Source organism: Actinomadura sp. NAK00032 (assembly GCF_013364275.1).
GTDB lineage: Bacteria > Actinomycetota > Actinomycetes > Streptosporangiales > Streptosporangiaceae > Spirillospora.
In genome coordinates this window covers 5,755,371-5,813,041 of the sequence record NZ_CP054932.1, presented here as the reverse complement: position 1 = coordinate 5,813,041, position 57,671 = coordinate 5,755,371, and the positions used below count along the sequence as shown (strand labels likewise).

Annotated in this window: 44 protein-coding genes (2 of these 44 cut by a window edge); 19 read left to right on the top strand and 25 right to left on the bottom strand. The window is 74.7% G+C overall.

Annotated features, from left to right (window positions below; translation table 11 throughout):
* Positions 1 to 115 carry the beginning of a M28 family peptidase gene (locus HUT06_RS27095; protein WP_176198289.1) on the bottom strand. It extends 2,066 nt beyond the left edge of the window, so only the first 115 of its 2,181 coding nucleotides appear in the window; it begins with the start codon at positions 113 to 115; its stop codon lies beyond the left edge, outside the window.
* A gap of 56 nt (positions 116 to 171) precedes the next feature.
* Between HUT06_RS27095 and HUT06_RS27090 the strand changes: the two genes are divergently transcribed.
* Entirely contained in the window at positions 172 to 2,418 is a 2,247-nt protein-coding gene (locus HUT06_RS27090; protein ID WP_176201645.1) for an ATP-dependent RecD-like DNA helicase, read from the top strand.
* Here HUT06_RS27090 and HUT06_RS27085 read toward each other — a convergent pair.
* From HUT06_RS27085 to HUT06_RS27070, 4 genes are all read right to left on the bottom strand, one after another.
* Positions 2,409 to 3,194 carry an MBL fold metallo-hydrolase gene (locus HUT06_RS27085; RefSeq protein ID WP_176198288.1) on the bottom strand — a complete coding sequence of 262 codons (786 nt, stop codon included), beginning with the start codon at positions 3,192 to 3,194 and terminating at the stop codon, positions 2,409 to 2,411. The genes HUT06_RS27090 and HUT06_RS27085 overlap by 10 nt on opposite strands.
* Positions 3,195 to 3,202: 8 nt before the next feature.
* On the bottom strand, positions 3,203 to 3,766 hold the full coding sequence (locus HUT06_RS27080) for a TetR/AcrR family transcriptional regulator (RefSeq protein ID WP_176198287.1): 564 nt from the start codon (positions 3,764 to 3,766) through the stop codon (positions 3,203 to 3,205).
* A gap of 169 nt (positions 3,767 to 3,935) precedes the next feature.
* Positions 3,936 to 4,961, bottom strand: a complete 1,026-nt coding sequence (locus tag HUT06_RS27075; RefSeq protein WP_176198286.1) for a LacI family DNA-binding transcriptional regulator — start codon at positions 4,959 to 4,961, stop codon at positions 3,936 to 3,938.
* A gap of 61 nt (positions 4,962 to 5,022) precedes the next feature.
* Positions 5,023 to 5,592, bottom strand: coding sequence for a TetR/AcrR family transcriptional regulator (locus HUT06_RS27070; RefSeq protein ID WP_176198285.1), 570 nt, complete (start codon positions 5,590 to 5,592; stop codon positions 5,023 to 5,025).
* Positions 5,593 to 5,658: 66 nt separating this feature from the next.
* Here HUT06_RS27070 and HUT06_RS27065 point away from each other — a divergent pair, with 66 nt between their 5' ends.
* On the top strand, positions 5,659 to 7,062 hold the full coding sequence (locus HUT06_RS27065) for an MFS transporter (protein ID WP_176198284.1): 1,404 nt from the start codon (positions 5,659 to 5,661) through the stop codon (positions 7,060 to 7,062).
* Here HUT06_RS27065 and HUT06_RS27060 read toward each other — a convergent pair.
* Complete coding sequence (locus HUT06_RS27060) at positions 6,975 to 8,504, bottom strand: ABC transporter substrate-binding protein (protein ID WP_176198283.1); 1,530 nt, start codon at positions 8,502 to 8,504, stop codon at positions 6,975 to 6,977. The genes HUT06_RS27065 and HUT06_RS27060 overlap by 88 nt on opposite strands.
* Positions 8,505 to 8,671: 167 nt before the next feature.
* On the opposite strand from HUT06_RS27060, the gene HUT06_RS27055 reads away from it, so the two are divergent.
* On the top strand, positions 8,672 to 10,114 hold the full coding sequence (locus HUT06_RS27055) for an LVIVD repeat-containing protein (protein ID WP_176198282.1): 1,443 nt from the start codon (positions 8,672 to 8,674) through the stop codon (positions 10,112 to 10,114).
* A gap of 69 nt (positions 10,115 to 10,183) precedes the next feature.
* Here the strand turns inward: HUT06_RS27055 and HUT06_RS27050 are convergent, their stop codons facing one another.
* Positions 10,184 to 11,533, bottom strand: coding sequence for an aromatic acid exporter family protein (locus tag HUT06_RS27050; protein ID WP_176198281.1), 1,350 nt, complete (start codon positions 11,531 to 11,533; stop codon positions 10,184 to 10,186).
* Positions 11,534 to 11,593: 60 nt separating this feature from the next.
* Positions 11,594 to 12,127: a CGNR zinc finger domain-containing protein gene (locus HUT06_RS27045; RefSeq protein WP_176198280.1), complete on the bottom strand. Its 534-nt coding sequence runs from the start codon at positions 12,125 to 12,127 to the stop codon at positions 11,594 to 11,596.
* A 124-nt stretch (positions 12,128 to 12,251) separates the two neighbouring features.
* Here HUT06_RS27045 and HUT06_RS27040 point away from each other — a divergent pair, with 124 nt between their 5' ends.
* Positions 12,252 to 12,398, top strand: coding sequence for a hypothetical protein (locus HUT06_RS27040; protein ID WP_176198279.1), 147 nt, complete (start codon positions 12,252 to 12,254; stop codon positions 12,396 to 12,398).
* A gap of 16 nt (positions 12,399 to 12,414) precedes the next feature.
* On the opposite strand, the gene HUT06_RS27035 is transcribed toward HUT06_RS27040, so the two are convergent.
* A complete protein-coding gene (locus HUT06_RS27035; protein ID WP_254715402.1) occupies positions 12,415 to 13,860 on the bottom strand; it encodes a glutamine synthetase family protein in 1,446 nt (481 codons plus the stop codon).
* Positions 13,861 to 13,968: 108 nt separating this feature from the next.
* Between HUT06_RS27035 and HUT06_RS27030 the strand changes: the two genes are divergently transcribed.
* The 4 genes from HUT06_RS27030 (at position 13,969) to HUT06_RS27015 (ending at position 22,121) form a co-directional block, all read left to right on the top strand.
* Positions 13,969 to 15,093 (top strand): amidohydrolase family protein, encoded by a 1,125-nt coding sequence (locus HUT06_RS27030; protein WP_176198278.1) that lies wholly within the window; start codon positions 13,969 to 13,971, stop codon positions 15,091 to 15,093.
* Between the two features lie 28 nt (positions 15,094 to 15,121).
* Positions 15,122 to 16,510 carry an FAD-dependent oxidoreductase gene (locus HUT06_RS27025; RefSeq protein ID WP_176198277.1) on the top strand — a complete coding sequence of 463 codons (1,389 nt, stop codon included), beginning with the start codon at positions 15,122 to 15,124 and terminating at the stop codon, positions 16,508 to 16,510.
* 71 nt (positions 16,511 to 16,581) lie between these two features.
* Entirely contained in the window at positions 16,582 to 19,932 is a 3,351-nt protein-coding gene (locus HUT06_RS27020) for a DUF4132 domain-containing protein (RefSeq protein ID WP_176198276.1), read from the top strand.
* A gap of 23 nt (positions 19,933 to 19,955) precedes the next feature.
* Positions 19,956 to 22,121, top strand: a complete 2,166-nt coding sequence (locus tag HUT06_RS27015; protein WP_176198275.1) for a DUF4132 domain-containing protein — start codon at positions 19,956 to 19,958, stop codon at positions 22,119 to 22,121.
* Here the strand turns inward: HUT06_RS27015 and HUT06_RS27010 are convergent.
* The 3 genes from HUT06_RS27010 to HUT06_RS27000 form a co-directional block, all read right to left on the bottom strand.
* Positions 22,118 to 23,368 (bottom strand): hypothetical protein, encoded by a 1,251-nt coding sequence (locus HUT06_RS27010; protein ID WP_176198274.1) that lies wholly within the window; start codon positions 23,366 to 23,368, stop codon positions 22,118 to 22,120. The genes HUT06_RS27015 and HUT06_RS27010 overlap by 4 nt on opposite strands.
* 34 nt (positions 23,369 to 23,402) lie before the next feature.
* The gene (locus tag HUT06_RS27005) at positions 23,403 to 24,506 is read right to left on the bottom strand and encodes a cystathionine gamma-lyase (RefSeq protein ID WP_176198273.1); all 1,104 of its coding nucleotides are present in this window, start codon (positions 24,504 to 24,506) and stop codon (positions 23,403 to 23,405) included.
* Between the two features lie 114 nt (positions 24,507 to 24,620).
* Positions 24,621 to 25,073 carry a MarR family winged helix-turn-helix transcriptional regulator gene (locus HUT06_RS27000; RefSeq protein WP_176198272.1) on the bottom strand — a complete coding sequence of 151 codons (453 nt, stop codon included), beginning with the start codon at positions 25,071 to 25,073 and terminating at the stop codon, positions 24,621 to 24,623.
* Positions 25,074 to 25,193: 120 nt separating this feature from the next.
* Between HUT06_RS27000 and HUT06_RS26995 the strand changes: the two genes are divergently transcribed.
* Positions 25,194 to 26,027, top strand: a complete 834-nt coding sequence (locus HUT06_RS26995; RefSeq protein ID WP_254715401.1) for an alpha/beta fold hydrolase — start codon at positions 25,194 to 25,196, stop codon at positions 26,025 to 26,027.
* Positions 26,028 to 26,076: 49 nt separating this feature from the next.
* On the opposite strand, the gene HUT06_RS26990 is transcribed toward HUT06_RS26995, so the two are convergent.
* Positions 26,077 to 26,976 (bottom strand): tetratricopeptide repeat protein, encoded by a 900-nt coding sequence (locus HUT06_RS26990; protein ID WP_176198270.1) that lies wholly within the window; start codon positions 26,974 to 26,976, stop codon positions 26,077 to 26,079.
* Positions 26,973 to 30,446, bottom strand: coding sequence for a protein kinase (locus tag HUT06_RS26985; RefSeq protein WP_176198269.1), 3,474 nt, complete (start codon positions 30,444 to 30,446; stop codon positions 26,973 to 26,975). Before HUT06_RS26985 ends, HUT06_RS26990 begins: the two co-directional genes overlap by 4 nt.
* A gap of 49 nt (positions 30,447 to 30,495) precedes the next feature.
* Between HUT06_RS26985 and HUT06_RS26980 the strand changes: the two genes are divergently transcribed.
* The 8 genes from HUT06_RS26980 to HUT06_RS26945 all read left to right on the top strand — a co-directional run bounded on the left by HUT06_RS26980 (position 30,496) and on the right by HUT06_RS26945 (position 43,070).
* The gene (locus tag HUT06_RS26980) at positions 30,496 to 31,719 is read left to right on the top strand and encodes a hypothetical protein (protein ID WP_176198268.1); all 1,224 of its coding nucleotides are present in this window, start codon (positions 30,496 to 30,498) and stop codon (positions 31,717 to 31,719) included.
* Between the two features lie 83 nt (positions 31,720 to 31,802).
* On the top strand, positions 31,803 to 33,836 hold the full coding sequence (locus HUT06_RS26975; RefSeq protein ID WP_176198267.1) for a DUF4132 domain-containing protein: 2,034 nt from the start codon (positions 31,803 to 31,805) through the stop codon (positions 33,834 to 33,836).
* Positions 33,833 to 34,927, top strand: coding sequence for an AAA family ATPase (locus HUT06_RS26970; protein ID WP_176198266.1), 1,095 nt, complete (start codon positions 33,833 to 33,835; stop codon positions 34,925 to 34,927). Before HUT06_RS26975 ends, HUT06_RS26970 begins: the two co-directional genes overlap by 4 nt.
* Positions 34,927 to 37,254 carry a DUF5682 family protein gene (locus HUT06_RS26965; RefSeq protein ID WP_176198265.1) on the top strand — a complete coding sequence of 776 codons (2,328 nt, stop codon included), beginning with the start codon at positions 34,927 to 34,929 and terminating at the stop codon, positions 37,252 to 37,254. Before HUT06_RS26970 ends, HUT06_RS26965 begins: the two co-directional genes overlap by 1 nt.
* A 10-nt stretch (positions 37,255 to 37,264) precedes the next feature.
* On the top strand, positions 37,265 to 38,419 hold the full coding sequence (locus HUT06_RS26960) for a VWA domain-containing protein (protein WP_176198264.1): 1,155 nt from the start codon (positions 37,265 to 37,267) through the stop codon (positions 38,417 to 38,419).
* Entirely contained in the window at positions 38,416 to 40,404 is a 1,989-nt protein-coding gene (locus HUT06_RS26955; RefSeq protein WP_176198263.1) for a hypothetical protein, read from the top strand. The genes HUT06_RS26960 and HUT06_RS26955 overlap by 4 nt, the downstream gene beginning before the upstream one ends.
* Positions 40,405 to 40,464: 60 nt before the next feature.
* A complete protein-coding gene (locus HUT06_RS26950) occupies positions 40,465 to 41,901 on the top strand; it encodes a sugar porter family MFS transporter (protein WP_176198262.1) in 1,437 nt (478 codons plus the stop codon).
* Complete coding sequence (locus tag HUT06_RS26945) at positions 41,898 to 43,070, top strand: aromatic acid exporter family protein (RefSeq protein WP_176198261.1); 1,173 nt, start codon at positions 41,898 to 41,900, stop codon at positions 43,068 to 43,070. The genes HUT06_RS26950 and HUT06_RS26945 overlap by 4 nt, the downstream gene beginning before the upstream one ends.
* On the opposite strand, the gene HUT06_RS26940 is transcribed toward HUT06_RS26945, so the two are convergent.
* The 8 genes from HUT06_RS26940 to treS form a co-directional block, all read right to left on the bottom strand.
* Entirely contained in the window at positions 43,054 to 43,992 is a 939-nt protein-coding gene (locus HUT06_RS26940; RefSeq protein ID WP_176198260.1) for an MBL fold metallo-hydrolase, read from the bottom strand. The two genes, HUT06_RS26945 and HUT06_RS26940, sit on opposite strands and share 17 nt — an antisense overlap.
* Positions 43,993 to 44,054: 62 nt before the next feature.
* Entirely contained in the window at positions 44,055 to 45,113 is a 1,059-nt protein-coding gene (locus tag HUT06_RS26935; protein ID WP_176198259.1) for a rod shape-determining protein, read from the bottom strand.
* A gap of 197 nt (positions 45,114 to 45,310) precedes the next feature.
* Entirely contained in the window at positions 45,311 to 46,204 is an 894-nt protein-coding gene (locus tag HUT06_RS26930; RefSeq protein WP_176198258.1) for a metal ABC transporter permease, read from the bottom strand.
* Positions 46,201 to 46,830, bottom strand: coding sequence for a metal ABC transporter ATP-binding protein (locus HUT06_RS26925; protein WP_176198257.1), 630 nt, complete (start codon positions 46,828 to 46,830; stop codon positions 46,201 to 46,203). Before HUT06_RS26925 ends, HUT06_RS26930 begins: the two co-directional genes overlap by 4 nt.
* Before the next feature lie 5 nt (positions 46,831 to 46,835).
* Entirely contained in the window at positions 46,836 to 47,759 is a 924-nt protein-coding gene (locus tag HUT06_RS26920; protein ID WP_176198256.1) for a metal ABC transporter solute-binding protein, Zn/Mn family, read from the bottom strand.
* Between the two features lie 171 nt (positions 47,760 to 47,930).
* Positions 47,931 to 48,974: a C40 family peptidase gene (locus tag HUT06_RS26915; RefSeq protein ID WP_176198255.1), complete on the bottom strand. Its 1,044-nt coding sequence runs from the start codon at positions 48,972 to 48,974 to the stop codon at positions 47,931 to 47,933.
* Positions 48,975 to 49,132: 158 nt separating this feature from the next.
* The gene (locus HUT06_RS26910; RefSeq protein ID WP_176198254.1) at positions 49,133 to 50,572 is read right to left on the bottom strand and encodes an aminoglycoside phosphotransferase; all 1,440 of its coding nucleotides are present in this window, start codon (positions 50,570 to 50,572) and stop codon (positions 49,133 to 49,135) included.
* Position 50,573: 1 nt separating this feature from the next.
* Positions 50,574 to 52,481, bottom strand: a complete 1,908-nt coding sequence (gene treS / locus HUT06_RS26905) for a maltose alpha-D-glucosyltransferase (RefSeq protein ID WP_254715400.1) — start codon at positions 52,479 to 52,481, stop codon at positions 50,574 to 50,576.
* A gap of 534 nt (positions 52,482 to 53,015) precedes the next feature.
* Here treS and HUT06_RS26900 point away from each other — a divergent pair.
* Together HUT06_RS26900 and HUT06_RS26895 are read left to right on the top strand one after the other, a co-directional pair.
* Positions 53,016 to 53,285, top strand: a complete 270-nt coding sequence (locus tag HUT06_RS26900) for a hypothetical protein (protein WP_176198253.1) — start codon at positions 53,016 to 53,018, stop codon at positions 53,283 to 53,285.
* A 3-nt stretch (positions 53,286 to 53,288) separates the two neighbouring features.
* Positions 53,289 to 54,131, top strand: coding sequence for an STAS domain-containing protein (locus HUT06_RS26895; protein WP_176198252.1), 843 nt, complete (start codon positions 53,289 to 53,291; stop codon positions 54,129 to 54,131).
* Positions 54,132 to 54,135: 4 nt separating this feature from the next.
* On the opposite strand, the gene HUT06_RS26890 is transcribed toward HUT06_RS26895, so the two are convergent.
* The 3 genes from HUT06_RS26890 to HUT06_RS26880 all read right to left on the bottom strand — a co-directional run.
* Positions 54,136 to 56,265 (bottom strand): alpha-1,4-glucan--maltose-1-phosphate maltosyltransferase, encoded by a 2,130-nt coding sequence (locus HUT06_RS26890; protein WP_217711823.1) that lies wholly within the window; start codon positions 56,263 to 56,265, stop codon positions 54,136 to 54,138.
* A gap of 136 nt (positions 56,266 to 56,401) precedes the next feature.
* Complete coding sequence (locus HUT06_RS26885) at positions 56,402 to 57,145, bottom strand: copper homeostasis protein CutC (protein ID WP_176198250.1); 744 nt, start codon at positions 57,143 to 57,145, stop codon at positions 56,402 to 56,404.
* A protein-coding gene (locus HUT06_RS26880) for an asparaginase (protein WP_176198249.1) crosses the window boundary here: on the bottom strand, positions 57,142 to 57,671 show its 3' portion. The gene runs 442 nt beyond the window's last position; 530 of the gene's 972 nt are visible here — the last part of the coding sequence; the start codon falls outside the window, past its right edge; the stop codon is at positions 57,142 to 57,144. Before HUT06_RS26880 ends, HUT06_RS26885 begins: the two co-directional genes overlap by 4 nt.

The following is a 57,671-nucleotide window of genomic DNA, read 5'->3' as shown; positions in this document are numbered from 1 at the left end:
CGGGGGCGCTCAGCGCCGCCAGTGCCTGGGTTCGGGAGCGGAACACCAGCGTTACCTCCCAGTACGCCTGCGGAAAGTGCGGTACGGGTGCGCCCGGACCGTACGTCCCGATCATGCGGAGATCCAGTGCGCCTGCCGGATCCGGCCATCCCGCCGGCCGGATCGTCCATCATGGAGATCGTGCCGACCTCCCCCACTCCCGACCCCGGCGCCGCGCCGCGCCCGGCGGAGCTTGACGCGGTCTTGGAACGGATCACCTACGCCAACGAGGACACCGGGTACACCGTCGCGCGCGTCGCGACCGCCAAGAGCGGCAGCGACCTGCTCACCGTGGTCGGCGCGCTGCTCGGCGCGCAGGTGGGGGAGAGCCTGCGGCTGACCGGCCGGTGGCGCTCGCACCCGAAGTACGGCAAGCAGTTCGAGGTCGACTCGTACACCACCGTGCTGCCGGCGACGATCCAGGGCATCCGCCGCTACCTCGGCTCCGGGATGATCAAGGGGATCGGGCCGGTGATGGCCGACCGGATGGTCGGGCACTTCGGCACCGACATCCTGCGGGTCATCGAGGAGGAGCCGAAGCGGCTCGTCGAGGTGCAGGGCCTCGGCCCGAAGCGCACCAAGCGCATCGCGGACGCGTGGGAGGAGCAGAAGGCCATCAAGGAGGTGATGGTCTTCCTCCAGGGCGTCGGCGTCTCCACGTCCCTCGCCGTCCGCATCTACAAGCAGTACGGCGACGAGTCGATCGACACCGTGCGCAAGCGGCCGTACCAGCTCGCCTCCGACGTGTGGGGCATCGGGTTCAAGACGGCCGACACGATCGCGCAGGCCGTCGGAATCCCGCACGACAGCCCCGAGCGGATCAAGGCCGGCCTCCAGTACACGCTGTCGGAGGGCGCCGACGACGGGCACTGCTTCCTGCCCGAGCCGAACCTCGTCACCGCGGCGGAGAAGATCCTCGGCGTGCCGAAGGAGCTGATCGTCCCGGCGCTGGACGAGCTGGCCCGCGACGAGGGCGTCGTCCGCGAGCCGATCCCGGGGGACGGCGAGGACGCCGCCACCATCCCCGCCGTCTACCTCGTGCCGTTCCACCGCGCCGAGCGCTCGCTCGCCCGCGGCCTTCTCGACCTGCTCGACGCCCCCACCGACCGGCTCAAGGCGTTCGCCGACGTCGACTGGGACAAGGCCCTCCCGTGGCTGCGCAAGCGCACCGGCCAGGCGCTCGCCGACGAGCAGGAGGAGGCGGTCAAGCTCGCGCTGACGTCCAAGGTGTCGGTGCTGACCGGCGGGCCCGGCTGCGGCAAGAGCTTCACCGTCCGCTCGGTCGTGGAACTGGCCGCCGCGAAGAAGGCGAAGATCGTCCTGGTGGCGCCGACCGGGCGCGCCGCCAAGCGGCTCGCCGAGCTGACCGGGCACGAGGCCGCGACCGTCCACCGGCTGCTCCAGCTCCAGCCGGGCGGCGACCCGAAGTACGACCAGGACAACCCGCTCGACGCCGACCTCGTCGTGGTGGACGAGAGCTCCATGGTCGACCTGATCCTCGCGAACAAGCTGGTGAAGGCGATCCCGCGCGGCGCGCACCTGCTGCTCGTCGGGGACGTCGACCAGCTTCCGTCCGTCGGCGCGGGCGAGGTCCTCGCCGACCTGCTCGGCGCCGAGGCGATCCCGCGCGTCCGGCTCACGAAGATCTTCCGGCAGGCGCAGGAGTCCGGCATCGTCGTCAACGCGCACCGCGTCAACGCCGGCGACCACCCGCACACGCGCGGCTACGCCGACTTCTTCCTGTTCCCGTGCGAGGAGCAGGACGAGGCCGCCGCGCTGACCGTGGACGTCGTCGCCAACCGCATCCCGCGCAAGTTCGGGCTCGACCCGCGCCGCGACGTCCAGGTCCTCGCGCCCATGCACCGGGGCACCGCCGGGGCGGGCTCCCTGAACACGCTCTTGCAGGAGGCGCTGACCCCGCACGACGACTCCCGCCCCGAACGCCGCTACGGCGGCCGCGTCTTCCGCGTCGGCGACAAGGTCACCCAGCTCCGCAACAACTACGACAAGGGCGAGGCGGGCGTCTTCAACGGCACGGTCGGCGTCGTCACGAAGGTCGACCTGGAGGAGCAGTCGCTCACCGTCCTCACCGACGAGGACGAGAGCATCGGCTACGCCTTCGACGAGCTGGACGAGCTCGCCCACGCCTACGCGATCACGATCCACCGCTCGCAGGGGAGCGAGTACCCGGCGGTCGTCGTCCCGCTCACCACGGGCGCGTGGATGATGCTGCGCCGCAACCTGCTCTACACGGGCATCACCCGCGCGAAGAGGCTGGTCGTCCTGGTCGGCTCGCGCCGCGCCCTCGCCGCCGCCGTCCGCACCGCGGGCGCGGGCCGCCGCCACACCGCCCTCGCCCACCGGCTGTCTCAGCGGTAGCGGGCCAGCTCCCAGGGGTCGTGGGCGCAGAAGACCTCGACCTCGCCGCCGCGCGCCAGCTCCCGCAGCCGCGCGACGTTGGCGAGCCGCAGCCCCCGGTCCACCTCGCCGCCCGCCTGGACGAGCTCCATCAGCGGATGCGTCACCGGCTCGGGGCGGTCGACCTCGCCGTGGTACATGTACGCGTCCCCGGCGTGCAGGAGCCAGCGGTCGCCGTCCCGCACCGCGACGCCCGCGTGCCCCGGCGTGTGCCCGCCGATCGAGACGAGCAGGATCTCCGCCGCGACGCCGTCCAGGGCCCGGACGCCGCCGAACCCGTGCCAGGTGTCGCCCTCGCCGTCCGCGTAGGCCACCCATTTCGGGCCGTGGGCGAGCTGCGCGGGGGTTTTGCCGCCGTCCGCCCGCTCCGCCTCGAAGACGTGCACGGCCGCGTCCGGGAAGTCGCTCAGTCCGCCCGCGTGGTCGCGGTGCAGGTGCGTCGGGACGATGTGCCGGACGTCGGCGGGGGAGTAGCCGAGCGCCGCCACCTGCCGGACGGCCGTCGCCGCCGGGTCCAGCGTCGGCCCGGCCATCTCCACCCAGTCGTCGAGCAGCCGCTCGGACGGGCGCTCGATGTCGCCGAGGCCGATCCCGGCGTCCACGAGGAGCAGCCCGGACGAGTCGGTCTCGACCAGCAGGACGTGGCCGGCGGCCCGCGCCGCCCGCAGCGGGCTCTCCGGCCCGTCGGCGGGCTCGATCTCCCGCATGGGGGCGCAGTCGAGGTGGTGGACGCGCATGGTGCTCCTCACAGCTGGTCGGCGAGCTGGCGGGTGACCTGGTGGATGACGGAAACGTCCCGCTGGACGCGGGCGAGCATGATCGCGCCTTGCAGGGACGACAGGACCAGCGCGGCCAGCGGCGCGACCCGCTCCCCGGGCACCCCCCAGCCGCGCAGCGCGGCGCGGAGGCCCTCCAGCCACTCCTCGTAGGCGGCGTCGCAGGCGGCGCGGAGGGCCTCGCTCGCGGCGGCCGTCTCCAGGGCCACGGTCGCGATGGGGCAGCCCTTGCCGAAGTCGGAGTCGAGGAGGCTCCGGGCGAAGTGCTCGCCGATGGCCGCGAGGCCGGCCCGCCCGTCCGGCGCGGCGAGCACGGCCGCCGCGAGCGCCTCGCCGACCGTCCGGCCGGAGAGCGCCACCGACTCGGCCGCGAGCTGCTCCTTGCCCTCCGGGAAGTGGAAGTACAGCGAGCCCTTCGGGGCGCCGCTCTCCGCGAGCACCTGGTTCACCCCGGTGCCGTGGTACCCCTGCCGCTGGAACAGGTCCGCGGCCGTCCGCAGGACCCGCTCTCTCGTCTCTCCACGCGGTGCCATGCCCCAGAGACTAGACAGACCGGTCTACAAACTCCAACCGCCCGTTCGCCGCCGCGCGAAATATTTCGACGATAAATTCCCGCGTCAAAGTATTGATTGAGACGGAAAAAGAAATAGGTGCCCGAAAATTTCTTTCAGGATTCTGACACTTTTCGGAGGGGCTCCGCCGTCAGCCCCGCTCGGGAGGCGGGGCCGCGGTGCTCTTGCGGACGACCAGGCTGGTCGACAGCTCCAGCCGCGTCGCGACCGGCTCCCCGTTGCGGATGCCGAGGATGATCTGCGCGGCGGACTCCGCCATCTGCCGCAGCGGCTGGTGGACGGTCGTGAGCGCGGGGCTCGCCCAGGGCGCCACCGCGACGTCGTCGTAGCCGACCACCGACAGGTCGTCCGGGACGCGCAGCCCGTGCACCCGGGCGGCCTCGAGCACGCCGAGCGCCTGCAGGTCGCTGCCGGCGAAGATCGCGGTCGGCCGGTCGGGGCGGCCGAGCAGCTCCATCGCCCGCTCGAAGCCGCCGTCCACATGGAAGTCGCCGTAGGAGACGTACGACGGCTCGACGTCCAGCCCGGCCATGCTCATCGCGGAGCGGAAGCCGTCCAGCCGCGCGACCGAGCAGAGCATGTCCGCCGGTCCGGTGATGATCGCGATGCGGCGGTGGCCCTGGTCGATGAGGTGCCGGGTCGCCGCGAGCCCGCCGGACCAGTTGGCCGAGCCGACCGACGGGACGTCGGGCTCGGGGTCCCCGGCGGGGTCGATGATGACGAACGGGATCGAGCGCGAGCGCAGCCGCTTCTTGTACTCCGGCGGCATGCTGGAGAACAGCAGCACGACGCCGAGCGGCCGGCGGCGCAGCACCCCGCTGATCCACTCGGGGCCGGGGGAGTGCCGGGTGCCGCTCTCGGTCAGCACCAGGCTCGCGCCGTTGGCCTTGGCGACGCTCTCCACCCCGCGGATGAGCTCCATGGTCCACAGGCTCTCGATCTCGTGGAGGACGATCTCGATGAGCGGCGCGTCGGGGCCCGACCGGGAGCCCCGCCGGTAGCCGTGGTGCTCCAGCAGGCGCTCCACCCGGAGGCGGGTCTTGCGGGCGACGTCCTCGCGGCCGTTGAGCACTTTCGAAACTGTCGAAATGGAGACTCCGGCCTGATCCGCCACTTGGGCCAGGGTCACCCGGCCGGGTTCGTCCTCCTGCTGCATGCTGGAAGCATAAGGATCTCGGCGGCGACTCCGAAAGCCGGTACCCGGGCGGAGACGGAGATCACGGCCGCGCGTAGCGCTCGACGGCGGCGACGAGCAGGTCCTCCGCGAGGTCGAAGACCCGGTCGACGTCCTGCGCGGTGCCGGTGAACCGGCCGTTGGCCTCCGACGCCGCGAGCCCCAGCCCGATCGTGTCCAGCAGCCGCTGCAGCGGCGGGACGACGTCCTCCGGCACCCCGGCGCTGCGCAGCATCGCCTGCACCGCGTCGCGCGCCCGCCGGGCCTCCCCGGTCACGGTCGGCCGCGTGAACAGCAGCAGGAACACCGCCGGATGGCGCCGCGCGACCTCCCGCACCCCGGTGCCGAACGCGCGGAGCCGGTCCTGCCAGGGCAGCGCCGGGTCGTCGTCCGGCAGTTCCCGGATGAGGCGCTCGACCAGGCCGTCCAGCAGGCCCTGCTTGTCGCCGACGTACCGGTAGAGCGCCATCGGCGTGACGCCGAGCCGGTCGGCGACGCCGCGCATGCTCACCGCGTCGAGGCCGCGCTCCTCGGCGAGGTCGAGGGTCGCGTCCAGCACCTCCTCGCGGGTGAGTCCGCGGGTGCCGCGACCGCGCTGCGCCGGGGTCTTCATGACCGGCAGTCTAGCGGTTAATATACGTCGTATATCTACACCGTATATTTACGGAAGGCCGGCCCCATGCCCCCTCGCCAGCCCCCTCACCGCCGTCCGGCCTGGACCCTCGCGGTCGCCTCGGCCGCCGGGTACCTGCTCGTCCTCGACCTGGTCGGGGTGAACATCGCGCTCCCCGACATGCGCCGCGACCTGGGCGCGGGCCTGGCGGAGGTGCAGTGGGCCGTCGACGCCTACGCGCTCGCCCTCGCCGGGCTGCTGCTGACGGCGGGCGCGCTGGCCGACCGGCTCGGCCGCCGCCGCCTGCTGCTCGGCGGGCTCGCCGCCTTCACCGGCGCGTCGCTGGCCTGCGGGCTCGCGCCGTCGGCGCCCGTCCTGGACGCGTTCCGCGCCGTGCAGGGGTGCGGCGCGGCCGTCCTCTACGGGACGGCGTCGCCGCTGCTGGCGGCGGCGTATCCGGCGGGACGGGGCCGCAACCGGGCACTCGGGGTGTACGCCGCCGCGGCGGGCGCCGCCATCGCGACCGGCCCGCTGGTCGGCGGCGCGCTCACCGGGCTGCTCGGCTGGCGGGCGATCTTCTTCCTCAACGTGCCGGTCGGCGCCGCCGCGCTCGCCGTGGCCGCCCTGGCGGTGCCCGAGTCGCGGGACCCGCGCCCCCGCCCGCTCGACCCGGCCGCCGCCCTGCTGCTGACGGCGGGGCTCGGCGGGCTGCTGTGGGCGCTCATCGAGATCCCCCGGCTGGGCTGGGACGCGCCCGGTGCCCTGCTCCCGGCAGTCGCGGGCGCCGCCGCGCTCGCCGTGCTCGGGAGGCGCCGCGTCCCCGAGCCCATGATCGACCTGTCGCTGCTGCGGGACGGCCTGTACGCGGCGAACGCGTCCGCCGCCCTGTTCTCGCACGCGGCCGGCGCCGGGTCGCTGGCCTACTTCTCGCTCTACGTGCAGGGCCCGATGGGCACCCCGCCGGCGCAGGCGGGCCTCTGGTTCCTCACCTACAGCGCGCCGGCGCTGGCGGCGCCGCTGCTCCTCTCGCGGGTCGCGCACCGCGTCCCGTCCGCCGCGCTCGTGGCGGCCGGCCCGCTGCTGACCGTGCTGTCGACGCTGCTGCTCGCCGCGACGTACCGGACGGGCTCGTGGCCCGCGATGGTGCCGGGGTTCGCCGTCGGCGGCCTCGCGGCGATCGGCAACCTCGTGTCCAGCCAGGTCGCCCTGGAGGCGGCCCCCGCCGAACGCGCGGGGATCGCCGCCGGGATCACGAACACCGCCAAGCAACTGGGAATCGCGGTGGGCATCGCCGTCCTCGGCGTCCCCTACGGCCTGGCGGGGCTGGGCGGGATGCTCCTCACCGCGGCGGCCCTGGGCCTGGCCGGGGCGCTTCCCGCCCTCTACCTCTTGAGCGCCAGGCGGTCGAGGCGCAGGCCGGTGAAGGCGCCGGCGGTCACGCCGCGCACCCGCTCCGACCAGACCAGGTGATCGTGGGCGGACCACAGCGGCATCGCGGGCATGTCCCGCAGCATCGCGCTCTCCGCCAGGCGCGCGGGGATCACGCCGTCTTCGGGGGTGGCGGCCTTCACGGCGTCGGCGACGAGGCGGGTCGTGTAGGCGTCGTCGAACCCGGTCCCGGCGTCCAGCAGCGGGGTGAGCGCGGCGACGGGCGCGGGGTAGGCGGCCGTGGTGCGGGAGACGAACGGGCCGTCCACCTCGCGGTCGGCCACGGCCTCGCGCAGGCCGGTGACCGGGTGCGGACGCGCGTCGAGCTTGAGTTCCTTGCGGAGCTGGTCGGCGACCGCCTTGACCCAGGCGTCGTCGCCGCGGCCCGCCTCGTACCAGAGGTTCAGCGGCCCGGACAGCCCGCCCGCGTCGGACAGCGCGGCGACGGCCGCCTTCGCGTCGTGCACGCACAGCCGGCACTGCCCCTCGCGGCGGCCGGGGCGGATGCCCGGCGCCATCAGGGAGTCGGCGGGGGAGTACTGGTGCCCGAGCGCGCCCTCGGTCACCGCGGACCGGTCGATCGCCATCGACAGCGCCGACCGGACGGTCGGGGACGCGAGCCGCTCCGCCCACGCCGGGAACGCCAGGTACGTCACGTCCCGGCCGGGGACGGCGCGGTGCCGGTTCCCGAAGTCGGCCTCCATCGACTCGTGCCGGTCGGGCGGGACCCGCGTGGCGACGTCCAGGTCGCCGGTCGCCGTCGCGCTGTACTGCGCCTTGGCGTCCGGCATCGCCTTCACGGCCACTGAGCGGCCCCTGCCCGACCGGGGTTGCAGAACGATCTCCCGCGCGCTCCGCGACGCCACCTTGAACGGGCCGTTCCCGACCGGTCTCCGCCCGTAGGACGCCCAGTCCCGCGACTTCAGGACGCTGTCCGGCAGCGGGAAGAACGCCGGGTCGCCGAGCAGGGCGGGGAACCCGCTCAGCGGGCGGTCGAGCGCCACCTCGAAGGTCAGATCGTCCTTCACCTTGAGCCCGGCCACGCTCTGCGCTCCTCGCCGGGCGCCCTTGACGTGCGCGACGTCGGTGAACAGGCGCGCTCCCGTCCAGCCTTCGCGCAGGGCGGCCGTCCAGGCGCCGGTGAACGAGCGGGACGTGACGGGCGAGCCGTCCTGGAACGTCGCGCCGGGCCGCAGCCGGACCGTCCAGACCCGCCGGTCCGGGCTGGTGACCGACGCGGCGGCGGCGTTCGCGGGCGCGCCGGTCCCGGGGTCGTAGGAGACGAGCCCCGTCCACACCGCGTTCGCGATCATGCGCCCGGACGGGTCGCGGACGTCGCCGGGCAGCAGCGTCGCCGGGGCGGCGGCGCCCACCGAGATCCGCGGGTCGGCGGGCTCGCTCCACGCCCGCCAGGCCGCGACGGGCGCCAGCAGCACCACCACCGCCCCGGTGACCAGGGCCGCGGTACGCGTGGAACTCTTCATGCCTCTCCTGGGAGCCGGAGGCGGCCGACGCCGCGAGCGTAGAGCAGCGGGACAGGTCCCACCAGTCCTTACGGTCCTGAGTCCATTTCGTGACCGGCCACCTGTTGATCAAGCACGTGGCCGCGGTCACACTGGCGCTTGCGATGATCCTCTTCCGTGGAGGCGCGATGCTCCCCCGTACGACCAAGCCCGCCGGGCGCCTGATCCAGGGCGGCGTGGCGGTCGCCGCGTCCGTCGCGCTGCTGGCCGGCAGCGCCTGGGCCTGCCCGCCCGAGCCCGAGAACCAGACCGCGCAGGCCGCGGGGAAGACCGCCCAGGCGGAGGGGGCCGGCGGCCACGCCGGGCACTTCCACCGGGCGGACGCCGCGGCGACCGAGAAGTCCGAGGCGGTCAAGGGCGTGCGGCGCGTCGGCGGCGTGTCCGACGCCAAGGGCGCCATCTCCCTGATGTTCATGGACTACGGCCACGGCCGGCACAAGCGCACGATCATGTACGCGACCGGCGACTTCGGGCTGAAGGCCTACGACATCACCGCCGACCCCAAGGTCCCCAAGCTGGTCGGGCAGCTGAACATGCCCGGCATGTGGGAGACCGAGGACACCGACTTCGACCCCAAGCGCAAGATCATCTATCTGTCCCGGGACCCGCGCGCGTTCGGCGGCAACACCCGGACGGGCGAGTCGGGCATCTACGTCGTGGACGCGTCCAAGCCGGAGAGCCTGCGGCAGATCACCTACGTCAAGGTCCCCGCCGGGCACACCACGACGTGCGTGAACGACTGCAGGTACCTGTGGACGGGCGGCCCCGCCAAGGCCGACTGGATGCCCGCCGACTGGGGCGGCCGCCCGGTCTGGGTGACCGACGTCCGGAACCCGGCCAAGCCGAAGGTCCACAAGGACCCGATCGACACCGGCCGCAACGACGGCAAGACCGACTACACCCACGACATCCAGGTCGACTCCAACGGGGTCGCGTGGGCGTCCGGGCGCGGCGGCGTGCGCGGCTACTACACGACCGGCCGCCACTACGACCCGGTGGCGAAGAAGTGGCGGAGGGCCACGGCCGTCGACCCCGTCCCGTACGCGGGCGGCGGCCTGGACGAGGCCACCACCAACTCCACCTTCATGCACAACAGCTACCGGGCGGTCGGCCGCACGCGGAACCAGGCCGCCGACCCGCGCAGGTGGGGCAACGGCAAGCTGCTGTACGTCACCGAGGAGACGTTCAACGACGGCTGCGCCAACGACGGGCTGCTCGTCATCGCGTCGCTGGAGGGCTCCTACGGCGGTGAGGGCTGGCGGTCCACGCCGGAGGAGAAGTTCCGCCTGCACACCGTCGGGACGTGGGGCGTGGCGGGCAAGGAGGGCAGCGACCCCACCAGCACGGACTGCTCCGCCCACTACTTCGACGTCCGCGACGGCGTGATCGTGCAGTCGTTCTACTCGCAGGGCACGCGGTTCCTGGACGTCCGCGACCCGACGAACCCGCGGCAGATCGCCTACTACCGGCCGGCGGACGCCGCGTCCTGGCAGCCCTACTGGCACGGCAAGTACGTCTACGTCGCCGACAACACGCGCGGCGTCGACGTCCTGGAGCCGACCTTCCACTGACCCGGCCGCACGCGAAGGCCCGCCCCCGAGCGAGGGGCGGGCCTTTCCGCGTCGTTGCCCGTCGCCGTGTCAGTGCCCGTCGCCGTGTGAGCGCTTGTCGCCGGGAGGGCGGGCGGTGCGCTCGGCGGCCTGGACGGCGGACCCGGCGGCCCGGCGCAGCTGGTGCCCGGCCTGCTGGACGACCTGCACCGGCCGGGCGGGCAGGTGCCGGGCCGCGCCGCGGTGCCGCCGCCAGTGCTCGCGGGCGCGGGCCCGGTGCTCGACGCGCAGGTTCTCGATGAGGCGGTCGACGTCCATGGAGACCTCCCCGTACAGCGGCCACAGGTCCCCGGCCGCGGCCCGCCCGTGCAGCTCCCGGCGGAGCCGGGCGCGGCGCTCGCGGGCCACGTCCACCCGCACCTCCAGGTCGTGCTCGGCGTGGAACGGGCGGGCGTCCCGGGCGAGGTCGGAGCGGGCGAGGCGGCCGTAGGCGGCGATGCTCGCGGCGATCCCGGCGAGGGCGTCGCCGAGCTCGCGGCGCAGCAGCGGGTCGGTCAGCAGCCGGCCCCGCTCGCCGAACCGCTCGTCGTCGGCCAGCGACCGGGTCAGCCCGCGCAGCGACAGCATGCAGTGCTCCATGGTCTCCATCGCGTTGCGCAGCGCGACGCCGGCGTCCACGAGCCGCCGCGCCCGCGGGTTGAGCCGGACGCTCTCCTCGGCGGCGCCGAGGTCCCGGTCGGTCCGGCCGATCTCGCGGGCGAGCCGCTCGGCGTCCTCCTGCCAGCGGGCGGCCTCGCCCGCGGTCCGGTCGCCGCGCAGCCCCTCGGCGATCTCCTCGATCAGCCCGCGCAGCCGCCCGGAGATGTCCTCGACGGCCTCCTCCGCCGGCCGCACCCGCACCGAGGGGACCAGCAGCGTCGCCGTCAGCCCGGTGGCGGCGCCGATCAGCGTCTCCAGCACCCGCTCGGCCGCGCCCGCCTCGCTCGCGGTGCCCAGCGCGAAGATCAGCATCGCGGAGATCGGGGCCTCCAGCACGTGCTCGCCCAGCCGCAGGACGTGCCCGATGACCAGCGCGGTGAGGATGGTCAGGCCGAGCGTCCACCAGGAGAACCCGATCGTGCTCGCGGCCATCACCGCGACCAGCACCCCGGAGGTGACCGAGGCGACCCGCAGGATGCTCGCCCGGATCGTGCCGACGACGGAGAACTGCACGACGAGCAGCGCGGTCAGCGGGGACAGCAGCGGCTGCGGGACGCCCTCCGGGAGCACGGCCGTGGCCAGGACGAACGCCAGCGTGGCGGTGAGCGTCAGCCTGGCGATCCGGTAGACCGTGGACTGCACCTCCGTCGTCACGCGCAGCGGCGAGCTGCGGCCCGCGCGGCCGGTGCCGGGTGCGCGGCCGCCCTCGCGGGAGCGGCGGCGCAGGAACGGGAGCGACATGCCGGAAGTCCTTCCCGCACCCCGGCAATATTGCGGCAAAGTCCCTGAATGCGGGTCAGATCACGTCCGCCGGCGGGCGCGGAACGCGGCGACGTTCGTCCGGTTCGCGCACGCCTCCGAGCAGAACCGGCGCCGCCCCGCGCGGGAGGTGTCGGCGTACACCCGGTCGCAGCCGTCGGCGGCGCAGACGCCGGTGCGGCCGAGCCCGTGCTCGACGATCAGCTCGGCGAGGTTCATCAGCGTGGTCGCCCGGAACCGGTGGGTGAGCCGGGACGACGGCGGCGCGTAGTGCATGTGCAGGCCGTGCGGCTCGTGGTCGGACAGGTGCGGATGCATGGGGATCTCCAGCATCAGCCGGTTGAGCAGCGCCGTCGCGTCCTCGAGCCGCTCGGCCTCGAAGAACGGCCGCAGGATGCGGCCCCAGGCGCGGAAGTCCTCGGCGTCGGCGTCCTCGAACTCGCGCCAGAAGAACTCGTTCTCGCGCAGGATGCGGCGCAGCGCGTCCGCCGAGGCGTCCCCGCCCGTGCCGGTCACGGCGTTGACCAGCGCGGCGGCCGCCGATACCCCGTGGCTCTTGTAGCCCGTGACGCCCATTACCCCTGCCTCCGCTTCACCCTGCCGTCTGTAAATGTTATCTTGGATATAACCCTTACAGACGTCCCTGGGATGCGCCGTGGAATGCCCGCGCTGTGGCTGGCCCGAGTCCGATGTGTACGAGGTGCTGTCGCGGCACCTGACCTCCGAGGGCGTGGTGACCTACACCCGCTGCGCGTGCGGCCGGCTGCAGATGCGCGTGCAGCGGTTCGACGCGGGCGCCGTCGTGGCCGCCGGCCGCGCCGACGGCGCGGCGCCGGACCGTCCTTAACGCCACCGGACCCTCCTCAGTGGCGCCAGCGGGTGGCGGCGGCGATCTCTTCCGGGGTCGCGCCGGCCAGCAGGTCGATCTCCCCGCGCCGCACGGTCGCGACCGTGTCGGCGACCGCCTCGCCGAGCGCGTCCCGCAGCACGCCGTCCGCCTCGAACGCCGCGACCGCCTCGGCCAGCGAGGCCGGCAGCGGCGCGATGCCCCGGGCCGCGCGCTCCTCCTCCGGCAGGGCCGCCGGGTCGGTGTCGACCGGTTCCGGGAGCCGCCGCTCCGCGCCGACGCCGTCCCGGCCCGCCGCGAGCAGCGCCGCCAGCAGCAGGTACGGGTTCGCGGCGGCGTCCAGGCACTTGACCTCCAGGTTCGCCGCCGTCGCCCGCTCGCCGTCGGCGCCGGTGACGAACCGCAGCGCCGCCTCCCGGTTCTCCAGCCCCCAGCACGCGAACGCGCCGGCCCAGTGCGACGGGATCAGCCGCAGGTAGCTCGCCACCGTCGGCGCGCCGACCGCCAGCAGCGCCGGGAGCCGGTGCAGGATGCCCGCCGCGAACGACTCCCCGGCGGCCGTCATCCCGTACGGGCCGGAGCCGCCCGCCATCGCGTTCGCGGGGCCGTCCGCCCCGTCCCGCCGCCACAGGCTGAGATGGACGTGGCAGCCGTTGCCGACCGAGTCGGCGTCGACCTTGGGGGAGAACGACGCGGCCAGGCCGTGCTCCATCGAGACCGCCCGGACCGTCTCCCGGACGAGCACGGCGGTGTCGGCCGCGCCGAGCGGGTCCTCGGCGGCCACGGACACCTCGTACTGCCCGGCCGCGTACTCGGGGTGCAACTGCACGACGGTGACGCCGGTCTCCTTCAGCGCGTGGAGGACGTCCCGCAGGTAGCCGGCCAGCTCGGTGACCCTGGCCATGCCGTAGGCCGGGCCTCTGCAGGCGGGGACGAACGCGTCCCCCTCGCCCTTCGACACCGCCCATTCGATCTCGAACGCCGCCTTCACCGACCAGCCCCGCGCGGCGAGCCGGTCGCTCTCGCGGCGCAGCAGGGTCCGCGCGTCCAGCGGGTGCGGGGTGCCGTCCTGCGCGTACCGGAGCGCGGGCGCGTGCGCCCAGCCGGGCAGCGCCGCCAGCGGCACGAGCCGCTCCAGGACGGGATGCAGCCGCAGGTCGCCGCTGGGCCCGCCGATGTAGCGGCCCGAGACGATCGAGTCGTCCAGCAGGAACACGTCGAACACCGGCGACATCCCGACGCCCCACGCGGCGGCGTGCTCCAGCCGGTCCACCGGGACGGTCTTGGTGCGGGTGATGCCGCTGACGTCCACCCAGGTCAGCGCGACCGCCGCGATGCCCTGCCCGGACAGGCGGCGGGCGGCCTCGGCGGCCCGCCCGCCGAGCCGCGCCCGTTCGCGCCCGTCGAGCGCGTACGCGCCGGGGCGCGGGTCGCCGGGCGCGGTCTCGGAGGTCTGTTCCACGGTGCTGGCTCCCGGTCGGAGTGGCGGCGGAGGAGGCGGGCACGGCCTGTAAGGGCCCGTAAGGGCATCGTAGGGAGAACACCGGCTTGTTTCAGGGAGGCGGGCGCCGTGCTGGAGTACCTGGAGTCGCTGCCGCTGGTCGACCACCACTGCCACGGCGTCCTCGGCCGCGACCTCGACCGGACGGAGTTCGAGGAGTCGCTCACCGAGGCGGCGACCTCCGGACCGCCGGGCGTGACCATGTTCGACACGCAGGCGGGGTTCGCGCTGCGGCGCTGGTGCCCGCCCGTCCTGGACCTGGACGCGCACGCCGAGCCGGGCGAGTACCTCGCCCGCCGGGCCGAGCTCGGCGCCGCCGAGGTCAACCGGCGCTTCCTCGCCGCGGCCGGCCTCGACGCGCTGTACGTCGACACCGGCTACAGCCCGGAGGCGATCCTCGACCCGCCCGAGCTCGGCCGGCTCGCGGGGGCCGCCGCCCACGAGATCGTGCGGCTGGAGAGCGTCGCCGAGCAGGTCGCGGCGGACGGCGTGGACGCCGCGCGCTTCCCCGACGAGGTGCGCGCCCTGCTCGACGCGCGCATCGACGCCGGCGGCGCCGCCGGCGCGAAGTCGATCGCCGCCTACCGGGCCGGGCTGGAGCTGTCCGGGGAGCGGCCGTCCGACGCGGCGGCGGCGGAGGCGGCCGGGCGGCTGATGCGCGCGGCCGAGGCGGCCGGGGCGGCGCCGCGCGTGTGCGACGAGGTCCTGCACCGGTTCCTCGTCTGGTGCGCGGTCGACGCCGGGCTGCCCGTCCAGTTCCACGTCGGGTACGGCGACGCGGACGCCGACCTGCGCCGCGGCGACCCGCTGCTGCTGGTCGAGCTGCTGCGCGCCATGGACCCCGTCCCCGCGATGCTGCTGCACAACTACCCGTTCCACCGGCACGCCGGCTACCTCGCCCAGGTCCTCCCGAACGTGTACGTCGACGCGGGGCTCGCGACCCACAACCTCGGGCACCGCTCGCCCGCGCTGATCGCCGAGCTGCTGGAGCTGGCGCCGTTCGGGAAGGTGCTGTACTCCTCGGACGCGTTCGGGCTCGCCGAGCTGTACCACCTGGGCGCGCTGCTGTTCCGGCGCGGCCTCGCCGGGTTCCTCGCGGGCGGGGTGGAGGACGGCGCGTGGACGGCCGCGGACGCCGAACGCGTCGCGGGGCTGATCGCCTCGGGCAACGCCCGCCGCGTCTATGGTCGGTGATGAACGCGATCTTCTGGGAGGAACCGGCATGGCCGCACGTGCACGCCTGCTCGTCATCGGCGGCGACGCCGCCGGGATGAGCGCCGCGTCCCAGGCCCGCCGGCGGCGCGGCCCGGACGAACTGGAGATCATCGCCGTCGAGCGGGGGCACCACGCGTCCTACTCGGCGTGCGGGATCCCCTACTTCGTCGGCGGCGTGGTCGGCGACCTGGACCGGCTCATCGCCCGCACCCCGGCCGAGTTCGCCGAGCGCGGCATCGACCTGCGGATGCGCACCGAGGCGGTGGAGATCGACCTCGGCGGCGGCCGGGTCCGGCTCCGCGACGCCGACGGCGGCGGCGAGCGCTGGGAGCACTTCGACGACCTGATGGTCGCGACGGGCGCCGTGCCCGTCCGGCCGCCGCTGCCGGGCGTGGACGCGAAGGGCGTTCACGGGGTCCAGATCCTGGACGACGGGGTGGCGATCGTCCGGGCCCTCGAAGAGCGCGCGGCGCGCCGCGCCGTCGTGGTCGGCGGCGGCTACGTCGGCCTGGAGATGGCCGAGGCGATGGTGATGCGCGGCCTGGAGGTGTCCCTGGTGGACGCCGCCGAGCAGCCGATGGGGACGCTCGACCCCGACATGGGCGCCACCGTCGCGGACGCGATGCGCGGCCTCGGTGTGAAGCTGCACCTGGGGGAGCCGGTCGAGGGCTTCGACACCGGGCCGGACGGGTACGTCACCGCCGTCCGCACCGGGAGCCGCACGCTCCCGGCCGACCTGGTCGTCCTCGGCCTCGGCGTGAAGCCGGAGACGCGGCTCGCCCGCGCGGCGGGAATCGAGACCGGTCCCACCGGCGGCGTCGTCACCGACCGGCGGATGCGGACCCGGGCCGACCGGGTGTGGGCGGCGGGCGACTGCGTCGAGAGCCGCCACCTGGTGTCCGGCGCGCCGGTCGCGATCCCGCTCGGCACGCACGCCAACAAGCAGGGCCGGGTCGCCGGCATCAACCTCGGCGGCGGCTACGCCACCTTCCCCGGCGTCCTCGGCACCGCCGTGTCCAAGATCTGCGACTGGGAGGTGGCGCGGACCGGGCTGAACGAGCGGGAGGCGGCCGCCGCCGGGTTCGCGGTGGTGACCGCGACCGTCGAGTCCACCACCCGCGCCGGCTACCACCCGGGCGCCACCGGGATGAAGACCAAGCTGATCGCCGAGCGCCGGTCGGGGCGGCTGCTCGGCGCGCAGATCGTCGGGCGGGAGAACGCCGCCAAGCGGATCGACGGCCTCGCCATCGCGCTGTGGAACCGGATGACGGTCGAGGAGATGACCGGCCTCGACCTCGGCTACGCGCCGCCGTTCGCGCCCGTCTGGGACCCGGTGCTGGTCGCGGCCCGCAAGGCCGCCGAGGCCGTCGAGGCGGACATGCGCGCCGGATCCTGACCGCCGGCCCGCTCGCCTCCCGCTCGCGTTTCCGATCGCTTTGTCGGTGATCTCCCATAACGTGTGGCGCCATGGGCACGACGGGGCCGGGGACGGCCGATGAGAACACCTGGGAGACGCCGGCCGCGTGGCGGGGGCTGATCCATCCGCGCCGCGACCGGCCCCCGCGCCCGGCGGTGCGGACCGACGACGCCGCGCTCCGCAAGGCGCGGACGCTGCTGGACGCCGCGCGCGGCCGCGTCGAGGAGATCCTGGCCCTGCCCGGCACGACGCCCGCGCTGGCCGAGCACGCCCGCGCCTACCTGGGCGGCGCGCCCGACCCGCTCGGCGCGGCGGTGGCCGCCGACGTCGCGGTCTCCGAGGGCGGGCTGGTCGAACTCGGCGGCAAGGCCCCGTTCCTGGACGCCTGGACCGCCGAGCACGGCCTGCCGTTCGCCGCGAGCGCCTACGCGGAGCAGCCCGCGATCACGGTCGACTACGTCCAGGCCGGGATGGAGCGGACGTGGTCGGGCGTCCGCGACTGGAAGCCCTCCGACTACACCGGGGGCTGGTGGGCGCGCGAGGGGGAGGCCCGGCACCTGCGCACGCTGCTGACCGTCGCCGACGACGGCGTCTACGCCGAGGCGGTCGAGTCGCTGGCGGCCCGCCGCCGGACGCCCCCGCAGCGGCTCGTCGTCTCCTACCTGCTGCCGACCCGGCGGGACTGGGTGGACGAGGTGTGCGCGGACCCGGCGATCACGGCCATGCCCGTCCACTTCGACCTGCGCTGGATGCTGTTCTGCTCGCTCGGCGACCCGCACCAGGTCGACGCCGACCGCTTCCCGCTCGGCTACCGCGACCGCGCGCTGAGCACCCTCGCGACCCTCGTCGACGGCGCCGGTCCCGCCGGCGCCGTCCCGCTGCTGGCGGGGGCGCTGGACGGCGAGTACCTCGGGACCGACGCCAAGCGCACCATCCTGGGCGTCCTCGCCGAACTGCCCGCCGACGGGGCGTTCCAGGCCCTGGTCGACCGGCTCGGCGACCGCCACGTCCCGCCCGCGCTGCAGGCCGCCGCCGACTCCTTCCCCGGCCGCGCGATGCGGCTGCTGGCGGCGTCGGCGGGGAGGCCGGGAGTGGAACCGGTCCTGCGGCAGCACGTCCTCACCCACCCCGAGCTGCTGGAGGAGATCCTGCCGGAGCTGCCGGCGGAGTCCCGGGCGGCGATCGAGGGACTCCGCGACACCGGCGCCCGGGTCCCGGAGGCGGCGCCCGAGGCGCTGCCGCCGCTGCTCACCGCCCCGCCGTGGACCCGTCCCCGGACGAAGGCCAAGCCCGTCGTCATCAAGGACCTGCCGTCGCCCGGCATCCGCTCGATCGCCTGGGAGCCGGGCGAGCGCGACGCCTGGGACGTCGACCTGCACCACCGCTGGCGCTGGGCGAAGCGCATGGACTGGCACGTCCAGTCCGCGAAGTTCCGCAAGGGGGAGCTGCCCGCCTACCAGAAGACCGTGTTCCTCGTGGAGGCCCCCGAAGAGCTGGTGCGCCCGCTGCTCGCCGGCTGGGAACCGACCGAGGCGTGGGGGATGGAAGAGGTGGGCCCCGTCATCGTGGCCCGGTTCGAACTGGACGTGCTCGACGGCGCCGTCCGCCTGGCGCGGCTGGACCCCACGCACTGCGGCGGCATCCTGCTGCCCTACCTGAGCGACGACGTCGCGCGGCTGATGGCCGACTGGCTCGCCCGGCTCAAGCAGGCCGGGAAGACGGCGCGCGCCTGGTTCGGCCGGCACGGTCTCGCGGCCGTCCCCGCGCTGCTGCCGGACGCGCTCGGCAAGGCCGGCGCCGCCCGCCGCGCCGCCGAGGCCGCGCTGCGCCTCATCGCCGAGCGGCACGGGGCCGAGGGCGTCGTGGCGGCGGCCCGCGTCCACGGCGACAGGGCCGCGGCGGCGGTCGAGGCGCTGCTGTCCGCCGACCCGCTCGACGTCCTGCCCGCGAAGACGCCGGCCGTCGGCGGGTGGGCCGACGCGCGCCTGCTCCCGCAGCTCCTGCTCCGCGACCGCGCGCACGCCCTCCCGGCCGCCGTCGCGCAGCACGTGGTCACGATGCTCGCGATGTCCAAGCCCGGCGCGGAGTACGCGGGCGTGGGCGCCGTCCGCGAGCTGTGCGATCCCGAGTCGCTCGCCGGGTTCGGCTGGGCGCTGTTCCGCGCCTGGGAGGCGCAGGGCGCGCCGTCCAAGAACGCCTGGGCGCTCACGCAGCTCGGCCTGACCGGCGACGACGGCACGGTCCGCGAGCTGACCCCGCTGATCCGGGCCTGGCCGGGCGGCGGCGGCCACGCCAAGGCCGTCACCGGCCTGGACGTGCTCGCCGCCATCGGCACCGATGTCGCCCTCATGCACCTGCACGGCATCGCGCAGCGCGTGAAGTTCAAGGGGCTGAAGGGCAAGGCGCAGGAGAAGATCGAGGAGGTCGCCGCGGGGCTCGGCCTGACGTCCGAGCAGCTCGCCGACCGGCTCGTCCCCGACTTCGGGCTCGACGCGGACGGCGGCATGGTCCTCGACTACGGGCCGCGCCGCTTCACCGTCGGGTTCGACGAGCAGCTCAAGCCGTTCGTCACCGACGAGGACGGCAAGCGCCGCAAAGCCCTCCCCAAGCCCGGCGCCAAGGACGACCCCGACCTCGCGCCCGCCGCCTACAAGGCGTTCTCCACGCTCAAGAAGGACGTGCGGACCGCCGCCGCCGACCAGATCCGCCGCCTCGAAGCGTGCATGGTGGCGCGCCGCCGCTGGCCGGTGGGAGAGTTCACCGAGCTGCTGGCCGGGCACCCGCTCGTCCGGCACATCGTCCGCCGCCTGGTCTGGCTGGCCTTCGACGGTGAAGGGGACGGCGGCGAGGCGACCGCGTTCCGCGTCGCCGAGGACGGCACGTTCGCCGACGTGGACGACGACGTCCTCACCCTCGCCGACTCGGCGTCCGCGGGCATCGCGCACCCCGTCGACCTCGACGTCGAGCCCTGGGCCGAGGTGTTCGCCGACTACGAGATCCTGCAGCCGTTCCCGCAGCTCGGACGGCCCGTCCACCGGCTGACCGGCGAGCAGCGCGCGGCCGGCAGGCTGGCGGAGTTCGAAGGACGGACGGTGCCGTTCGGCAAGCTCCTCGGGCTGACGTCGCGCGGCTGGCAGCGCGGCGAGCCGCAGGACGCCGGGGTCGAGTGCTGGATCTCCCGGCGGCTGCCCGGCGGCCGGTACCTCACGATGGCCCTCGACCCCGGCATCGCCGTCGGGATCCCCGACGAGTTCCCCGACCAGACGCTGGTGACGGTCGGCCTGGCCGCCCGCCCCGAGCAGTTCTGGATCAGCACCGAGCACCCGACCGGGACGTTCGCCGACCTCGACCCGGCGATCGCGTCGGAGATCCTCGCCGACCTCGCCACCCTGACCTCCTGACCCGCCGACCTGAGAGGGCACCCATGGAACTGCCGAAGGCGCTGCTGGAACCGCCGTGGGCGGCGCGCGAGCCCGCCGGGACCCCGGCCGGCGAAGAGCCGGTCATCGTCGCGGGCCTCGAACCACCGGACGGCCGCGCGGTCCGCTGGGCGCCGGGCGAGCGGGAGGAGTGGGCGGCGACCCGCGCGTACCGGGCGTGGGCGGACGGCGAGTGGGAGGAGGCCGCCGAGCAGTTCCGGGACGGCCGCATGGGCTACGCGCCCGTCCAGGCCGCGTTCCTCGCGGGTGCCCCCGAGCACCTCGCCCGCCCGCTGCTGGCCGGCTGGCAGCCGAAGGTGACGTGGGACTTCGCCCACTCGCTCCGGCCGGTCGTCGCGCGCTTCGAGACGGACGCCTGGGACGTGGCGTTCCGCCTCGCCAAGCAGAACCCGTACGGCACGGGCCCGGTGCTGATGCCGTTCCTGTCCGCCGACGTCGCCCGCCTGGTCGCGGACTGGCTGTACCGGCTCAAGTCGGCGCAGGACCTCGCCGCCGCCTGGCTCGGCCGGCATGGCCTGGACGCCGTCCCCCACCTGGTGCCGGACGCGCTCGGCAAGCGCGTCGGCCCCCGCCGCAACGCGGCCAAGGCGCTGCGGGCCGTCAAGGGCGACGTCGCCGAGGCCGCCCGCGTCCACGGGGACGAGGCCGCCGCCGCGGTCGCCGCGCTCCTGGCCGCCGCACCGCCCGCCGCCGCGCGCGCCGAGCCCCCGTACAAGCCGCCGCCCCTCCCCGCCTGGCTGGACCTGGGCGCGCTGCCCGCCCCGCCGCTGAAGGGCGGCGGGGAACTGCCGCCCGAGGCGCTCCGCACGCTCCTGCTCGCGATGACGGTGCCGGACAGCCGCGGCATCGACGTCGCCCCGGTCCTGGACGGGGCCGCCGAGGTGTGCGAACCGGAGTCGCTCACGGCGTTCTCGTGGGCGCTGTTCGAGGCGTGGGAGGCGGCGCGGTTCCCCGGCCGCAGCGGGTTCGTGCTGTCCATGCTCGGCCGGTTCGGCGACGAGGAGACCGCCCGCCGCCTTACCCCGCACATCAAGAAGTGGCCCGGCCAGCCCGGCGGGCACGGCCGCGCGGTGCACGGGCTCGGCGTCCTCGTCGAGATCGGCGGCGACACCGCCCTCACGCAGCTCGACTCCATCGCGCGTAAGTCGAAGTACAAGGGGCTGAAGGCGGAGGCGCAGCGCAGGCTGGCGTTCGCGGCGAAGAAGCGCGGCCTGACGCCCGACCAGCTCGCCGACCGCCTCGTCCCGGCCTTCGGCCTGGACGCCGGCGGCACCCTCGTCCTCGACTACGGGCCGCGCCGGTTCACCGTCGGCTTCGACGAGCAGCTCAAGCCCACCATCGCGGACGGGAACGGCACGGTCCGCAAGTCGCTGCCCAAGCCGGGCGCCAAGGACGACCCCGGCCTGGCGCCCGCCGCCCACCAGCGGTTCGCGGAGCTGAAGAAGGAGCTGCGCGCCGTGGCGTCCGTCCAGGTCGCCCGGCTGGAGTCGGCCATGGTCATGGGCCGGGAGTGGACGGCCGCCGAGTTCGGCGAGTACGTCGTCGGCCATCCGCTGATGCGGCATCTCGCGCGGCGCCTGGTCTGGCTGAGCGGCGACCGGGCCTTCCGCGTCGCCGAGGACCTGACGTTCGCCGACCTGAACGACGACGCGGTGGACCTGCCGGAGTCGGCGGCGGTCCAGATCGCCCATCCGCTGGAGCTGGGGAACACCCTGGACGCGTGGTCGGAGATGTTCGGCGACTACGAGATCCTGCAGCCGTTCCCGCAGCTCGGACGGCCCGTCCACACCCTCGCCGAGGGGGAGGGCGCCGGCGGCCGGCTCGCCCGGTTCGAGGGCCTGACCGTCCCGACCGGCAGGCTCCTCGGCCTCACCCGGACCGGCTGGAGCCGCGGCGCGCCGCAGGACAACGGCATCGAGCACTGGATGTCCTGGACGCTCGTCCCGGACGTGGCCGTCGTGCTCGACCTGAGCCCCGGCATCGCCGTCGGGTACACCGACCTCAACCCCGAGCAGACGATCGAGCACGTCTGGATCGGGAAGTCGGCGGGCGGCTACGCGCCGTCCCGCGTCATCGAGGACGGGTTCGCGGACCTCGACCCGGTCTTCGTCTCCGAACTCCTCACCGACCTGACCTCGCTGGCGGGCTAGGCGAAGCGGCCGCTCGGCACCGGGCCGGGGTCGCGCACCGCGTCCCTCGGCCCGGTCAGCCAGTGGCCGCGGACGGCGCCCACCAGCCCGGCGAGCACCTCGTCGGGGTCCGGCGGCGCGCCGTCGTCCTCGACCGCCTCCGGGGCCGCCTGGACGATCTCCGCGGCAAGCTCCTCCACGGGGCGATCGTCCGGCGGCACCGTCTCGGGCCGGCCGCCGGGCACCATCCGCAGCTGCTCGCCCCACGGCGACTTCACGACCTGGTGCAGGAAGCCGGTGACGTCGGCGCTCACCGTCGGCGGGTCGGTCCAGCAGGACGCGTGCTCGAACAGCACCTGCCCCTCGGCCCGCTCCCGGAGCCCGCCGGCCTCGGTCTCGTTCAGGTCGTAGGCGACGACGAGCACGTCGGGGCGGCCGGGCGCGAACGGCTCGGCGGGCAGCCCGAGCAGCCGCGCCGCCGCCAGCCCGAGGATCGTGCTGGACCGGTCGGGGAGCAGCCCGACCGACGCCGGCCGCCGCCCCGCCGCGTCCAGGACCAGCCGCAGCCGGTCGAGGCTCCGCCGGCACATCCCCAATCCGTCGGACATGTAGGCGAACCGGCCCGTCATGCCGTCCTCGAACCCGTACGGCGAGATCGTGGTGAGGAGGCCGCCGGTGAGCGCGAAATGCCAGCCGCGCAGGTCCCTGGCGTCCAGCGGCGCGACGGCCCGCACCGCCACCGCCCGCGCGAGCATCCGGGCGAGCCGGTCGCGGACGGGCAGCCACTGCTCGTCCGCGGGCGCGGGCAGCCGCCCCGCCTCCCGCTCGGCCCGGGCGACGTCCCCGGAGAACAGCGCGTTGTAGGCGAGCAGATACCGCGCGGGCCACGGATCGAACGCATCCACCCGCGGCTCCAGCACCGAGACCGCCTCGGCGTGGCGGTTCTCCCGCTCCAGCGCGGAGACCAGTTCCATGACCAGGGCGGGCTCGTCCGGCATCAGTTCCACCGCACGCCGCAGCGGGGGGATCGCCAGGAACGCGATACCGCGCTCGATGCACGCGTAACCGAAGTCGTAGAGCTGCTGCGGCTCCTGCTTGCGGGCCATCGCCCGCGCGGCGTCCCGCATGTCGTCGAACCCCGACAGCTTGGCCGCGCCCTCCATGAGCCGCGCGACCTCGCGCAGTTCCATGCCGTCGGCGTTGGACCGCAGATGCCGGATCAGCCCGGCGATGTCGCCGCTTTTCAGAAGTGCCCGCGCGTCGCTCATGGCGGGCCACGCTACAGCGGCCCGCCCCGCCCGTTCACACCGTTTTCTCCAGCGCCTGGAGAACGTCCGCCACGAGATCACCGGTGTTCTCGACGCCGACCGAGAAACGGACGAATCCCGGCTCCACGGCGTCGCCGCCCCAGCGCCCCCGCCGTTCCGCCGAACTGTGCACGCTGCCGAAACTGGTGGCCTGCATGACCAGCCGCATCGCCCCCAGGAACCGTTCGGCCGCGGGCGCGTCGGGCAGCGTGAACGACAGGACGCACCCGAACCGGCGCATCTGCCGGGCCGCGACCTCGTGCGACGGATCGTCCGGCAGCCCCGGATACCGGAGCCCGGCGACCCGCCCCCGCAGCGCCTCCGCCAGCGCCATCGCGTTGGCGGCCTGCCGCTCCAGCCGCAACTCCAGCGTGGCGAGCGACCGGTGCGCCAGCCACGCCTCCATCGGCCCGGGAATGGCGCCCACCGTCTTCCGCCACAGCCGCACCCCGGCGGCCAGTTCCGGATTCCGCGTCGCGACATGCCCGAGCAGCAGATCCCCGTGCCCGCTCAACGCCTTGGTGTCACTGGCGACGGAGAAATCGGCGCCCAGATCCAGCGGCCGCTGACCCAGGGGCGTGGCCAGGGTGTTGTCGACCGCCACCAGCGCCCCGGTCGCATGCGCGGCCTTCGCGACCCGCGCGATATCGCACACGTCCAGCCGTGGATTGGACGGCGTCTCCAGCCAGACCAGCCGCGCCCCGTCCAGCAGTGCGATCTGCGCGTCCCCGCCGGTGGGCGCCATTCGCACCACCGCCCCGTACGACTCCAGCCGCTCTTTCAACTGACGGGTCGCCATGTAGCAGTCATCGGGCAGGACGACGACATCGCCCGCCCGCACCTGCGACAGGAGCACGGCCGCCACGGCGGCCATTCCCGACGCGAAGGAAACGACCTCGGCCCCGCCTTCGAGTTCGCCGATCGCCCGTTCCAGCAGCGTCCATGTCGGATTGGAGTCGCGCCCGTAGGTATAGGGCCCGCTCGTCTCCCCGGCCAGATGGTAATGCGCCGCGAACACCGGCCCCGGCAGCCCCGGCGTGGAGTTCTCCGCATCCGGCCGCCCGGCCCCCACCGCCAGCGTCCCGTCCCCGACCGTCACCCGCGCCTCCTCAAGAACGTCGGCCCCGCCGTCCGCGCACGGACCTCGAACCACGGTACGCCGGTCCACCGCCGCCGCCGGGAGGCGGCCCCGCCCCGGCCGCCGAGGCGGGGGTCAGCCGCGGAGGCGGGTGAGCGTCTGCGGGGTCAGGTGCTCTGCGAGCTGCTCCAGGAGAGCGCTGACCTGGGCGATCTGCCCGGAGTCGGCGGTGTCCATGGCTTTGGCCAGCGCGGCGTCGATGGAGGTCGCGCGGACCTGCTCCACCCGGTCGGAGACGCCGGGTGCGGGGTGGATGAGGAGCCGGCGGCGGTCGCGGGCGTCGGGTTCGGTGACGACGGCGCCGGCCTCGCGGAGGCGGGCCACCGCGGCCGACACCGCGCTCTGCGGCAGGCCGGTGCGGGCGGCGATCTCGCCGATCGCGCCGCCGGGGTGCGCGCGCACGTCGCTGACCACGATCAGCACCGTCCGGACGCCGGTCGGCTGGTCGCCCAGCCCCTCGGTGGGCAGCGCCTCCTCGCCGATCTTCATCAGCGTGCGGCCCAGCAGGAACAGCTCGACTCCGTTCATCCCGCCAAGGTACATCAAGGCTGATACATCAGGCTTGATGTATCAAGTTTGATGCTTTACGGTGATGCACGACGGCGGCGACCGGAGCCGCCGGCGAGAAGGGAACCCGAGATGACCGCTGTGAGCACTGCGAGGGCCGGCCACCTGGCCGTCCCCGGCGCGACCCTCTACTACGAGGTGCGCGGCACCGGCCCGGTGCTGCTGATCTCCCAGAGCGGCGAAGGCGACGCCGGACGCAGCACCGACCTGGTCGACCGGCTCGCCGCCGACTACACCGTCATCACCTACGACCGGCGCGGGCTGTCGCGCAGCACTCCGGACGACCCGGACCGGGCAGTGACGCTCGCCGAGCACGCCGACGACGTCCACCGCCTGCTCGCGGCGCTCACCGACGAACCCGCGGCGATGCTCGGCTGCAGCCTGGGCGCCGTCATCGGCCTGCACCTGGCCGCCCGCCACCCCGGCCGGATCGGCACGCTCATCGCCCACGAGCCGGTCGCACCCGGCCTGCTGCCCGCCGCCGAACGCGCCCGCCACGAAGCGGAGCTGGCCGAGATCCAGCGGCTCTACCGCCGCGACGGCCTGGGCCCGGCGCTGCGGACGATCGCCGAGGTGCTGGGCATCGACCCCGCCGCCCCCGACGCCGAACCCGGCCTGGCACCGCAGCCCATGACCCCGCGGCGCATCGCCAACTTCGGCTTCTTCATCGAGCACGACTTCGCCGCCGTCATCGGCGACACCCTGCCGGTCGCCGAGTTGGCGGGCACCGCGACGCGCATCATCCCCGCCGCGGGCCGCACCACCCCGCGCACCGTCTTCGACTACCGCTGCGCCGAGGAACTGGCCGCCCTGCTCGGCACCGGCATCGCCGAACTCCCCGGCGGGCACAACGGCAACACGACCCACCCGCGCGCCTACGCCGCCCGGCTCCGCGACATCCTGCGGAACGCCTGACGGGCGGCCGGGCGGCCGGGCGGCCGCGCGGGGCCTGCAACGGTCTCCCTCAGGCGTCGCGGAGGGAGTCGGCGATGCTCCGGGCGATCTCGGACTCCTCGATGCGGCCGAGCACTTCGAGGGCGACCGACTTGTTGTAGTGGTCGTTCCAGGAGTCGGGGCCGTTGTCGATGGCGTAGTCGATGACGGGCAGGGCCTCCTCGCAGCGGTCCAGCTTGACCAGGGCCGCGCCCTTCACGCTGTGGGCGCTCGCGAGGTCGTACCGGCCGGCGCCCACGGCGGTTCCGGAGGTGAGCAGCGCGATGGCCTGGTCGATGACGGCGAGGGCCTCCGCGTCGCGGCCGGCGTCCATCAGCAGGACCGCCCGGTTGACCTGCGGCGCGGGATAGCGGGGCTGGACGGCGATGGTCTCCTCGTACGCGGTGAGCGCCTCGGCGTCGCGTTCCATGAGGGAGAGCGCGCGGGCCTTCTCGAAGCGGGACGGCACGTCGGACGGGTTCAGCCGGACCGCCTCGTCGAACGCCGCGAGCGCCTCGGCGGGACGGCCGGATTCGCTGAGCGCGATGCCGCGCCAGTGGTGCGCGGTGGCGTACCCGGGGCGGAGCCGGACGGCCTCGTCCAGGTCGCGCACGGCGTCCTCGAAGCGGCCGGACTCGATCGCGCCGACCGCCCGGTCGTGGTGCTCGACCTCGGCGGGCCGGGCGCGGCCCCCGACCTGCTCCAGCCTGCTGCCGGGGACGAGCTTCCCGCCGCAGTGCGCGCAGCGGGGCGCGCGGAAGACCGAGCCCGGGGCGTGGCAGCGGTCGCAGAAGTTCTTGCCGCAGTCGCCGCAGATCATGAACTCGATCGCGAAGGCCTCCGGGTCGTCGCGGGCGACCGGGTTGCCGCCCGGCACCTTCGACACCGAGATGAGGCGCGTGCAGGCCCAGCCGGAGCAGCCGAGGATCATGGGGATGCCCTTCCGTTCTCGAACACGTGGTCCCAGTCGAGTTCCCAGGCCCGCATCACATGGTCCCGGTCGCGGGACACCGCGAGGTGGGCGTCGGCGCTGAGGCCGACCCAGGTGACGGCGGCCGCGTGGGCCTTGAGGGTGTGCAGGCACCGTCCGGACGGGACGTCCCAGACGCGCAGGTTCCCGTCGGGCCCGCCGGAGACCGCGAACCGGTCGCCGGTGCTGCGCGCCAGGCAGGTGACCGGCTCCGGCGGGTGGTGCAGGAGGCGTTCGGCGCGCAGGTCCCAGACGCGCAGGGCGCCGTCGGGGCCGACCGTGGCGGTCAGGGCGCCGGCGGCGTCCACGTGGATGGACGCGAGTTCCTCCGACGGGCCCCGGACGTAGCCGGTGCCTTCGCCGGTCGTCCCGTCCGAGGTCCAGAGGGTGCCCACCGTGTGGCCGCACGTCACGACCGTGCGGCCGTCGGCGCTCATGGCGGCCGGCGACCGGCCCGGCAGGACGCGCGACCGCCGGCCTCCGAGCCGCCAGAGCGTCACCACGCGGCGCATGTCCGACACCAGGAGGGTTCCGGCGCCAGGGCCGAAGCGCAGGGAGAGGACGACCCCGCTGTGCCCCTTGAGGACGTGCCTGCGCCTGCCCCTGTCGAGGTCCCAGACGCGGACGGTGCCGTCCTCGTCGCCGGATGCGGCGAGCCGCCCGTCCGCGCTCACGGCCAGCGACCTGACGTCGGCCTTGTGGCCGCTGAGGACGCGCAGGCACTCGCCGGAGGCCGCGTCCCACACGCGGACCTTCCCGTCGCTCGCCCCGGTCAGCAGCCGGTGCCCGTCCGGGGTGAAGGCGACGCACTCGACGGACATGCCGCCCACCTGGAGCGTGTGCAGATGCTCCCCGGACGCGGCGTCCACGAGCCACACGATCGGCCAGGCGCCGAACGAAAGGGCGAGGACACCGCCCGCGCTCAGCGCGCCGGCGCTGACCGACCTGCGTTCGGTGCCGGGCAGTTCGGCTCCCTGCCAGCCGCCCAGCAGGTCGGTCCGGCGGCCGTGCCGCCCGGCCTCGCGCCACAGGCGGAGCAGGTCGCGGTTGCGTTCGTGGCCGGGGACGTTGCGGGCGGCGCGCAGTTCCGCCCCCGCCCGCGCCCAGTCCCCGGCGTCCGCGAGCCTGCGGGCCCGGGACAGGGCGAGGCCCGCCGCGTCGGCCTCGCGGGCCAGTTCCGCCGCCGTGCGCGGGCGTGCATGGCTCCAGGGGGCGTGCGGTCCCGGGTCTGCCAGGTGCCATACGTGGACGGCCGGGCCGCTCGGCGCGGTGAGCGCGTGCAGGCCGTCGCCGCTCAGCGCCAACGTTCCGGTGAGGGCGCCTTGGCCCGGCAGGGTGCGCAGGCCGCGTTCCTCGTCGAGGTCCCACAGCTGCGGGCCGTCGGGGCCGCCCGACAAGGCCCGCCGGCCGTCGTCGCTGACGGCGAACCGCAGGTCGGGGCCGATCCGGCGGTCCAGGGTGCGCAGCGGACGGCCCGCCACGGTGTCCCAGACGCGCAGTTCCGTCTCGGTCGCGGCGATCGCGGCGCGTCCTCCCGCGCTGAGCGCGACGCGGGCCCGGGGCATCGACGTCGTCCGGACGAGCATGCCCTTGGCCGCGTTCCACACGCGCAGGCGCATGGTGGTCGGCTCCCACCTGACGACATGCCCGTCACTGGTCATCGCGACCGCCCCGCCGAGCGCGCGCGGGAGGTCCTGCTCCTGCTGAAGGGTGCGGACGCAACGCCCGCCGCCGGTGTCCCAGAGCCGGACGGCCCCGCCTTCGGTGGCCGTCGCCAGGAGCGAGCCGTCCGAGGCGAACGCGAGCGAGTCGACCCGGCCCGCGTGCCCTTCGAGCCGGTGCAGCAGAAGCCCGGACCGGACGTCCCAGACGAGCACGGCGCCGTCCGCGCCACCGGAGGCCGCGAACCGGCCGCACGGGCTCAGCGCCACCGCGCCCACCCCGCCCGCGAGCCCGGCGGAGTGCGCGGGCAGCACGTGGACGCAGTGCCCGGCCGCCAGGTCCCAGATCCGCACGGTGCCGCCCTCCGCGCCGGGCGGCGGCGGGTTCGAGGAGTTCCGGCCGCCGCTCACCGCGAGCCCGGCGCCGAGCGCGACCGCGCTGACCGGGTCGGCGTGGCCTTCCAGGACGGCGGGCGGCCGCGCGGCGGGCAGCCGCCGGGCGCTCTCCAGCGCCGCGGCCGGCTCGGGGGCGTCCGGCGCCTGCTCGGCGGCGGCCTCCAGCAGCGCCACCGCCTCGGCCGCGGCGCCGCGCTCCAGATGCACCAGGCCGAGCAGGTGATCGCCGATCCAGTCGTCCTTGTGCGTCGCGCGGACCTGCTCCAGTTCGCCGACGAGCCGCGCGTCCGTCATCCGGCCGGTGCGCCACAGGCGCAGGCCCCGGTTGTAGACGGCGTGCGGGTGGTGCGGGTCGGCCTGTACCGCCCGCTCCCACAGCGCCTCGGCCTCCTCGGGGTGGCCGAGGTCGAGCATCGACAGCGCCTGGTTCGACAGCCCGTCCGCGAGCAGCGTCGCGGGCCCGGGCTGCTCCCGGGGGTAAGGGGTGCCGGTGACCTGCGCGTACACCGTCGCGAGCGCCTCGGCCGGCTCGTCCATCCGGTCGGGACGCGACGACGGGTCCGGCCGGAAGCACGCGCGCAGCACGTCCGCGAGACCGGGCGGCAGGACGCCGGCCGCCCGCACGGCGAACTCCTCGAACGCCCGGCCGCCGTCCGCGCCCGACCACACCGGCGGGCCGCCGGTGAACATCGCCAGCACGCTGAGCGCCCACGACCACACGTCCGTCGCGCGGGTCAGCGGCGCCCGGTCGCCCGCCGCCGCCCGCGCCTGCTCGGGGGAGCAGTACGCCGGGGTCAGGCCCGCGAAGCTGACCAGGGGATCGGCGTCCGGACGCGGGACGCCGTCCTCGCCCGCCCTGATCCGCGCCTTCGCCAGCCCGAAGTCGGTGACCTTGACCGTCCCGTCCGGGGTGAGCATCACGTTCGCGGGCTTCACGTCCTGGTGGACGAGCCCGCTGCGGTGCGCGTGGTCCAGCCCCCAGGCGAACTGGATCGCGACGTCGATGAGCCGGCCCGCGGTGCGGCGCGGGTCCGGGTCGCGCAGCCGGCCGTCCTCGATCGCGTCGGCGAGGCTGCCGCCGCCGACCCACTCGGCGAACACGCCCGGCAGCGGGCCGAGCCGGCGCACGTACGCGCAGTTCACGATGTGCGGGTGCGGGCCGAGCCCGACCCAGGTCTGCGCCTCGTCCTCGAAGCCGCGCAGCGCGTCCGCGGACCCGACCAGCTCGGGACGGGGCACCTTCATCGCGAGTTCGGTGTCCCAGCCGCGGTGGCGCACCCGGTAGACCAGGCCCATGCCGCCGGTGGCGACCACGTCGCGCACCTCGTAGAGATCGAGCACGACATCGCCGGGCCGCCAGGTCGCCTCGGTCATGCGGGGAATCCTACGGATCTGTCGGCCCGCTCCTCTACCGTTGGGCGCCATGGAAGATCGGCCCCCCGGCGAGGACGTCCTGACCATTCCCGACGCGTGGCGGCGCGCGCTGCACGCGCGGCGCGGCGGCGCGCCCGGCCCCAAGATCAAGGTCGACCCGGCCGCGCCGCGCACCGTACGGCGCCTCGTCGAGGAGACCGGCGGGGCGGTCGAGGCGCTGCTCGAAGGAGGGGCCGGGGACGCGGCGCTCGCCGAGGCCGCGCGCCGCCATCTGGACGGCGCGGACGACCCGACCGGCGCCGGCGCCATCGCCGCCGTCACCGTCATGGGAGTCGGCGGGCCGGCCCGCAAGGGGGAGGTGCACCGGGCGTTCACCGATGCCTGGATCACCGGGCACGGGCTCGCCTTCGCGGCCTGCGCGCTGGTCGAGCTGAGCCGGACGAGGGCGGTCTGCGAGGGCGACGGGCCGTGGCGCGGTTCAGGGGCCGGTGCCGTCCGGCGAGAGGGCGATGCCGACCTCGGGACCATGCTGACGGACGATCTGCGGCGCGTCCGGGGGCTGCTGGCCGCCGCCGACGACGGTGAGCACGCGCGTGCGGTCGACCGGCTGGCCGCATACCGCTCGACACGGGCGGCGCGGTGGATCGTCTCGTACATGGTCCCCGACCGGCAGGACTGGGTGGAAGAGTGCTGCGCCGATCCCGGCGCCCTCGGACCGTGGAGCGGATCGTCGCAGCGGCTCGCGCTGCTGACCTTCGGAAAGGCCTCGCAACTCGCGACGACGCCTGGGTTCTACTGGGGAGACCCGAGCCGCGCCCTGCTCGCCACGATGCTGGACGGGATCGGCCCGGACGTGCTTGCGTTCCTCCTCCAGGAGGCCACCACCGGAAACCTCGATTCCGCCGACCGCAAGCGCATCTTCGAGGCGATCGCCCTCCTGCCGACGGACGAGGCGTTCCAGGCACTGATCGACCGGCTCGGCGAGAGGCATGTGCGGGGCGCGCTCGGCGAGGCCGCCCGGCGGTTCCCGCTGCGGGCGCTGCGGCTGCTGGCCCGCGCGGGCGCCGGCGACCTGCTCGCGAGCCATGCCGCGGCCCACCCCGAGCTGGTCGCCGCCGCGCTGCCCGGCTTGCCGGACGACGTCGCCGCGGCCGTCGAGCGCGCCGCCGCCGCGCCGCCGCCGCGTCGCCGCGCGTCCCCGATGCCGCACCGGACGAGCTGCCCGCCGTCCTCGCCGCCCCGCCGTGGCGCGACCCCCGGCGTCCCGTCCTGACCGGCCTGACCCCGCCCGCGCCCCGGCTGGCGTGGCGCGACGGCGAACGGCGGGAATGGCTGGAGACGGACCTGGAGAAGTACGTGGGCAGGCCCGAGGCCGCCGACTGGGAGGCCCTCGCCGAGGGCTACAAGGCGGGCGATCACAAGATCGCGCCGCTGCAGCTGATGTGCTACGGCCCCGAGGACGTGGTCCGCCCGCTGCTCCCCGGCTACGCGGGGCTGGTCCGCCGGTTCGCCGACGCGTGGATGCGGTTTCTCGCCGCCCGCTACGAACTGGACGCGCTGCCCGCCGCGATCCGCACCGCCCGGCCGAACCTGGAGACCTGCGCCGACCCGCTCCTGCCGTACCTGGACGCGGACGTGGCGCTGCTGATGGCGGAGGGCCTGGTCAAGCGCGGCAGCCGGCTGCTGCCCGCCTGCCGCTGGTTCGACCGGCACGGGCTCGCCGCCGTCCCGCTGCTCGTCCCGGCGGCGCTCGCGACGAAGGCCAAGGACTGGCGCGGCGCCGAGACCGCCCTGCGGTACCTGCTCGCCGCGCACGGCCGTCCCGCCGTCGTGGGCGCCGCCCGCGCGGCCCACGGCGACCAGGCGGCGGACGCGGCCGGGGAACTGCTGTCCCTGCCGCCGACCGCGACCGGCCTCGCCCAGCCGGTGAAGACCGGCACCTGGGTGGACCCGGCGCCGCTCCCGCAGGTCCTGCTGCGCGGACGCGACCGCGCCCTGCCCCTGGACGCCGTCCACGCCCTCATCGAACTGCTCACCTTGGACGCCCCGCACGGGATGGACGAGCTGGCGGAGGCATGCGACCCCGGTTCGGTGGCCGAGTTCGGGTGGGCGCTGTTCCAGCAGTGGCTCGACGCGGGCAAGCCCTCCAAGGACGGGTGGGCGCTGCGGCAGCTCGGCCGCACCGGCGACGACGGGACCGTCCGGCGGCTGACCCCGGTCATCCGCGCGTGGCCGGGTGAGGGCGGGCACAAGAACGCCGTCACCGGCCTCGGCGTCCTCGGCGAGATCGGGACGGACGTGGCGCTGATGCACCTGCACGGCATCGCGCAGAAGGTGAAGTTCAAGGGCCTGCAAGTGGAGGCGCAGGCGCGGATCCGGCAGGTCGCCGACCGGCTCGGCCTCACCACCGAGGAGCTCGGCGACCGGCTCGTCCCCGGCTTCGGGCTGGACGCCGACGGCGGCATGGTCCTCGACTACGGGCCGCGCCGCTTCACCGTCGGGTTCGACGAGCAGCTCAAGCCGTTCGTCACCGACGAGGACGGCAAGCGCCGCAAGGCCCTCCCCAAGCCCGGCGCCAAGGACGACCCCGCCCTCGCGCCCGCCGCCTACAAGGCGTTCACCGACCTCAAGAAGGACGTGCGGACCGCCGCCGCCGACCAGATCCGCCGCCTGGAGCGGGCCATGGTGACGCAGCGCCGCTGGTCCCGGGACGACTTCGGCGCGTTCATCGCCGGGCACCCGCTCGTCCGGCACATCGCCCGCCGCCTGCTCTGGGTCGCCTACGAGGACGAATCCGACGGCGAAGGGGGCGCCGGGACGGCGACCGCGTTCCGCGTCGCCGAGGACGGCACGTTCGCCGACGCCGGCGACGACGCGTTCGACCTCCCAGGATCGGCGCAGGTGGGGCTCATGCATCCGGCGCGCCCCGGCACGGACGTCGAGGCGTGGGCCGAGGTGTTCGCCGACTACGAGATCCTGCAGCCGTTCCTGCAGCTCGCCCGTCCCGTCCACGTCCTCACCGAGGCGGAGCGGGAGAGCGGCCGGCTGGCCCGGTTCGAGGGCCTGAAGGTCCCGTTCGGCAAGGTCCTCGGCCTCGTCAAGCTCGGCTGGGAGCGCGGCGAGCCGCAGGACGCGGGCGGCGAGCGGTGGATCTCCCGCCGCGTCGCCCGCGACCGGTACGTCGTGATCGACCTGAATCCCGGCATCTCGGTCGGCGCCGTGGACGCCTCCGGCGACCACCAGGTCCTCGACTACGTGTGGTTCGCGACCGAGCCCGGCGACTTCTGGCCCAGTAAGGGGACCCCTCTCACGTTCGGCGAGCTGGACGGCGTCACCGCGTCCGAGATCCTCGCCGACCTGACCACTCTCGCGGAGGCCGCGCAAGCATGAGCGACGACAAGACCGACTACCAGCGGCCCCCCGCCGAGGTCCGGTTCGCCGGGGAGCTCGACCGGCTCCGGGAGGACGACACCGGCCCCCGCCCGCCGGGCTGGGCGCTGAGCCTGACGGCGGCGCGCCGGTTCATCACCGGCGACGACGCGCTCGGCATCGGCCGCAAGTTCGTCGGCGACACCGCGCTCATCGACCGCGCGCTCGTCACCCTCGCCACGAGCCGCGGGCTGATGCTGGTCGGGGAGCCGGGCACGGCGAAGTCGCTGCTGTCGGAGCTGATCGCGGCGGCCGTCAGCGGGACGTCCACCCTGACGATCCAGGGCGGCGCGGCCACCACCGAAGACCAGATCAAGTACTCGTGGAACTACGCGCTGCTCGTCGCGGAGGGCCCGTCCGCGCGGTCGCTGGTGCCGGCGCCGCTGCACACCGGCATGGCCGAGGGCAAGGTCGTCCGGTTCGAGGAGATCACCCGCTGCCCGCTGGAGGTGCAGGACGCGCTGCTGTCCCCGCTGTCGGACCGCGTCCTGGCGATCCCTGAGCTGACCGGCCCGGACGCGATGGTGTTCGCGCGGGACGGGTTCAACGTCATCGCGACCGCCAACACCCGCGACCGGGGCGTCAACGAGATGAGCGCGGCGCTCAAGCGGCGGTTCAACTTCGAGACCGTCTTCCCGATCGCCGACTTCGGCACCGAGCTGGACCTGGTCGAGCAGGAGGCGCGGCGGCTGCTGGAGCACAGCGGTGTCGAGGCGCCGCCGCGCCGCGACGTCCTGGAGGTCCTCGTCACCGCGTTCCGGGAGCTGCGCGGCGCCGCCACCGAGGACGGCCGGGCCATGGACCGGCTGTCGGCCGTGATGAGCACCGCCGAGGCCGTCTCGGTCGCGCACCAGATAGGCGTGCGGGGCTGGTTCCTGCGCGGCGAGCCCGGCACCGCCGCCGACATCGTCGAGTGCCTCGCCGGGACCGCCGCCAAGGACAGCCCCGACGACCTCACCCGGCTGCGCCGCTACCTGGAGCAGCAGGCCGCGCGGCGCGACGGCGCGCAGTGGAAGGCGCTGCACGCCGCCCGGCACCTGCTGCCCGGCTGATGGCCGCCACGTTCATCGGGGTCCGGCACCACAGCCCGGCGTGCGCGCGGCTCGTCCGGGACGCGATCCGGCGGCTGCGGCCCGCGTACGTGCTGGTCGAGGGCCCCGCCGACTTCGGCCCGCGGATGGACGAGCTGCTGCTCGGCCACACCCCGCCCGTCGCGGTGTTCAGCTACTACCGGGACGCCGAGCGGGTGCACGCCTCCTGGTCGCCGTTCTGCGGGTACTCGCCGGAATGGGTCGCGCTCCACGAGGGCCGCGCGGCCGGCGCCGAGCTGCGGTTCATCGACCTGCCCGCGTGGCATCCCGCGTTCGCCGAGCGCAGCAACCGGTACGCCGACGCGGAGCGCCGCTACGCCGAGGTCACCGAGCGGCTCTGCCGGGAGTTCGCCGTCGACAACACCGACATCCTCTGGGACCACCTCTTCGAGATCGATGCCGCCGACGATGACGAGCGGGGCGTCGCGGAGCGGCTCGACGCCTACTTCGCGCTGCTGCGCGGCGAGGCGGCGGCCGGGGCGGACGACACGGCCCGCGAGGCGTACATGGCGGCGTGGGTGCGGGCGGCCGTGGCCGACGCCGGCGACCGCCCCGTCGTGGTGGTGACCGGCGGGTTCCACAAGCCCGCCCTCGAAGCGCTCGCCGCGACCGGTTCCACGGAGTGGCCGGACGTCCCGGAGCCGCCGGAGGGCGCGATCGGCGGCGGCTTCCTCGTCCCGTACTCCTTCAGGCGGCTGGACGCCTTCACCGGCTACCAGTCGGGCATGCCGTCGCCCGAGTACTACCAGCGGCTCTGGGAGGACGGCCCCGGCGCGGCGGCGGGCGCGCTCACCGAGCGCGTCGCGACGCGGCTGCGCGAGCGCGGGCAGGTCGTGTCGACCGCCGACCTGATCGCCGCCCGCACCCTCACCGACGGCCTCACCCGGCTGCGCGGCCACCGCGCGCCCGCCCGCACGGACCTGCTGGACGGCCTGGTGTCCGCCCTGGTGAACGACGACCTCGACCAGCGGCTGCCGTGGACGTCGCGCGGCCCGCTCGCCCCCGGCGCCCACCCGGCCGTGGCGGAGATGGTCGCCGCGCTGAGCGGGGACCGGACCGGGCGGCTGCACCCGGGGACGCCCGCGCCGCCGCTCGTCCACGACGCCGAGGCCGAACTGGAGCGCCTCGGCCTCGACCGGGACGGGCCGGTCGTCCTCAAGCTGGCGTCGCCGCGCGGCCTGGAGCGCAGCCGCGCCCTGCACCGGCTGCGCGTGCTGGGCGTCCCCGGCGCGCGGCGGGAGTCGGGCCCCGAGACGGGCGCCGACCCGGTGCTGGAGGAGCGCTGGGAGCTGACCGCCGCCGACCCCGGCGGGCACCGCCGCTCCGCGCTCATCGAGGCCGGCGCCTACGGGCCGACGCTCGCCGACGCGGCGGGTGCCGCGCTGGACGAGCGCGTCCACGCCGCCGGCGCCGACATGGAGCGGCTCGCCGCCGCGCTGTTCGACGCGGCGCTGTGCGGCTGCGCCGACCGCTCCGACCGGATCGCCGAGGCGATCGCGGCCGGGATCGCGGGCTCGTCCGACCTCGCCGGGCTCGGCGCCGCGCTCGGCACCGTCCTCGGGCTGTGGCGCCACGACCGGGTCCTCGGCACGGCCCGGAGCCCGCTGTTCGGGACGGTCATCGAGGAGTGCGCCGCCCGGATCCTGTGGCTCGTCGAGGGGATCCGCGGCGGGCCCGCGCCCGCCGACCTCGACCGGCTGCGCGCCGTCGCCGCGGTCCGCGACGCGCTGCTGCACGCCGGCGGGACGCTCGCGGCGTACCGGGACGCCGCGCTCGGCGTCGCCCGCCGCGTCGCCGCCGGGGCCGACGTCCCGCCCGACCTGCGCGGCGCCGCGTTCGGGCTCGGCCGGGCGCTCGGCGACACCGCCGACCCGGCCCGCGCGGTGCGCGGCGCCGCCGGCCCCGACGTGCTGGGGGACTGGCTCGCCGGGCTGTTCGCCCTGGCCCGGCAGGAGGTGCTCGACCCGGACGGGACCGTCCTCGGCGTCCTCGACGAGCTGCTCGGCGACCTCACCGACGGCGACTTCCAGGTGGCGCTGCCCGCCCTGCGGCAGGCGTTCGGGTTCTTCCCGCCGCGCGAGCGCGAGACCATCGCCGAGGGCCTGCTGGAGCGGCGCGGCCTCAACGCTCCGGCCCGCAGCCTGCTGCGTGCGCCGGACAACCCGCTGCTCATCGCCGAGGCCCGAGCCCTGGAGGAGCGCGTTGACCGTGCCCTGGCGGCCGCCGGCCTTCTGGAACTGAGCGAAGCGAACCGGGGGTGTGGGGGATCGTCCCCCCACAAGGACTAGAAGGAGAATCGTGATCCCGCCCGATCTGGAACGCTGGCGGCTCGTGCTCGGCGCGCCCGCCGAGGGGTGCACGGGGGCGCTGTCCGGCGCGGCGGCCGAACGGGACGCCGCCCTCGACTGGCTCTACGGCCGCGACCCCGACCTCGGACGGCGCGGCGTGCGGCGCGGGGGCGGCGGCGGGACGGCCAGGCCGGGCGGCGACCGCACCGGCGGCGACGGGCCCTCGCAGCTCACCACCGTCGACTGGCTGGACGCCGTGCACCGGCTCTTCCCCAAGGAGACGATCGAGCGGCTCGAACGCGACGCCGTCGAGCGGTACGAGATCCACGAGATCGTCACGAACCCCGAGGTGCTGGAGCGCATCGAGCCGGACGCGACGCTGCTGCGCGCCGTCCTGCGCACCAAGCACCTGATGAACGCCGAGGTGCTGGCGCTGGCCCGGCGGATCGTGGAGACCGTCGTCCGGCAGCTGATGGACCGGCTCGCCACCGAGGTCCGGCAGGCGTTCCACGGCACCCGGTCGCGGCGCCCCAGCCGCGTCAAGAACTCCCGCAACTTCGACTTCCACGCGACGATCCGCGCGAACCTGGCGCACTATCGGCCGGACGAGCGCCGCCTCTACATCGAAAGCCCCCGGTTCGTGTCCCGGACGCGGCGGCACGTCGAGCAGTGGCAGCTGATCCTGCTCGTCGACCAGTCCGGGTCGATGGCGGGGTCCGTCGTGCACTCCGCCGTCACCGCCGCGTGCCTGTGGGGGCTGCCCGGCCTGAAGACGCACCTGGTCGCGTTCGACACCTCCGTGGTCGACCTCACCCGCGACGTCACCGATCCGGTCGAGCTGCTGATGAAGGTGCAGCTCGGCGGCGGCACCGACATCGCGCGGGCCGTCGGCTACGGCGCCGGGCTGGTGGAGAACCCGCGCCGCGCGATCGTCGCGCTCGTCACCGACTTCTACGAGGGCGGCGACCCGCCCCGGCTCGTCCGGGAGGTCCGCAGGCTCGTCCAGCAGGGGACGCAGGTGCTCGGGCTGGCCGCGCTCGACGAGGACGCGAACCCCGACTACGACCGCGCGATGGCGGGCCGGCTCGCCGCCGAGGGCGCGCACGTCGGCGCCATGACGCCCGGCCGGCTCGCCGAGTTCGTCGCCGAACGGATCGGCCGGTGACCCGCCCCGCGGCCCGCGCCGACCTGCTCTCGCTCACCCCCGACGCGCTCGCCGCCCTGGCCAACCGGGGGCTCGTCAAGCGCGCCGCGAAGGACCTGGACGCCGGGAACGGCCCCGAGATCGCCGTGGGCGCGGACGGCGGCGTCGACGGCGCCTTCCCGGACGGCACGAAGACGTCCCTGCCCGCCGGCGCCGGGCTGGAGGCGGCGACCTGCTCGTGCGCCGCCACCGGGACGTGCCGCCACCGGATCTGCCTCGTCCTCGCCTACCAGCGGACGGCGGCCGCCGAACCGGCCGCCGAGCCCGACGCCGACGCCGAGTCCGGGGAAGCGGACGCGTCCTGGTCGCCGGGGGCGTTCGACGACGACGCGCTCGCCCGCGTCCTCGGGCAGCGCGCCCTCACCGCCGCCCGCCGCGCCTTCCGCGCCGGGTACTCGGCGAAGCTCCGCCGCCCCACCGCGCAGGACCCGGTCGCCCACGTGGAGCTGCCGTCCTGCACCGTCCGGTTCCTCGTGCCGGGCGAGCTGGGCTACGTCCACACCGACGCCGTCGCGGCGGTGCGCGGCGAGGTCACCGTGCTCGCCGCCTGGGCGTTCCGCGCCGCCGACGAGCGCGGCCTCACCGGCGCCGAGGTCCGCCTCGACGTCGGCGGCGCGCCGGGGGCGGCGCGCGGCGACGGCGGCACCGTGCTCGACGCCGCCCTCGACCTGGCCGGGCAGCTCCTGCTGGAGGGCGCCGCGAACGCGGGCCCGGTGCCGGCCGCCGCGCTCGGCCGCACCGCCGCCGACCTCGCGGGACGCGGCATGCACTGGCCGGCCGCCGCGCTGGAGGACCTGGCGGCCCAGCTCACCGCCCACCACGAGCGCAGCGCCGAGCACGACCCCGCGCGGGTCGCGGAGCTGCTCGCCGAGGTCCATGCCCGGCACCGCGCCGCCGGCGGCCCGGACCGGACCCAGGCGCTCGGCACCGACGAGCGCGCGGAGACCCCGCTGCGCCGCGTCCGGCTGGTCGGGCTCGGCTGCCGCGTCGCGGGCACCGGCGCGCACCGCACCGCCGACATCTACCTCGCGCACGCCGGCACGGGCGTGGCGCTCGTCCTGAAACGCCGCTGGGACGTCCCGGACGGCGACCGCCTCACCGGCGCCGACCTCGCCGGGCGCCGCATCCTCGGGGTGCCGCTGCGGTCGCTCGCCGCATCCAACGTCGTGTCGGAGAGCGCGTCCCGCAGCGCCGGCCGCGTCGTCCGCGTCACCGCCGGCCGGATCGCGAAGACCACGGTCACGCCGCTCGGCGACGCCTGGGAGAGCCTGCCCGCCGCGCTGCTCGTCCGCGACCTCGCGGCCGAGGCCCGCGCGCTGGACGCGCTGCCGCCCCGCCTCGTCCGGCCCCGGGTCGCGGCGGAGCTGGTCCGCGCCGTCGCGGTCGCCGAGGTCCGCGACATCGGCTACCACCCCGGCGCGCAGCGCCTGGAGGCCGTGGTCGCGGACGCCGCCGGGACCGCCGCCGTCGTGTCCGCCGACTACAGCCCGCACCGCCCCGCCGCGCTCGACGCGCTCGCCGCCGCGCTGGAGGGCGGCCCCCGCCTGGTGACCGGCGCCGTCCGCAGGGACCGCGGCGGCATCGTCATCGACCCGTTCGCCGTGATGACCGGGGACGGCGCCGTCGTCCCCGACCTGATGCCCGGCGACGGCACCGCGGCGCTCGACGCCCCGGCCGCCGCCGCCCGCGACCCGCTGACGCACGCCCTGGGGGAGGCCCTCGCCGCCTGCGCCGAGGCGGCGCACCGGGGGCTCCTGCACACCACGCCCGGCCTGCGGCAGCGGATCGCCCGCACCGGGCGGGACCTGGACCGCGCCGGGCTCCGCACCGCCGCCGCCTCCGTCGCGGACCTGGCGGCGGCGCTCGCCGCCGACGACCCGCACCGCACGGTCCGCGCGTGGGCCGCCGCCCACATCCGCCTGCTGACGACGGCGGAACTGCGCTGATCGTCCGCGACCGCGTGTATCGATGCGGAGACTCTGGGTAATGCGCGGTGGGGGGCGCACATGCAGGGTTTTTCGCGGGCGCGGATTCACGAGGGACCGCTCGAGGAGGTCACGCCCGAAGGGCTGCGCAAGATCTGGAGATGGGCGGTCCTGATCGCCGTCGGGGGCTTCCTGTTCGGCTTCGACACCGGCGTGATCTCCGGTGCGCTGCTGTTCATCCGGACCGACTTCTCCCTCAACTCCTTCGAGCAGGGCAGCGTCGTCAGCCTCCTGGTGCTCGGCGCCATGGCGGGCGCGCTGCTGTCCGGCCGCCTCGCCGACCGGATCGGCCGGCGCCGGGCGCTCGGCGTCGAAGGGCTCGTCTTCCTCGCCGGGACCGCGATCGCGGCCTTGGCGACCGGGCTGCCGATGCTGCTCGGCGGCCGGCTCGTCCTCGGGCTCGCCGTGGGCGCCGCCTCCGCGACCGTCCCGGTCTACCTCTCCGAGATCGCCCCGCCCGCGATCCGGGGCAGCGTGCTGACCCTGAACCAGCTGCTCATCACGGTCGGCATCCTCGTCGCCTACATGGTCAACGTCGCGTTCGCCGGCCCCGGCGACTGGCGCGCGATGATCGCCTGCGGCGCCGTGCCCGCCCTGGTGATGGTCGCCGCGGCGCTCTGGTGGATCCCGGAGTCCCCGGCGTGGCTGCTCGCCGCCGGCGGCCGCCGCGGCCGGGCGCGGGCCCGCCGGCTGATCGCCTCGGTCACCGACGAGGACACCGCCGACCGGCTCATCGAACGGCGGCTCGCGGCGGCGCGGGACCGGTCCCGCGAGGACGGCGGGCGCTCGGGGTGGCGGGCCCTGCTGTCGGCCCGGATCCGGCCCGCGCTGACCGTCGGCGTCGTGCTCGCCGCCGTCCAGCAGTTCGGCGGGATCAACACGATCATCTACTACGCGCCGACGATCATCGAGCGGACCGGGCTGAGCGCCGCCAACTCGATCTACTACTCCATCGCCATCGGCGTCATCAACCTGCTGATGACGGTGGTGGCGGTGCGGCTCATCGAGCGGGCCGGCCGCCGGGCCCTGCTGCTGTTCTCGCTCGGGGCGATGACGGTCACGATGGTGCTGCTGGGGCTGGCGTTCGTGGCCGGCTGGCCGGCCGGGCCGTCGCTGGTGTTCATGGTCCTCTACATCGCCGGGTTCGCCGTCGGGATGGGGCCCGTCTTCTGGGCGATCATCGGCGAGATCTTCCCCGGGCCGGCCCGCGCGACCGGCTCCGGCGCGTCCACCGCCGTCAACTGGGCCTCCAACTTCGTGGTGAGCCTGGTGTTCCTGCCCATCGCGAAGGTGATCGGCGAGGGCGAGACGTTCTGGATCTTCGCGGCGATCGCGCTGGCCGGGCTGCTGTTCACGGCGCGGTTCGTCCCGGAGACGCGGGGGCGCGAGTTCGCCGAGGTGGACGCCGACCTGCTCCGCCGCTTCGGCCGCCGGCGGGGCGGCGCCACCGCTGGATGACGCCCGGCCGGGCGCGGCTGCGGGCGGGCGGCGCCGACGCCTGGCGGCGGGTGCGGTCCGGGGCGTGGCCGATCGCGCAGCAGACCGCCGCCGCGACCCTCGCCTGGATCATCGCGAAGCTGTTCGGCCCGCACACCGACCCCTTCTTCGCGCCGATCGCCGCGGTCGTCGCGCTGAACACCGCGCGCGGCCGGCGCGGGGTCAACGCGGTGCGGCTGCTGGCCGGCGTGGTGCTGGGCATCGGCTTCGGCGAGCTGACCGTGCTCGCGCTCGGCGGCGGCTACGGCACCCTGGCCCTCGCCGTGTTCGGTTCGATGGTGCTGGCCCGCGCGGTCACCGAGTCGGCGCTGGTGGTCGCGCAGTCCGCCGCGTCCGCGATCCTCACCGTCACCTCCGCGGGCGGGCAGGCGGGCCCCTTCCGGATCGTGGACGCGCTGATCGGCGCGGGCGTCGCGCTGGTGTTCAGCCAGCTGCTGTTCACCCCCGAGCCCCTCGCGCTGCTGCGGCGTGCCGAGAGCGCCGCCCTGGACGGCATGGCCGACGGGCTCGACCGCACCGTCCGGGCGCTGCGCGAGGACGACGACCCGCTGCGCGAGGAGGCGCTGAACCGGCTGCGCGAGCAGCGCGACAGGCTCGCCGAACTCGCCCGCGCCGCCGAGGCCAGCACGTCCGTGCCGCGGTACTCGCTGGCGTGGCGGACGCGGCGCGCCGTGACGGCGCGGGAGGCCGCGGCCGCCGCCCGGCTCGACCTGCTCGGCGGGAGCGGCGTCCTCGTGGCGCGCACCGCGCTCACCGCCGGCCCGGAGCAGCGCCGCACGCTCGTCCCGGCCGTCGCGGACCTCGCCGCGATCGTGCGCGACCTGGCCGCCGACCCAGGCGGCCACGCCGCCCGCCGGCGCGCCGCCGAGCGGGCGGTCGCGCTGGCGGCGCGGGCCGGCGACCCGGACCTGGAGAGCGTCGCCTCCGGCCGGGACGCGGCCGCCGCGCTGCGGATGGCGGCCGTGGACGTGCTCATGTTCGCCGGCGTGGACGCGGCCGAGGCGCGGGCGGCGGTGTGGAGCGGCGCCGGCCGGTACGACGTGCCCGCGCCGCCCGGTGCGATCCGGCTGCCGCCCCTCCTGCGGCGCCTCGTCCGGCGGCGGCCCGGCCGGGTCAGGCGCGGCAGGTGAGGGGACGGCCGCCGTTGTAGGCGATCATGTCGCCGAGGGCGGCGGCGATGTCGATCTCGCCGCCCGGTGCGAGGCCGTCCAGCTCGGCGTAGGCGCGGTGCAGGTTGCCGACGAGCCGCTCGGCGTCGGTCAGCTCCGCGAACGGGCCGAGCCCGGCCTCCCGCGCGGCCTCCAGCGGCGACAGCCCGGCCGGCTTCGCCGCGGCGGCCGTCGCCTGCACGAACCGCGCGTAGGCGATGACGCCGTCGATCAGCTCGGGGCCGCCGACCGGGCCGTGCCCGGGGACGATCGTCTCCGCGCCGAGCGGGGCGACCACCTCCTCCAGCACCCGGATCGCCCCGGCGACCGACCCCTGCATCAGGAACGGGGTGCCGCCGTTGAACAGCAGGTCGCCGCAGAACAGGACGCGGCGGCCCGGGATCCAGACGATGGAGTCGTTGGTGGTGTGCGCGGGCGTCCCCACATGCCGGACCTCGCAGCGCAGGTCGTCCACCCACAGCGTCACGCCGTCGGCGTAGGTGAGGAACGGCGGCTCGATCTCGACGTCGCCCCAGTCCACTTTCGTCCAGAACGGCTCGTCGAACGGCCGGCCCCAGGCGAGCGCGCCCTCCCGAGTCCGCTCGTGGCCGACGATGGTGGCGCCGGGGAACAGGTAGTTGCCGAACGTGTGGTCGCCGTGGTGGTGGGTGTTGACCAGCGTCCGGACGGGCCGGTCCGACACCGACCGGATCGCCTCCAGGTAGGCGCGGGTGCGGCGCTCGGTCGAGCACGCGTCGACGCTGACGACCCCGCGCGCCCCGGCGAGGAACCCGGTGTTGTTGATCCACCAGGTGCCGTCGGGCTGGACGTAGGCGAAGATCCCGTCCGACACCTCCTCCAGGCGGGGGCTTCCGGGGCCGTCGAGGCCGGGCGCGTCGCTCATGACGGCGCAGTCTAACCGGGCGCCGGTCCGGGGCGACGCGCCCGCCGGCCCGGGCAGGGTGCTCAGTACTCGGGCAGGGTGGTCAGCACGTGCGGGCGCGGCGAGGACTTGCGCGCCGACGGCTCGCCGCTGCCGGCCGAGCGCAGCACCTCCCCGGCGCCGAGCACCGCCGCGTCGCCGGTGTCGTCGCCGATCCGCGCCTCCAGCCCGGTCCGCTCCCGGATCATCCGCTCCAGGCCGGGCAGCTGCGCGCAGCCGCCGGTGAGCGTGATGCCGACGCTGACCAGGTCGCCGGAGATCTCGGGGGAGCAGCCGGTGAGGCCCGCCCGGATCGCGTCCACGATCTCCGTCACCGGCCCGGCGATCGCGCGGCCGATGTCCAGCGTGGTCAGGACGACCTCGCGCGGCATCCCGGTGCTGATGTCGCGGCCGGTCACCACGGTCTGCCGGACCGGCCGCCGGCCGAGCGGCGGCACCGCCCCGACCTCCAGCTTCGCCCGCTCGGCGGCGGACTGCGACAGCGCCACGCCGTGCTCGCGCCGGACCATCGCGACGATCGCGCGGTCCAGCGCGGAGCCGCCGACGCGGGCGGTGTGCGAGGTGACGAGCCCGCCGAACGCGATGACGCCGGTGTCGGTGACGTCCGCGCCGACGCAGGCGATGACGGCGATCTCGGGCCGCGTGGACGAGGTCATCCCCATCCCGATCGCCGCGGCGATGGGCGTCGGCACGAGCGTGAGGCGCCGCGCGCCGGCCTGGTAGGCGGAGAACTGCAGGGCCCGGTAGTGCACGGAGGTCATCCCGCTCGGCACCGTGACGACGAGCCGGGGGCGGGCGGTGTAGTGGCGGCGGTGGTGCCGGCGGACGAGGTGCCGCATCAGGTACTCGGCCTCGTCGGTCTCGGTCGGCGCACCCGCCCGGATCGGCCTGACGAGCGTGACGTCGGGGTTGCGCCCGGCCATCTCCCGCGCGGGCCGCCCCAGCGCGAGGATGTGCCCGGTGTCCCGGGAGCGGGCGAGCACGGACGGCTCGCGGCACACCACGCCGCGGTCCCGCACGTGCATGCGCACGGTGTCGCTGCCCAGGTCGATAGCGGTGTCACGGCCCGCGAAATCCCACATCGCGTCCCTCCCAATCGCCCCGAAAGTCGCAAGAGTCTTGTTGATGCCCTTGCGGCCTGCGGCGATGCCCACGGGCGGGTAAGCGAATCGCAACGACCCGGTGATCACTGATCCGGCATGTCCGGAACGTCGGACGCGGTGGAGTGCCCGCCCGGCGCGCGGCACCGGGCGGGCACCAAGAGTTCCTGTGGGAACGATCAGGCGGGCACCGCGTCCGGGCGCGGCGCGGCGCGCCGCGCCGTCCAGCCCCGCCGCGCGCGGACCGCCCCGGCCGCGCGGCACACCGCGTACAGCGCGAACGAGATCGTCGTCACGTACGGGCTGACGGGGATGCTGGAGCCGATCGACAGCAGGATCCCGCCCACCACCGACACGGTCGCGAACACCGTGCTCAGCACCGGTACGAGCACCGGCGACGCGGTGACCCGCACCGCCGCTGCGGCCGGCGTGCAGAGCAGCGCGAGCACCAGCAGCGCCCCGACCACCTGCACCGACACCGCGACCGCGAGCCCGAGCACGAGCGTGAACGCCGGCGCGAGCGCCCGCACCGGGACGCCCCGCGCCGCCGCCACGTCCGGGTCGAGGCTGGCGAACGCCAGCGGGCGCCACATGAGCGCGAGGCACACCAGCACGACCGCCGACGTGCCGAGCAGCCACGACAGCCGCGGCGTGTCGATCGCGACGATCTGCCCGGTGAGCAGGCCGAACTTGTTGGCCGACCGGCCCTTGTAGAGGGACAGGAACAGCACGCCGAGCCCCAGCCCGAACGGCATCAGCACGCCGATGACCGAGCCGCGGTCGCGCGCCTTCGCGCCGAGCAGCCCGATCAGCGCCGCGGCGGCCAGCGCGCCCACGACCGAGCCGCCCGCCACGCTCAGGCCGAGCAGCAGCGCGCCCGCCGCGCCGGCGAACGACAGCTCGCTGATGCCGTGCACGGCGAACGGGAGGTCGCGCATGATGACGAACGTGCCGGCGAGCCCGCCGACGAGCCCGAGCACGGCGCCCGCGATGAGCGAGTTGCGGACGAGCCCGAGCAGCGCCCCGTAGTCCTCGAAGTTGAAGATCTCGTGCCAGATCTCGTGCCAGCTCACGCCGCCTCACCCAGCTCCAGCACCCGGTCGGCGAACGGCGCGACGGGCTCGACCTCGTGCGTGACGAACACGACCGCCGTGCCGTGCTCGCGGCGGCGCCGCTCGACGAGCCCGGCCACGATCCGCTGGTGCTCGGCGTCCAGCGACGCGAGGGGCTCGTCGCACAGCAGGATGCGCGGCCCGGTCGCGAGCGCCTGCGCGATCCGGACCCGCTGCAGCTCGCCGCCCGACAGCACGTCGAGCGGGACGTCCGCGTAGGCCGCGGCGCCCACGTCGCGCAGCGCCTCCTCGACCCGGCGGCGCGCCTCCCGGGGGCGGCGCCGCGGCCCCCACCGGTGCCCGTCGATGCCGAACCGCACCAGGTCGCGGGCCCGCAGCGGGGTGTGCGGCGGGACGGCCCGGTGCTGCGGGACGTAGCCGACGAGGTCGCTGCCCCGGCGCGGCGGGCGCCCCTGCACGGTGACCGTCCCCGCCGTCAGCCGCTGCAGCCCGAGCAGCACCCGCAGCAGGCTGGTCTTGCCCGACCCGTTGTGCCCGAGGACGACGAGGAACTCGCCCGCCGCCACATCGAGGTCCAGCCCCTTCCACACCGTCCGCTCCCCGTAGGAGAGGGCGGCGTCGCGCATGGCTATCACGACAGCGCCTTCCCCAGCGCGGCGATGTTGCCGTCCATCCAGGTGATGTAGTCGGTGCCCTCGGGCAGCGTCTCGGTGACCGGCACGACGGGCACGCCGCTCTCCTTGGCGGTCTTCTCGACCTGCTCGGTCTGCGGTCCGCTGGTCTGGGAGTTGTAGACGAGCGCCTTCACCTTCTTGCCGGTGAGCAGCGCGAGGATGTCGCGCATGGCGCGGGGCGGGACGTCGCCCTCCTCCTCGACCGCCTCGCTGAACTCCTCGGGCGTCCGGTTCTCCAGCCCGGCCGCCTCCAGCAGGTAGACGGGGACGGGCTCGGTGATGGCGACGCCGTCGCCCGCGTGCGCGGCCTTGAGCGCGGCCGCCTTCCCCTCAAGGGTCTTCAGCTTGGCCTTGAAGGCGCCGGCGTTCGCCGTGTACGTCTTCGCGTCGTCCGGGTCGGCCTCGGCGAGCGCGGCGGAGATCCGGTCGGCGAGCCGGCCGACGGACGGCAGGTCGTACCAGACGTGCTCGTTCAGCTCCTCGCCGGCCGGCGCGGTCCGCCCGGAGACCTCGACGGCGTTGAGCACGGTCGCCTTGGACCCCGCGCCCTTGAGCAGCGTGTCCATGAAGTCGTCGTAGCCGCCGCCGTTCTCGATGACGACCCCGGCCTCCGACAGCGCGAGCCGGGTGCGCGTCCCCGCCTCGAACGAGTGCGGGTCCTGCGCGGGGTCGGTGATGAACGACGTCACCTTCACCTTGCCGCCGCCGATCTGCCGGGCGATGTCGCCGTAGACGTTCGTCGAGGCGACGACGGACACCGTGCCGCCCTTCTCCTCGGCCGCCCCGGCGTCCGACGACGATCCGCATCCGGCCGCCAGCAGCGCCGAGACGGCGAGGAGGGCGCCCGCCCCGGTGACGCGGGCACGCTGAAGAGAGGTCATGAGAGGCTCCCGAGAATGAAAACGGTTTTCAGTGCAACTTAGCACGGTCTGCCGCCTTCGTCCCCCGGCCGCCGGGATCGCTCCCGCCGCGAGCGCGGCACCGCCGCCGCGGGGTCCGCGGCGGCGGTGCCTGTGGTGCGCACGAGTCGTGCGTGCGAGTGGTGCGTGCGGTCAGAGCGGTCTGCCGGACACTGTCGGCAGGTAGTCGTAGGGACCCGTGTACTTCGCCCATACGCGGTGCTGGTAGAAGGGGCGCCGCTGTGCGGGCGCCGTGGAGGCCGCTTGTGTGCGGGGCCTCGGTTCAGGCCGTGTCTTGTCCGACGGTGCGTCGCTTCGCGGGGCCTGGGCCGCGGGATCGTCCGGCTTCTGGGCGGGGCGGCCGGGTGGAGCGGCCTTGTCCGCCGGAGTGTGTCCGGGGGTGGTGATCGGGGGATTCTTGGGTGAATTGGGAACTGTGTCAGATGGTGGCGGAATTTGGGGGGTCCGCCCCTTATCTGGCGGCTGATCCGCGCGCTTCTCCGCGCTCATCCGGTCGATCTTCTCGACCAGCTCCCGCACCGAGGCCGGGAACTGCTTGTAGGCCGGGGCGCCCGGCCGGACCGCGCCGGCGAACTGCCGCTTGCGCCGCTTGCTGATCTTGTCGATGCGGACCTTCGCGCCCGAGTGCGGCGCGTGCAGGAACCGCCCGTGCCCGACGAAGAGGCCGACATGGCTGCGGCCGTGGAAGAAGATGAGGTCGCCCGGCTTGAGGGCGCCGTACTTCACCTTGCGGTCGACCTTGCGGTACTGGGCGTAGGTGACGCGCGGGATCTTCACGCCCGCCTTGCGCCACGCCGCCATCGCCAGACCGGAGCAGTCGTAGCCGCCGGGCCCGTCGGCGCCCCACCGGTAGGGCTTGCCGATCTGCTTGCGGGCGAACCGGAGCGCCTTCGCGGCCTTCGTGCGCTGGGACGCCTCGCGCGTCCGGTACCGGTCGTACGCCTTCACCCTCGCCAGCGTGGCGGAGTCCAGGTGCAGGCTCCGCAGCACCGACGGGTTGATCGCCGCGGGCGCGGGCGCGCTCAGCGGAACCGCCAGCGCGGCGCCGGTCGCCACCGCGGTGACGGCCGCCCGGAGCAGGCCCCGTTTTCGGCCCGCGGCCCGGGTGCCGCCGCTATGGCCGCCGAATGCTCCGCTTCCGGCCGCGTCCTCATGTGAATGGCGTGCGATGGACATTCCCGTTCTCTCCGTTCCCCATTGCCGGGTATCGCGTCGGCAGGTGATCATCATCCTGCCGAGAGTTCGGGTACCCGTTGATCGCCGGGGAATTGAGAGAACCGGCCGATTTTACATGATCATGGTGCGGAATTAGCCGCATTCTTCAGTGTCTTTGATCAAGCGGTCAGATGGGCGAGCGAGGTCAGCGGAACGGGCAGCCAGGCCGGCCGGTTCCGCGCCTCGTAGCGCACCTCGTAGACGGCCTTCTCGAATTCGAACGCGTGCATCAGCACCGAATGCGCGGCCGGGTCGGCGCCGCCGGCCGCCGCGTAGCCGCGGCAGAACGCGGCGCGGTTGCGCGCCGCCCACGCGTGCGCCCGGGTCTCCAGGTGCGGCCCCGACTCGGTCGGCACCGTGCCGGCCTTGGTGATGAGGAACCGCGCCGCGTACTCAAAGGAGCGCAGCATCCCGGCGACGTCGCGCAGCGGGTGCGCGAGGGCCCGCCGCTCGCTCTGCGTGCGGGCCGGCTCGCCCTCGAAGTCCAGCAGCGCCCACCCCGACTCGGTGCGCAGCACCTGGCCGAGGTGGTAGTCGCCGTGCACCCGCTGGACGGCCAGCGGCGCGGTCCGCCCGGCCAGGTCCAGGAACGCCCCGGTGAGCGCCTTGGCGTGCGGCGCGAGGCCGGGCACCGCCCGGCAGGTCGCGGTCAGCTCGGCGTTCATCCGGGCGGCCAGCGCGCGCACCTCGGCGGCGGGGACGGTCCGCACGCCGAACGCGTCGGCGAGCGCCCGGTGCACCTGGGCGGTGGCGGCGCCGAGCCGCTCGGCCTCGGCGGCGAAGTCGCCGCCGGCGACGGAGGCGTCCAGCTCCGCCCACTCGTCCCCGGACGGCAGCGGGTAGGCGAACCAGTCGCGCACGCTCGCGATCGCGAGGCTCCAACCGTCCGCGCCGGTGTGCAGGTAGTCCGACAGCAGCGCCAGCGTGACCGGCTCCGCGCCGGGCTCGCCGGCGTCGAGCTCGATCCAGCCGTGGACGGCCGGGACGTGCTCGCAGCCCTGGCGGGTGAGGGCGAGGTTGACCTCCAGGTCGAGGTTCACGCCCTGGCTCAGCCTGCGGAACAGCTTGCAGATGTAGGCGTCCCCGAACAGCAGCGAGGTGTTGCTCTGCTCGGCGGTGATGGGCAGGCTCGCCAGGTCCGTCCGGATGCGGGCGCCGCCGGCGTGGTGGAAGCGCAGCGGCCCGATCGACGCCCCGTCCGCCAGTGCGGCCAGCAGCGTCCGGGTCAGATCCGGGTCGTGGGCGGCGTCGTACGTGCGCGCCCTCGTCCCGCTCGAACCGCCCGAACCGCCCGAACCGCCGGTGTCGCGGCCGATCTCCACGTGCCGGAGCCGGTCGGGGAGGTGCCGCCGGACGCCGAGCAGGAGCTGGTAGTGGTCGGTGGTGCCGTTCTGGCGGACGTCGAGGACGAGGTGGTGCAGGGCGGGGTCGCCGGTGCGCAGCTCGGTGGCGGTGCCGATGGACAGTTCGTCGATGGGGCCGTCCTTGCCGCCGAACCAGCGCTGCCTGGGCAGCCACTCCGCGAGGTCCCGGATCAGCTCCGCTCGGGGTGGCAGCATGTCAGACGGTCCTTCCCGCGCCCACGATCCGGTCCGTGCCCGCGTCGTCCGGCGGGAGCAGCTGGAACCAGTAGAAGCCGTGCCCGGGAAGCGTCAGCAGGTACGGGAGCTCCCCGATGGCGGGGAACTGGACGCCGCCCATGCACTCGACGGGGGAGTAGCCCTCGAAGCGCCGCATGTCCAGTTCGACCGGCTGCGGGAAGCGGGACAGGTTGCTGACGCACAGGACCGTGTCCATCTCGCCCCACGGGCTCTCGTCCTCGGTGATCTCGCGGGTGAAGGCGAGGACGGAGGGGTTGGAGGCGGAGAGTTCGACGTAGGAGCCGACGCCGAAGACGGGGTGGCGCTGCCGGATCTCGATCATTTTGCGGGTCCAGTGCAGCAGGGAGCCGGGGTTGTTGGCCTGGGCTTCGACGTTGACGGCCTGGTAGCCGTAGATGGGGTCCATGATGACGGGGAGGTAGAGGCGGGCGGGGTCGCAGGTGGAGAAGCCGGCGTTGCGGTCGGGGGTCCATTGCATGGGGGTGCGGACGGCGTCGCGGTCGCCGAGCCAGATGTTGTCGCCCATGCCGATCTCGTCGCCGTAGTACAGGACGGGTGAGCCGGGGAGGGAGAGCAGGAGGGCGGTGAAGAGTTCGAGTTGGTTGCGGTCGTTGTCCAGGAGGGGGGCCAGGCGGCGGCGGATGCCGATGTTGGCTTTCATGCGGGGGTCTTTGGCGTATTCGGTGTACATGTAGTCGCGTTCTTCGTCGGTGACCATCTCCAGGGTGAGTTCGTCGTGGTTGCGCAGGAAGATTCCCCATTGGCAGGATTCGGGGATTTTGGGGGTCTGGGCCATGATCTCGGAGATGGGGTAGCGCTGTTCGCGGCGGACGGCCATGAAGATGCGGGGCATGACGGGGAAGTGGAAGGCCATGTGGCATTCGTCGCCGCCGGCGGCGGGGTCGCCGAAGTACTCGACGACGTCGGCGGGCCATTGGTTGGCTTCGGCGAGCAGGACGCGGTCGGGGTAGAGGCGGTCGACTTCGGCGCGGACGCGTTTGAGGTAGGTGTGGGTTTCGGGGAGGTTCTCGCAGTTGGTGCCTTCGCGGGCGTACAGGTAGGGGACGGCGTCGAGGCGGAATCCGTCGATGCCCAGGTCGAGCCAGAAGCGCAGGTTCTCCAGCATGGCGTCCTGGACGTCGGGGTTGTCGTAGTTGAGGTCGGGTTGGTGGGTGAAGAAGCGGTGCCAGTAGTACTGGCCGCGGACGGGGTCGTAGGTCCAGTTGGACTGCTCGGTGTCGACGAAGATGATGCGGGCGTCGGGGTAGCCGGTGTCGTCGTCGGCCCACATGTAGAAGTCGCCGAAGGGGCCGTCGGGGTCGGTGCGGGAGGCCTGGAACCAGGGGTGCTGGTCGGAGGTGTGGTTCATCACCAGGTCCGCGATCACCCGGATACCGCGCGCATGGGCCTGCTCGATGAGTTCGACGAAATCGCCGAGTTCCCCGAAGTCCGGCAGGATGCTGGTGTAGTTCGCGATGTCGTAGCCGCCGTCTTTGAGCGGTGACTGGTAGATGGGCAGCAGCCACAGGCAGTCGATGCCGAGCCATTGCAGGTGGTCGAGTCTGGAGATGAGGCCGCGCAGGTCGCCGTAGCCGTCGTTGTTGGAATCGGCGAATCCCCGCACCGAGACCTCGTAGAACACCGCCGTCTTGAACCAGTGGGGCGTGCGCGGAGTGCCCTCGTCGAACGGGTCGGGGACGGCCCCGGCGGCCGGCGCCGCTCCCGCCGCGGACCCGCCGGCCGGCCGGGCGGGGCCGGTGCCGCCGGCGGCGCGCGGGCCGCCGCCCGCGCCGGTTCCCGTCTCCGCCTCGGGCGCGGTGACCTGGTCGGATGTGCTGCGGGCGGAGTCGTTCGGCAGGCCGTGCATGGGTCACCCCGGGTGTGTTGGAGACATCTAGATCAGCAATGCCCGCCACCGGCGCGGGGGACGTTCGCGACAGGCAACCATCCGTAAAAGATTCAGTACGGAGCGTGACCGGTGCGGCGGTTTCGGTTGCCCGGCGGCCCCGTCCGCCGGACGTGCGGCGGCAATGCCCGGGGCAGTTCGCCCGGGCCGCGCGGGACCGCCGGCCGCCGTCCCCGGCCGGGACGGGTCATCGCCCGGCACCCGGCCGGGCACGGCCCGGGAAAGTCGCGCAAAAACCCGGCTGTGCACGGCTCGTTCGCTGGTGCTCCGGCTGTCGAAGACTTGCCGCGCGACGGTTGTGTCATGTCCGTGTTTTTAGGTTCGTCGCTTTTTCCATCCCAGGCCCCGGGTAGGTCGCTTCCAAGCTCAGAACCCGCCCCCACCGGCGGGTTCTGATCCGTTCGGACGGTTTTCGGTTTTCCGTCCAAAGTGATCGGAGGGACAGTGGAGCGCTGGGAGAAGTCGCCATCGGTCGTACCGACACGCGATTCCCTCGTGGCGCGGCTGCGCGTTCGCTTCGCCGACATTCCGGCTGAGAACGTGCGCCGCTGCGTCGACGACCTGTGGTGCTGCTGCACCCATCTCGGGGTGCGGCCCGAGGAGGGGACCATCGAACGCCTCGCCGCGTCCCGGCTGACCGGTGTCGTGCGGGGCGGCCGGCCGCCCTATCCGGACGGCCGGACGGTGTCCAGACCGCCCGGCTCCTCCCTGCCCGCCCCGCACCGGCCCGCGCCCGCGGCCGCCGGAACTCCGATCGGGATGTGACGCATGAAGGACACGACCATGCCGGGCCTCGGCATCGAGACCCGGCGAGGGTTCATCGTGCTCAGCCTGCCCGCGCAGATCAGCTGGCAGAACTACGCGGGCGTCCGGGAGGGGGTGAGCAGGGCCCTGTCCATGGCCGCCGGCGGCCGGACGCAGGGGCGGCGGCGCACGGGGGTCGTCGTCGACTTCGGTGACACCGTGCTGCTGGACGCGGCCGGGCTGGTCCTGCTGGCCCGCGCCGAGACCCGCGCGCAGCTGCTCGGCTGCCCGCTGCGCGCCGTGGTGCCCGCCCTGTCCGCGCACGTGCGGCGGGCGCTGCACCTCACCGGGCTCGCGCAGCTCGTGCCGGTGTTCCCGGACGTCGCGTCGGCGACCGGCACGCCCGTCCCGCCCGCGCCGGCGGGGGACGTCGACACCACGCACGTGCTCGACGCCATCCGCGCCCTGCATCCGGGGGACGCCGGGCTGACACCGACGCCGCCCGCGCCGTCCGAGCTGATGATCACCACGACGGAGGCCGGGGACGGCGACCACACGGTCGTCCACCTGTCCGGCGTGCTGGACGAGGTCACGGTGCCCCGCCTCGGGGAGACGCTGACCACGCTGGTCGAGGGCAACCTGCGGCACCTCATGGTGCGGATGCACGAGCGCCTCGGCATCCGCTGCGACCCGCTGCCGATCCTGCTCGGCATCCGCTGGCGCGTCGCCGCCGAGGGCGGCTGCCTGGCGCTGCCCGCGCTGCCGGCCCGGCTCCGCGAGATCATCGACCGGGAGGGGCTCGGCTTGGTGTTCACCGGCTGCCGCTCCATCGAGGACCGCCTGCTCGGCGGCGCCGGGCCGGCCTGACGGCTCAGCTGCCGCCCGTCCGGCGCCGGCTCCGGGACGGCCGGGCCGCGGGCCGCGGCGAACTCCGGCGCGACCTCGCGGTCGTCCCGTCCGCCCCGGCCATGCTCCCGTCCGACCGGACCCCACTGGCCCGCACACGTCCGCCGTTCCCCTGGAACGTGAGGATGTGTGCGGGCTTCGTGCGCGGGTCGAGCCGCACGTAGTTGGACTGGGTCCAGGTGTAGGTGGCGCCGTCGAGTTGGTCGGTGACGGTGTGGGGTCGGTGGGGGTCGTCGGGGAGGCCGAGGGCGGGGAGGTCGAGGTGGACGGTGGCTTCGCGGGGTTGGTGGGGGTTGAGGTTGACGATCACCAGGACCGCGTCGTGGAGGTGGCGTTTGGAGAAGGCGAGGAGTTCGGGTTGGTCGATGTGGTGGAAGTGGAGGTTGCGGAGTTGCTGGAGGGCGGGGTGGGTGTTGCGGAGTGTGTTGAGTTGGGTGATGAGGGGGGCGATGGTGGTGCCGGTGCGGTCGGCGGTGTCCCAGTCGCGGGGGCGGTACTGGTATTTCTCGGAGTCGCGGTATTCCTCGCTGCCGGGGCGGACGGGGGTGTTCTCGCAGAGTTCGTAGCCGCTGTAGATGCCCCAGGTGGGGGAGAGGAGGGCGGCGAGGACGGCGCGGATCTCGAAGGCGGGGCGGCCGCCGTGCTGGAGGTATTGGTTGAGGATGTCGGGGGTGTTGGTGAACAGGTTGGGGCGCATGTGGGCGGCGGCGGGGCCGGTGAGTTCTTGGAGGTAGGTGGTGAGTTCGTCGGCGGTGTTGCGCCAGGTGAAGTAGGTGTAGGACTGGTGGAAGCCGATTTTGGCGAGGGTGTGCATGGTGGCGGGGCGGGTGAAGGCTTCGGCGAGGAAGAGGACGTCGGGGTCGGTGGTGTGGATGTCGGCCAGGAGGCGTTCCCAGAACGCGGCGGGTTTGGTGTGGGGGTTGTCGACGCGGAAGATGCGGACGCCGTGGTCCATCCAGTGGTGGAGGATGCGTTTGATCTCGGTGTAGAGGCCGTCGGGGTCGGTGTCGAAGTTGAGGGGGTAGATGTCCTGGTATTTCTTGGGCGGGTTCTCGGCGTGGGCGATGGTGCCGTCGGCGCGGTGGGTGAACCATTCGGGGTGCTGGTGGACCCAGGGGTGGTCGGGGGAGCATTGCAACGCCAGGTCCAGGGCGATTTCGAGGCCGTGGTCGCCGGCGTGGGCGACGAAGGCGTCGAAGTCGTCGAGGGTGCCCAGGTCGGGGTGGACGGTGTCGTGGCCGCCGTCGGGTGAGCCGATGGCCCAGGGGGAGCCGGGGTCGTAGGGGCCGGCGTCCAGGGTGTTGTTGGGTCCTTTGCGGTACGTGGTCCCGATCGGGTGGATCGGTGGGAGGTAGACGACGTCGAAGCCCATGTCGGCGATCGCGGGCAGGCGTTTCATCGCGGTGCGGAACGTCCCCGACGTCGGCCCGCGGCGTCCCATGGGGTCGAAGGTGGCGCCTTCGGAGCGGGGGAAGAATTCGTACCAGGCGCCGTAGAGGGCGCGTTGGCGGTGCACGACCAGGGGGTACCAGTCCGACACCGTCAGCAGATCCCGCAGCGGGTGGCGCCGCACCACGTCCATCACGGTCGGTTCCCCTGCGGCGGCGAGCCGTTCGAGGGCGTCCGCGTCCTCGTCCGCCAGCAGGCGCGTGAGCCGGGTCAGGACGCGCCGGTCCTTCGCGGGGACCTCGCCCGCGGCCCGGGTGAACAGCGCCGCGCCCTCGGCGAGCATGAGCTCGACGTCCTGGCCGCGCGGCACCTTGATCTGCGCGTCGTGCCACCAGTGCGCGATCGGGTCGCCCCACGCCTCCACCCGGAACGACCACGACCCCAGCTCCGTCGGCGTCACCAGCGCCGACCACCGGTCCAGCCCCGCACCGACCTCGGCCATCCGCTCACCCGGCAGCTCCTCGCCGCCCGGCGTGCGCAGCACCACCGCCGCGCCCAGCCGCTCGTGCCCCTCCCGGAACACCGTCGCCGACACCTCGACCGTCTCACCCACCACGGCCTTCGCCGGCCACCGGCCGCACCCCACCACCGGCGACACGTCCAGAATCGGAATGCGCCCGAGTTCGGCCTCCAGCTTCACCTGCATGTGCCCGCTCCCGCTCTCGGCGCCGTCCCTCCGGCGCCGGTCGCAGACATCCATGCCCCGTCCGCAACCTCCGGCCATCCCCGGCGCGACAAGATCATGCAAAGAACTGCCGTGCCGGGGAGCGGGGCGGGCGCGGTCAGCCGGCGGCGCGGATGACCGAGGCGACGCCGGCGTCGGTGGTGACGAGCCGCCGGTACTCCGGCTGCCGCAGCTCCCCGCCCATGAACGGGTACGGGTTGCGGTGCACGGCCGGGCTCGGCTCCTCGCTGAGCGCCGCGAAGTGGATCTCGCGGGCGCCGGTCGCCGCGACGATCCGCGCGACGTTGCGGTCCGTGACACCGCCGCCGGGCATGACGATGATGCGGTCGCCGGCGCGCTCGACCAGCTCGGCGATGAGCGGCGCGCCCTCCAGCACGCTCACGTCCTGCCCGGAGGTGAGGACGCGGGCGACGCCGAGGTCGATCAGCTCCTCCAGCGCGGCGAACGGGTCGGCGGCCATGTCGAACGCGCGGTGGAAGGTGACGGGCAGCCCGCCCGCCGCCGCGATGAGCCGCTCCGCCACCGGCCGGTCGACCGTCCCCTCCGGGGTCAGCGCGCCGATCACGATGCCGTCCGCGCCCGCCTCCCGGACGAGGGCCGTGTCGTGCTCCATCGCCGCGACCTCGTGCTCGTCGAAGATGAAGTCGCCGCCGCGCGGGCGGATGATGACGTTCACCTTGATCGACGACACGGCCGCGAGCGCGGCGCGGACCGTGCCCAGGGTCGGGGTGAGCCCTCCCTCGAACAGCGCCGCGCACAGCTCGACGCGGTGCGCGCCCGCCTTCTCGGCGGCGATCGCGCCCGCGACGCTGTCGATGCAGATCTCGTAGGTGAGGCTCACGAACGTCCTTCCCCGGTGGTGCGGTTTTCGGTGGTGCCGATCTCGGTGGTGCGGATCTCGCCGACCCGGTGCCCGCCGCCGAGCACCGGGACGGTGCCGAGCGGGTCGGCCGGGCCGGTGTCGGCGCCGAGCGCGGCGAGCGCGCGCAGCGCGATGGCGGTGGTGGCGCGGGGGCTGCCGTCGATGACCTTCACCGCGACGGCGCGGCCGTCGGCGGTCGCGGCGATGAACACGCCCTCGGCGCCGCCCTTGGCGACCGTGCCGGGCAGCGCCCGCATGAACTCGGTGTTGGCGTGCCCCGTCCCGCCGACGTACTCGGGGTGGGCGCGCATCGCGTCCGCGACCGGACGGGACCCGTCGGACAGCACGAGCGAGCGCGCGGCGCGGGCGAGGCCCGTCAGCGTCAGCCCGAACAGCGGCGCGCCGCAGCCGTCGATCGCGACGGGCGCCGGCTCCTCGCCGGAGGCGTCCGCCATGGCCTGCCGCACCCGCTGCTGCAGCGGGTGCGACGGGTCGAGGTAGGTGT

Bases quoted from the DNA above. Each gene is read 5' to 3' on its own strand.
- HUT06_RS27025 (WP_176198277.1), top strand. From the start codon at position 15,122: ATGGCCGCACGTGCACGCCTGCTCGTCATCGGCGGCGACGCCGCCGGG.
- HUT06_RS27045 (WP_176198280.1), bottom strand. From the start codon at position 12,127: ATGGGCGTCACGGGCTACAAGAGCCACGGGGTATCGGCGGCCGCCGCG.
- HUT06_RS27015 (WP_176198275.1), top strand. From the start codon at position 19,956: ATGGAACTGCCGAAGGCGCTGCTGGAACCGCCGTGGGCGGCGCGCGAG.
- HUT06_RS27010 (WP_176198274.1), bottom strand. From the start codon at position 23,368: ATGAGCGACGCGCGGGCACTTCTGAAAAGCGGCGACATCGCCGGGCTG.
- HUT06_RS26980 (WP_176198268.1), top strand. From the start codon at position 30,496: ATGGAAGATCGGCCCCCCGGCGAGGACGTCCTGACCATTCCCGACGCG.
- HUT06_RS27065 (WP_176198284.1), top strand. From the start codon at position 5,659: ATGCCCCCTCGCCAGCCCCCTCACCGCCGTCCGGCCTGGACCCTCGCG.
- treS (WP_254715400.1), bottom strand. From the start codon at position 52,481: ATGCACGGCCTGCCGAACGACTCCGCCCGCAGCACATCCGACCAGGTC.
- HUT06_RS27050 (WP_176198281.1), bottom strand. From the start codon at position 11,533: ATGTCGCTCCCGTTCCTGCGCCGCCGCTCCCGCGAGGGCGGCCGCGCA.
- HUT06_RS26950 (WP_176198262.1), top strand. From the start codon at position 40,465: ATGCAGGGTTTTTCGCGGGCGCGGATTCACGAGGGACCGCTCGAGGAG.
- HUT06_RS26985 (WP_176198269.1), bottom strand. From the start codon at position 30,446: ATGACCGAGGCGACCTGGCGGCCCGGCGATGTCGTGCTCGATCTCTAC.
- HUT06_RS26945 (WP_176198261.1), top strand. From the start codon at position 41,898: ATGACGCCCGGCCGGGCGCGGCTGCGGGCGGGCGGCGCCGACGCCTGG.
- HUT06_RS27055 (WP_176198282.1), top strand. From the start codon at position 8,672: ATGCTCCCCCGTACGACCAAGCCCGCCGGGCGCCTGATCCAGGGCGGC.
- HUT06_RS26990 (WP_176198270.1), bottom strand. From the start codon at position 26,976: ATGATCCTCGGCTGCTCCGGCTGGGCCTGCACGCGCCTCATCTCGGTG.
- HUT06_RS27060 (WP_176198283.1), bottom strand. From the start codon at position 8,504: ATGAAGAGTTCCACGCGTACCGCGGCCCTGGTCACCGGGGCGGTGGTG.
- HUT06_RS26910 (WP_176198254.1), bottom strand. From the start codon at position 50,572: ATGCTGCCACCCCGAGCGGAGCTGATCCGGGACCTCGCGGAGTGGCTG.
- HUT06_RS26895 (WP_176198252.1), top strand. From the start codon at position 53,289: ATGAAGGACACGACCATGCCGGGCCTCGGCATCGAGACCCGGCGAGGG.
- HUT06_RS26940 (WP_176198260.1), bottom strand. From the start codon at position 43,992: ATGAGCGACGCGCCCGGCCTCGACGGCCCCGGAAGCCCCCGCCTGGAG.
- HUT06_RS26970 (WP_176198266.1), top strand. From the start codon at position 33,833: ATGAGCGACGACAAGACCGACTACCAGCGGCCCCCCGCCGAGGTCCGG.
- HUT06_RS27080 (WP_176198287.1), bottom strand. From the start codon at position 3,766: ATGGCACCGCGTGGAGAGACGAGAGAGCGGGTCCTGCGGACGGCCGCG.
- HUT06_RS26890 (WP_217711823.1), bottom strand. From the start codon at position 56,265: ATGCAGGTGAAGCTGGAGGCCGAACTCGGGCGCATTCCGATTCTGGAC.
- HUT06_RS27020 (WP_176198276.1), top strand. From the start codon at position 16,582: ATGGGCACGACGGGGCCGGGGACGGCCGATGAGAACACCTGGGAGACG.
- HUT06_RS26965 (WP_176198265.1), top strand. From the start codon at position 34,927: ATGGCCGCCACGTTCATCGGGGTCCGGCACCACAGCCCGGCGTGCGCG.
- HUT06_RS27090 (WP_176201645.1), top strand. From the start codon at position 172: ATGGAGATCGTGCCGACCTCCCCCACTCCCGACCCCGGCGCCGCGCCG.
- HUT06_RS27000 (WP_176198272.1), bottom strand. From the start codon at position 25,073: ATGAACGGAGTCGAGCTGTTCCTGCTGGGCCGCACGCTGATGAAGATC.
- HUT06_RS27070 (WP_176198285.1), bottom strand. From the start codon at position 5,592: ATGAAGACCCCGGCGCAGCGCGGTCGCGGCACCCGCGGACTCACCCGC.
- HUT06_RS26935 (WP_176198259.1), bottom strand. From the start codon at position 45,113: ATGTGGGATTTCGCGGGCCGTGACACCGCTATCGACCTGGGCAGCGAC.
- HUT06_RS26915 (WP_176198255.1), bottom strand. From the start codon at position 48,974: ATGTCCATCGCACGCCATTCACATGAGGACGCGGCCGGAAGCGGAGCA.
- HUT06_RS26920 (WP_176198256.1), bottom strand. From the start codon at position 47,759: ATGACCTCTCTTCAGCGTGCCCGCGTCACCGGGGCGGGCGCCCTCCTC.
- HUT06_RS27075 (WP_176198286.1), bottom strand. From the start codon at position 4,961: ATGCAGCAGGAGGACGAACCCGGCCGGGTGACCCTGGCCCAAGTGGCG.
- HUT06_RS26925 (WP_176198257.1), bottom strand. From the start codon at position 46,830: ATGCGCGACGCCGCCCTCTCCTACGGGGAGCGGACGGTGTGGAAGGGG.
- HUT06_RS27085 (WP_176198288.1), bottom strand. From the start codon at position 3,194: ATGCGCGTCCACCACCTCGACTGCGCCCCCATGCGGGAGATCGAGCCC.